Raw genomic sequence first — 57,671 nt, 5'->3', positions numbered from 1 at the left:
TATTTATGTGGAATATTTGGGGCGCGACGTGCTCGATATCGACCAGTTGGAGTTGTATGAGTACGACCGAATCGGTCTGGTTGGCGCCAATGGAGCTGGGAAGAGTACGTTGCTCAAAGCTCTGCTGGGCAAAATCCCTCTGCAGCACGGCAAGATTTCAAGGGAAGGGACATTTGCCTATCTCCCCCAGTTGGAAGAGGTCGTTGTTCAAGATGTGCAGGACTACGCCATAATTGGCAAATTAGGGATCGACCGAGTGCAAGCCGACACAATGAGCGGTGGGGAAGAGACGCGACTAAAAATTGCACAGGCACTTTCGGGAGAAGTTCATGGCATTTTTGCCGATGAACCGACAAGTCATCTGGATCGCGAAGGCATCGATTTCCTCGTGAACCGGCTTAAACATTATTCCGGAGCTTTGCTCATCATTAGTCATGATCGTTATTTCCTAGACCAGGTCGTCGATAAGATCTGGGAGCTGAAAGACGGTAAAATTACCGAATACTGGGGTGGTTATACTGACTATTTGGTTCACAAGGAAGAGGAACGACAAGCCCAGTTTACCCAATATAAACAATATGTGGAGGAAAGAGAGCGACTCGAACAGGTCGTCAATGAGAAGAAGAGTCAGGCACGGAAGCTTGAGCAAAAGGCAAATGGAACAGACAGAAAAAACAGATCGCAAAGCGGAGGACGCCTCGGCCATCAGAAGTCCCAAGGCAGCAAGCAAAAAAAGCTCCATAACGCAGCCAAAAATACGGAACGGCGAATCCAAGCGCTTGGCGAAGTTACCCCGCCCGAGCCCGAACGAAGCATTCAATTCCGACAGAGCAAAGCGCTGGAGTTGCACAATCCCTTTCCGATTGTGGGCAACGAGATCAGCAAACGGTTCGGAGATAAGGTGATTTTCGACAACGTGTCCTTCCAGTTCCCGCTTGGTGGCAAGATTGCGATAACTGGCGCTAACGGCGTCGGAAAAACCACGTTGGTTAACATGATTCGCGATCGGGAGAGCGGGATTACGTTGTCGCCAAAAGCGGAAATTGGCTGCTTTGTCCAAAATGATTACAAGTTCGATCGGAATCAGAACGTAATGGCATTCATACAGGAAAACTGTGAATACCCTGTTTCGGACATTCGAGCTGTACTCGCGTCCATGGGGTTCACGCATCAGGATGTTCGCAAAGAGCTTTCGGTATTAAGCGGCGGCGAAATCATCAAACTCCTCCTAGCCAAATTGTTGCTTGGGCGCTACAACATCCTGCTTATGGACGAACCGAGCAACTTTCTGGATATTCCAGCCGTGAAAGCGCTCGAGACCATGATGCAAAAATACGCAGGCACGATCGTGTTTATATCTCACGATGTCCGCTTGATCGAGGGCGTCGCCGACCAGGTGTATGAGGTGAAGGATGGCCAACTTATTCGATTGAAGTAAGGAGTAAATGAGCTGTATTTTCAATTTGAACGTCTTCTATGGTCCAATTTTCAGTGATCTGATGTTTGCCCGTTCATTGGTGTCTGGCTTGATCGATGGAATCGTAGGTTCACAATGATGTGTGCTGACAGTATCATTGCGGTTTCCCGTTTGGTAAGTTTGACAAGCAACCGCGGGGTTGCTTATAATCAATATATGAATTGGGACAATGATGCTATATTCAAAGCACTTAGCGATTCGACTCGGAGGCTTATATTAGACGAACTATCCGAACGCAATGAGCAGACGTTGTATGAACTTACGGTGCGCCTCATTACGAAGCACAATCTTTCCATTACTCGACAAGCGATAGCTAAACATATTTCGGCATTGGAAGATGCAGGGCTCGTAAAATCAGAAAAAAAAGGAAAATATCGAGTGATTATTTTCAACAACGAACCACTTAAAAATCTACTGAAAGGATGGGTAGAGTAATTTTAATTGCTTCGGAAGAATGTAAGGTTTTTCTGATTGGAGCCAGATTGTTAGCAGCACACCAACATCACAAATATCTAAGGAGGCAAAAACATTATGAAAATCATGGTGACCAGTTTATTTGTTCAAGATCAAGACAAGGCACTTGAGTTTTATTCAGAAAAGCTGGGGTTTGTCAAAAAGGAGGACGTTCCCGTCGGAGAATTTAGGTGGATAACGCTTGTTTCACCCGATGACCAAGAGGGTACCGAGCTTTTACTCGAACCGAATGACCATCCTGCCGCTAAAGAATATCAGAAGAAGATATTTGCCGATGGCATCCCAGCAACGATGTTTGGCGTTGCAGATATTAATAAAGAGTATCATCGATTGTTGGAAAGCGGCGTGAAGTTTACGATGGAGCCGACAAAAATGGGCGAACTCACAATAGCTGTCTTCGATGATACATGCGGCAACCTTATTCAGATTGTGCAGAAGTAACTCCATGGCGAGTTCTAACGACTTTATTGGGAGTTTTACGGTCAGTGAAGCGTTTTTTATCAAAAATTAAAATACCTTTAATGTTAACCCTGTCCTATTATTAGGACGGGGTTATATACATTTACAAGGTCTGATACTAAATGAGATTGATGTCATTCTAGAATAGTAGGACCCCTTGTAGGTTTACCAAATGAATATAATTGTTTTCATAGGAACAAGCTACTACAATTGGATTAGCGTGTATAAAACAAAATTGGCGTCTACTTCTTATGAGATTTGCAGCTTGTCCAAATGAACAGCAAAGAGAGCAGCAGAGGGGGGAACTGTAATGAAAAACAATGAATTAAAGAGAGGGCTCGAAGCTCGTCATATTCAGATGATTGCTTTAGGCGGCACAATCGGTGTCGGATTATTTATGGGCTCTGCAAGCACGATCAATTGGACAGGTCCTTCGGTGATGCTTGCGTATGCAATTGTAGGGGTTTTTATATTTTTCATCATGCGCGCAATGGGAGAAATGCAGTATGTAGAACCGAGCACGGGGTCATTTGCGACCTTTGGACATAAGTACATTCATCCTTTGGCAGGGTATGTGACGGCTTGGAGCAACTGGTTCCAATGGGTTATTGTCGGGATGGCGGAGATCATTGCTGTTGGGACGTATATGAAGTACTGGTTTCCGGATTTGCCCGCTTGGATACCAGGGCTCGTCGCAATCGTGATTCTCGGTGCAGCCAACCTATTCTCTGTGAAATCATTTGGTGAATTTGAGTTTTGGTTTGCGATGATTAAAATCGTTACCATCGTCCTGATGATTGTTGCAGGGTTGGGTCTGATTTTGTTCGGAATAGGCAACGGTGGGCATGCGATTGGATTTTCGAACTTGTGGCATACCGTGGTTTGTCATTCTAATCAGTCAAATCAATTTCAGAAAAACCAAGGGGAATGCCTTGCAGCATCATCCGTTCAAAATGCCTTTCGCCCCGGTGACAAACTATGTGACCATTGCCTTTTTGCTTATGGTACTGGTCGGTATGTGGATGAACGATGAAACTCGCTTTTCCCTGATTTCCGGCATTATTTTCTTAGGAATTGTTGTGATGAGTTATTACGCTTTTGGGATTGGCAAGGCAGCTCCAATATACGATCAAACCAATCATGAAAATAGCAGCAAATGAATTGGAAGACTTCCATTTCCATTTGAAGATACTAATAAACATCCCATTCTCACCAAAAGAGGAATGGGATGTTTTAATTGGTTTAACTGGTACTGCTTATGGGCAGTATAAGTTTAATCTCTCTTGTAAACCTACTAAGACTTCTTCCGGTATCTCCCTGACCTTGATATCTCCACCTAGGAAAAGCAGCCAATTTGTAATTTCAGTTAATTCTTCTGAATGATGAACATTGATAAAAGTCTTTAAGGTAGCTGTGGTTTGATACGGGTTCGTATATGAAATTGAAAACTTTAAAGGATGGTATTTTTTGAACTGGGCAATCGCCTTGGGGCCAAGATCAAGGACAAGGTTGATTACTTCTTCGTGCTTACTTAGTTGTTCTAAAATTTTTTTCTTACTTACTCTTTTTTTCGTAGGGTATGGTTCTACATGGGTGAGATTGTCGACAGGAATAATTCGCCTCTTTTCTTCCTCTAAGTCAAAGCCTTCAATTATCCATAAGCTCTTTTCACGATAGAGGTGTAAGAGATAAATGGTATAAGACTTTATCATCTTTTCTTCTTGGATGGAAACCGATAAATACCTGTCCACAAGAAGAATTTGGATGAGCTTTTCTAACATCGGATGGGGCAGGTCAGACAAGTCAAGCAGGTCTGGGTTATTGGGGTTGGTCCCTTCAAAAAGCAATATTTGATTCAAAAGCACAAGGTCATCTTGCTGGTTCTCCGAGATGAGACCTAGTAATTTTTCAGCTAAAGACTGACGGCTCTTTAGATAAGGGAGTTGTTGATTTCTTGTGGCCATAAAGGCAATAAACAGCGCTTTAATTTCAGTATCGGTAAAGCGGACCGTGGGCAGGACAGAGTTGTTCATAACAAAATAACCCCCGTCCCTCCCAACTTCAGCAACAAGCGGCATCCCCATGGCTTCAATTTCTCGGATATCTCGAATCGCCGTCGAACGAGAGATGTTAAATTCCTGCATGATCTCAGAAATGGTAAAGTGGGCGCGGTTGTTGATATATCGCATAATGGTATTGATTCGTTCAACTTTTTTCATGGGCCTCTCCTAAACAGTATCATTTTTTGACATGATTTAAGGTTATTATAAACCTATCAAGTGAAAAGACAATCATTTGATAAATTTAAAAAAAGGATGGTTTTGAATATGACAAATTATGCGCTTGAGGAAAAAGACAGCTTTATCGTATTAGGAATTGGAACGGAGCTCCAGAGCGATTACACAGACTATGCTGGCATAAACAAGGAGAAGGCGGATTTTTGGGAGGCCGTGAAACAAGATGGAAGGCTGGACACGTTAAAGGCCATCGCCGCAAATGACTACATTTTTGCCGTAAACGAAGCGGTGAATAACAAGATGATGCATTATGCCGGCGTCATGACAGAGACATCGTTACCTGAAGCAACTCGAGTGATTCAATTTCCTAAAGGGGAATACCTCGTTGTAAAAGGGGAAGGGAAGACGGCTGATGAGTTGAGTAATAAACTTACTGGCATTGCCTTTGGACAAGTCTTGCCGGAAGCACAAAATTTTGCCTATGTTGGCGGGCCAAATGCAACGGTTGAAATGGGGCAGCGAGACGATCTTGTATTCGGTGAGTTGTGGATTCCGGTTGTAAGGAAATAAGCGAATGCTCTTGATGCGAGCTTTACTCGAAGTCGATTCAATGAAGTAATGCTCGCATAACTTTTAGGAGGAATGGAAATGTCCTATATCGTTGATTTTAAAAATGTGTCTACGCATGGCTTAGAATCTTCACCCGCAGCAGAAGCGCTTGCTGGTTTACGAGCGAATGAAGCCCGTTACTTTATGAACAAATATAAGCATGAATTTACGGTTGTACCCGCTAGCGAAAGCCAAGAAACCCTTGATTATGTAAACCGAATTTTAAAAGAAGAACGTGATCTTGAGTTTGCGGCCAAACCTTTAGAAACCTCGCGCTTTCAAGTGGAAAATATCCAATTTGCCTACGTCTTTTATGAGGATGGTCTTGCCCTCAACGTCATGTATACGGTGGATGATCCAAAGAAGCGGGCTGTTGGTTTTAAGCTTTCGGAGGGGATGGAGGTTCCACAGGAGTTGGAAGGGAAGTTTAAGTTTGCTAGACAGAAGTCGAAATTAGCTGGAACCATTCGGGGCTCGTTTTTCGTCATTAAAGGAGAATATTAAAGGATTAACAGAAGACAGAAACTTGTGCATGCAGTGAAAACCCTGCTAGCTATCCACTGACAAGAGCAGCGATATTTCGCAGCTCTTTTTATTTGGTTTGGATGTCACTAAGATAGCGGAAAACAAAAAAAGAACCTGAAGGTTCTTTTTTATTGCATATAAACAGACATGGTGATATAATCAGACCACGACTGACAAAATGAAAATAGACATAAATATCTTATATTACAATTTAATTGTACCATGCCGAAAAATCCTTGTCAAATGTTTTTTCTCAATTTAATGGTTAGGAGAGATGTTGAATGCGTTCGTTGGTTCTCGATTTTCAGGAAATGGAAAAAACGCAGCTTTGGCTCGTTGGCGGAAAAGGGTTACATTTAGGGAAATTATCAAAAATCGAAGGAATACAGGTTCCCGAAGGATTTTGTGTGACAACCGTGGGTTATCAAAGAGCCATCGAGCAAAACGAAACGTATCATGCTTTGCTGGGTCGACTAACTATGCTAAAAGCAGAAGATCGAGATCAAATTGGTGAAATCAGCAGGAAGATCAGACAAACCATTATGGATATAGAAATTCCTCCCGATGTAGTGACAGCCGTAACTCACTATCTCTCCCGGTTTGGCAAGGAACATGCTTATGCCGTGCGTTCTAGTGCGACTGCCGAAGATTTACCGCATGCCTCTTTTGCCGGTCAACAAGACACCTATTTAAACATCATCGGCGTCGATGCCATCTTGCAGCATATCAGCAAATGCTGGGCTTCCCTATTTACGGATCGCGCGGTGATCTACCGTATGCAAAATGGATTTGACCACAGTCAAGTTTATTTATCCGTTATTGTGCAAAGGATGGTTTTCCCACAGGCTTCAGGGATATTATTTACCGCCGATCCGATGACCTCGAGCCGAAAGGTGTTATCCATCGATGCCAGTTTTGGACTTGGAGAAGCGCTTGTCTCTGGTTTAGTATCTGCCGATGGTTATAAAGTGCGGGAAGGGGATATCGTCGATAAGAGGATAGCAGCCAAAACATTGGCGATCTATGGACGAAAAGAAGGCGGAACGGAGACAAAGCAGATCGATCCTGATCAGCAAAAGACTCAAACACTTACTGATGAGCAAATTCTACAACTGGCACGCATCGGAAGACAAATCGAAGCTTATTTCGGCCAGCCCCAAGACATCGAATGGTGTTTGGCCCATGATACCTTTTATATTGTTCAGAGTCGGCCAATCACGACTTTATATCCGATCCCTGAAGCGAGCGATCAAGAAAATCACGTCTATATCTCTGTTGGTCATCAACAAATGATGACGGATCCTATAAAACCACTGGGGTTGTCGTTTTACCTGTTAATTACTTCTGCACCTATGCGTAAAGCCGGCGGGAGGTTGTTTGTCGATATTTCAGCTATGTTGGCTTCGCCTGTCGGCAGAGATGCGTTACTAACCCTGGGACGATCCGATCCGCTCATAAAAGACGCACTTGAGACCATTATAGAGCGAGATTTTATAAAACTGGTGCCGACTGATGATAAAGAACGGAGTCCCGGGAATCGCGGTAAAGGCAAGTCGTCCGCAGGCGTTCAAGCGCAATTCGAACACGATCCGGCAATCGTTTCCGATTTGATTAAGAGCAATCAAGCTTCAGTAGAAGAACTAAAATATAACATCCAAGCGAAATCGGGATCGGATTTGTTTGATTTTATTCTGGAGGATATCCAACAATTAAAGAAGATCTTATTCGACCCCCGAAGTACCTCTGTGTTTATGGCGGCTATGGATGCTTCCGAATGGATCAACGAGAAAATGATGAAGTGGTTGGGGGAAAAAAACGCAGCCGATGCGCTTTCGCAATCCGTGCCCCACAATATTACTTCGGAAATGGGTCTGGCGTTGTTGGATGTCGCAGATGCGATCCGTCCTTATCCGGAAGTGATTGAATATTTGCAACATGTAAAAGATGATCCCTTTTTGGATGAACTACCTAAGTTTGAAGGCGGACAGGAAGCCCGAGACGCGGTGCAAGCTTATCTCAACAAATACGGTATGCGATGTGCCGGAGAAATCGATATTACTCGAACGCGTTGGAGCGAAAAACCGATTACGCTTGTGCCTTTAATTCTGAATAACATCAAAAACTTTGAGCCTCATGAAAGCATTAGGAGATTTGAGCAAGGGCGACGGGAAGCACTGCAAAAAGAACAAGACTTATTATATCGATTGAAGCAATTGCCGGATGGTGAACAAAAAGCCAAAGAAACCAAACGAATGATCGACCTCGTCCGGAATTTCATCGGTTATCGTGAATATCCAAAATACGGGTATATTAATCGCTACTTCGTATATAAGCAGGCTTTACTGAAAGAAGCCGAACAACTCGTACAAGTGGGCGTTATTCATGATAAAGCAGATATATATTATCTCACTTTTGAGGAACTTCACGAAGTCGTACGCACACATAAACTGGATTACCGGATGATCAACAAACGAAAAGACGAGTACAAATTATATGAAAAACTAACTCCGCCGCGTGTTATCACCTCGGATGGTGAAATCATAGCAGGCGAGTACAAACGAGAGAATCTCCCTGTCGGAGCGATTGCAGGTCTGCCTGTTTCCTCTGGAGTTATAGAGGGGCGAGCACGAGTCATCTTAAACATGGAAGATACTGATCTGGAAGATGGAGATATATTAGTCACCTCCTTTACTGACCCTAGCTGGACACCATTGTTTGTATCCATCCAAGGCCTAGTCACCGAAGTGGGTGGACTGATGACCCATGGAGCAGTTATTGCACGTGAATATGGCTTACCCGCAGTTGTCGGCGTGGAGAATGCTACTAAACGGATAAAAGATGGGCAGCGAATTCGCGTCCATGGAACAGAAGGGTATATCGAAATATTGTAAGAACTGAATGCGTCAAGTAAAAGGTTTTGTCATGAAAGACGGCATGAAATACAACCTGTCATGGATAAAAGGGTGATATAAAGCCGAGATTGCCCCCGCGATGCGAAGTATCCGTTTTCCCTTCGGGACCGATCCGTAAACTTATATTATTTTTAATCACTGACACACTGTGGTCGATGTTATGTGTTTATTATAAAGCCGCGTCCATTCAGATGCTCCCGACTGCTGGGGGAGATCTTTGCTGGTGTATTTCGAGAGAACAAATCAATAAACGCGTCATTTCCATTGAGGGGTGAGAGAGGCAAATCGAGAATATCGGTTTGCCTCTTGTTTTGTTTATAACGATGCCTAAGTTTTAAGTACAATTTGGATTGACTATATCAACGTGTGTTATCATGGTAAGTAATGAGCAATTTAAAACTTAGCTATACTTGGAGGGAGTACTCATTAATAACGTCGCCTTGAATGAAGCCATGTCCATGTTAAAGAAGACGAGCCGTACTTTTTATATACCCATTAGTTATTTGGATTTAGGATTAAGGGAGGCTGTTACATCTGCCTATCTATGTATGCGTGCAATAGACGAAATCGAGGATCATAATGAACTCAATGACGAATTGAAAGTTGAATTGCTTTTTGGAATTCATGAAATATTTAAGTCACAGGATATTATGGAAGCAACACCAAGACTACTATCACCTTATCGGACAGTATTACCAGAAGTTACGATGCAGCTAGACAAATGGGCGATCCTTTGTCCGTCTTCCGGAGCTCCCATCGTAAATCATTACATCGCAAAGATGGCGTTACATATGTCTGAATGGGTTCAGAACGGGTGGAACATTCATACAGAAGAGGATCTGGACCGATATACCTATAGCGTTGCGGGTATGGTTGGAGAAATGTTATCCGAACTATGGTTATGGCATGACGGAACGCAATCTGATCTAACGAAGGCAATTGCCTTCGGAAGAGGGCTCCAATCGGTAAATATACTTCGAAATAGAGATGAGGATCTTAAACGTGGCGTTGACTTCTTCCCTGATGGTTGGGGATTTCATGAGATGCACCAGTACACATGCCGTAATTTACAAACCGCAGACTCTTATATCGCCGACCTGAAGGATGGTCCGGCGTTAAAGTTTTGCAAGATTCCATTAGCGTTAGCTCATGCTACGGTCAACCTCATTTCTGCGGGGGGAAGCAAATTAACGCGGGATACGGTACTTAAAATTGTGAATCGTGTGACTGGCTAATATAATTACTTCATATCAGAACGTTGGATGATGGACAGTCCCGGCTAAGCGGGGCTGTCCTTTTTCACGTAGTCTGTGTGTGAGAACAGTTTCGTTCATGGTGTAACAAGTGGGTGCCTATCTTCCAATTATCTAGTCAAAGGGCTGTTTAAGACTAAAACAATGAGCAATGTGACAATTATGTCATACGGAATGGAATTTTGTTATGTTAATCGATGGGAATATATAGATGTCCCCCTTATACTGGAAATTGCTGAACGAGTTTGTTTCCGAAGGGGGATATTCATTGGTGACTGATGTAGTTAAAGCAATAATACTTGGCATTATAGAGGGCTTAACTGAATTTTTACCGGTTTCGTCTACCGGACATCTTATTTTAGCAGGCAATTTGCTTAGCTTTGAGGGAGACGCTGCAATAACTTTTAAAATTGTTATTCAGTTGGGTGCAGTATTGGCAGTTCTCATTCTTTATTGGAAAAGGTATTTGGAGATTGGGGCTAATCTGATTAGAATGGATTTTTCCCAAAGTAAAGGATTAAATGTCATTCATATGATTTTGGCTATGTTACCGGCACTGATCCTATATCTTCTCTTCAACGACACCATAAAAAGCCAACTATTCGGCCCAACCCCTGTCTTGATCGGTTTAGTTGCCGGTGGCTTGTTGATGATCATCGCAGCACGGAGCAGGAGAACTAAAACCGCTGATACGATGGATGGGATTAATTATAAACAAGCTTTCGGGATCGGCCTGTTCCAATGTTTGGCTTTGTGGCCGGGATTTTCGAGATCGGGTTCGACGATTTCAGGCGGACTTTTACTTGGAACCAGCCAAAAAGCCGCCGCAGATTTTACGTTCCTTATCTCCGTGCCTGTTATGTTTGGTGCAAGCTTGCTGGATTTATACGATAGTCGCGATCTGCTGAATGCTGACGATTTATTTCTCATGTTGATTGGTTTTACGACATCCTTTCTTGTGGCAATGATTGCAGTCGTGACCTTCATCAAACTGATTAAGCGGCTTCGATTGGAATGGTTTGCTCTATACCGTTTTGTCTTAGCAGCTCTCTTCTATTTAATTGTCATCCAATGACCGGTTTTCGGCATGAATTGCTAGAGAAGTCTGTTCCGCTACCTTTTGCTAAAAGAAAATCCTAGTATAATGAGATGAAACGCAGCCGGAAAGCTGCGTTTTTTGTACTATGAAGACGAGATCACCCAAGGTTTTTTCACATCGTATTGAACCTTATTGGGCGATGGAGCCAATATCAGGTGTAAGTCCTAAAATGGAGGCCGGCCCTATGAATGAAATGGATATCCAGCCTTGGCTCATCCGGATGAGCCAGGGAGATGAAGAAGCGTTCCAGGCAGTTTATGATTTAACGCGTGATCAGGCTTTCGGATTAATCTATTATCTTGCCCCAAGCAAGCACGACGTCCTGGATATTATGAGCGAGGTGTATATCGAATATTGTGTGAGTAACCTTTTACCAGTTATAATCGTCTTTATTGTTAGCATTAAAAATTACAATTAGTGGGTGAGATTAGTATGAAAACGAAGCATTGGAAACATGCAGCTGCCGTTTTATTTATCATGTCTGTTCTTTTACCTCTGGGGGCTCAAGTATCTGATGCGGCTTCCAAGTACGTCGAACTGGAAATGCAATGGGAAGACGGTCGTACCACTCATATTGAGACGCTTCATAAGGACGGAGTGACTTACGGAAGTTTGTTCTCGCTAGGTAACCTAGCAGGTCTGCATTGGGGGATGGAAAATGACAATACGGCGGTTCTGAAGCGGGATCAGAAGCGCATTGTTGTACACATGGGAAGCAGCATTGCCGAAGTAGATGGTCGAGAAGTGGATATGGGCAGAGAACCTGTGTGGTACATCAGTAACTTTTATGTGCCGATTCGATTCCTCGCGTCTGCTTTGGACGGGGAAGTGGCCAATCGGGACACGAAGACGGGGAAGGTAACCGTGACGGGACTCAACAATTATAAGGATACTTTTAATGACAGCATGATGGGATACAGCTATATGATTCGCGCAGCAAAAGGGGATCTTGAGATTACTAATGCTTATACGGGTCAAAAGCATTCGATTCCGCTAGGCATAAAGGACATTAATGTAAATACTCATGATCTTACCTTTAACTTCAAGAGGTCTCCCAAGAATCTACTTATTCTAAGCATTGAATATACTAACCGAAAGACTGGAGACTACGATCTGTATGCATTGGTATTCAAGAATCAAGGGCTGATTCGCAAATCCATTGCTCATGGGTTAATGGAGCCGCATGAAATCTTGAAGTCGGACGGCACCATTCAACTCATTGATGATAAAAATATACGTATTATTGATGATGGAAGCGGCAATGTACTTAACGTGATGTCTCGGTAAATGGCTAGTATTAAATGAAGAGGAAGGCGGAAGATACTCGAGTTTCACCATTTCAAATGACTGGAGGGACAGATACGGTTAATGGGAGTTGATTCCATATGTGGAGTATGGTAAATTTGTCTTATTCAGTAAAGAAAGGGTGACCCCAAGCCGATGATTTATTAATCCTATCCACCAAAGAAAATCTATTTTCCAGGTTTTCGGGATAGGATTAGTGCGGGCTTTTATATATTAACATAATGTTCGACTGCTTTTTTGTATAGCAGCACGTCTTTGTGTTTGTATGTGTGCCTCCTATCCGTTGACCGGAAAGGAGGCTTTTTTTGTGTGGCCGATAATGGTTTGAAAGATGGTAGCGTTCCAGCCGGATAAATTGCGATGAGAGGGATGGTGTAGAAATGACAGGACCGAATCCAGATGAGAGATATCCTCTACCCGGGGATAACAATCTCCAATTTATTAAGAACACGATTACAAAACCTAATATTATCGCAGGAGATTATTCATACTACTATGCATTAAACGGAGAATCATTTGAGGATCAAGTATTGTACCATTATGAATTCATTGGAACTAAATTAATAATCGGCAAGTTTTGTTCAATCGCTTCCGAAACCAGATTTATGATGGATGGAGGGAACCATCGGATGGACGGTTCAACCTTTCCTTTTAATATCTTTGGAAACGGTTGGGAGAAATTCACTCCATCTATAGAAAATTTGCCGATCAAGGGAGATACGATCATTGGAAATGACGTATGGATCGGAAGGCGTGCAACGATCATGCCGGGTGTACAGATTGGCGACGGGGCTATCATTGGCGCAGAAGCTGTCGTTGCAAAGGATGTGGAGCCCTATACGATCGTTGGAGGAAATCCTGCAAAGGAAATCCACAAGCGGTTTTCAACTGAAATCATACAAGAGTTATTGGAAATCAAATGGTGGGATTACGATATCGAAGTCATCAATCAATATATTGGCGCGATTGGAAGCGGCAATATGGATTTGCTTAGAAAGATGAGACGGTAGAAGGCGAATTCTTCACCGTACGAGCAAGAATTTGATTTCAAGGCTCACGGGCAAACAAGTGCTGGACCCTTTATACCCATGGTCTAAGGATAAGAGCATCAAGTAAAATGACCGGTCGAACGCCGGTCATTTTTTTCGTTTAGGATGAGAGTTTTTTGTATTGTTACGTGTTGTTTAAGAAACAGAAGGTTCCGTACAAAATGGGACGGTTCCATAGATGGAGGTTGGAGGGAGGGGGCTTAGTTCTGTTCCTACAAGCCATACTTCATTCTTTTGAAATTTTTTTTGAAAGGAGATCTATTTTTTTGTGCAATTGTTGCAGTTCCTTATTGTAGTGTCTGTAAGTTAATAAACCGAGAATTGATTTGATACCAAAAAAGATGATGGCTGCAATTACAATTAGCAAATAATTGTGAGCCATTTGTCCGAGCCAGCTGTTGATTTTAACCATGATAACCCTCCTTCATGAAGAGTATTTCCTTTTCAGTTATGAACTTATGCCACGGTATATGTCGGACGTCGTGAATGATCTTCTACATAAAATCGGATATTTTAACCATAATAATACAACCCATATTATTCCAAACGTAAACAAGGGTGGCTATGGAAAGCTTAATTTCCGTTTTAATGAACTTATGGTCCCGAGTTTGCACTTGTGTTAGAATACTCATTCTTTAAATGGTACTAAATCAGACAAAGATTATCGTATATATCCTTCTCCTAACGGGTAATTACTAACAGCACAGCAATCGCGTGACGACGAAGCGAGAAAGGAGTTTAAACGAATGAAACGCAAACTGTTAATAACCGGAGCGGCGGGCACCATAGGGAATGTAATCTACAAGGGGCTGCAAAAAGACAATCGGTATGACATTGTCGGAGCGGATATACAGGCGGATGATAGGCAAGGCATTGTACAAATGGACATCGTGGAAGAGGCCCGGTTGGCCGAGCTCACGAAAGGTATTGACACGGTGCTTCATTTTGCCTGGATAAAGGACAACGGGGATTTTCTCGGTAAGGTGCTGGAGGGAAACGTGAGCGGTGCATACAAGTTATTTGAGACAGCGGTGCAAAATGGCGTTCGCCGCATTATTTTTGCCAGTTCCAATCATGCAACCGGTTTCTACAAGACTTCCGAGAAGGTGGAGCCTGACGATCCGTACCGTCCGGATAGCTTTTACGGGCTCAGCAAATGTTATATCGAACTGCTGGGCCGACTTTATTCAGATCAGGGCAAGATCTCTTCGTTCAATATTCGTATTGGCAACTTTCCTGGGGACGATCGTCCTCATTCAGAGCGTGCGGGGCATATCTGGATATCCGAGCGTGATATGCTCCAACTGATCGTTTGTTGCATTGAGGCTGATGACGAACTTAAGTATTTAAATCTGTACGGCACCTCCGCCAATAGCGATAACTACTACAACATCGATTATCTGGAGGAATTGATCGGATACCAACCTCAGGATGACGCAACCAAGCTGCTTGAGCTAGCCAAGGCAGCGGGACGCAAGGTGCATCAGGATGAGACGGTCTATCAGGGGGGACAGCAGCAATAGCAACTTCGAAGATTCACCGGTAACCTGGAGTCCAAGCATCGATAAAGATCGGTGTCGTCTGCAGGCTTGGCGACTGAAAGCCGCATGTATTGCGGCTTTTTCATTTTGAGTTAAAGGCTTCTTTCTAACAAAGTCCCGACTTGTTTGGCCATGACTTGCGGCGAGTAGGGCATTCCATTTCGGATCCACCATTCAATGATCCCTACATAAGCAGTACCTGCATATTGCAGCATCACATCTTCATTTAATTCCGCATTTTTTCCGCTCTCTTTGTCAATCTCACCTCTGAATCCTTCCATGAAAGAAGTAAGCAGCCGCGTTCTAAAAGAGGAAGGGGCACCTTTGGACGCTAACATGGTTGAAAATAGCACATAGTTCTTTTCAAAATATTCGAAATACGGAACAAGAGCATCCGCCCATTCCATCTCACATGCCCATGTATCCATCTCTTTTAATTCATGAATGTGTGCCTCCATGATTTGATTCAATAAATCATACTTGTCCTGATAATGAAGATAAATCGTACCGCGGTTTAAATTTGCCTGGTCCGCAATGTCTTGAATGGTAATATCATCGAAGTTTTTTTCTGTCATCAATTCAATAACGGCATTTTTTAAGGCTTCCTGCGTTTTTAGAATTCTCCGATCTACTTTGGCCATTTCTTCTTTTCCTCCTAACATCCCCAACATAATGAACACTTTTGAACATCTTGTTGATATATCAACAAATTCCGTTTTTTTAACCATTGAACTTATGCTTCTTTTTTCTATAATAATAGACACGAGTTGATTAAACAACTCAATTTGTTTATTCACTCTCTGTGGATTACGACGATTCCCAAATAAAATGATATTACCTGGAGGTTATACATGATGAATGCTAATGCACGTGCTGTGTTCGGTCCGGAAGGTCCGTTCAAACGAACTACAATTGAGCGTAGGGATCTTAAGCCGCATGATGTCCTCATTGAGATCAAGTACGCCGGTATTTGCCATTCTGACATCCATACCGCTCGCGGGGACTGGGGGCCGGTCCAATATCCACTCGTACCAGGACATGAAATCGCCGGCATAGTCGCCCGGGTTGGTTCGGAAGTCACTAAGTATACGGTTGGTGACCGAGTAGGGGTTGGCTGCATGGTTGATTCCTGCAGTGAGTGCGAGAGCTGCCGAAGAGGAGAGGAGCAATATTGTCTTAATGGACATACGGGTACCTATGCAGCAATCGATAGATATGGTGAATATACACAGGGTGGTTATTCCACCCACATCGTCGTAACGGAAGATTTCGTGGTTCGAATTCCGGACGGCATAAATCTTGATGCCGCCGCACCGCTTTTGTGTGCTGGGATCACGACGTACTCGCCGCTGCGCCATTGGGGTGCTGCACCCGGCAAAAGAATCGCGGTTGTTGGACTTGGCGGCCTTGGACACATGGCTGTGAAGCTTGCTCATGCCATGGGAGCAGAAGTAACGGTTATTTCTCAAACCTTGAAGAAAAAAGAAGACGGTTTGAAGTTAGGCGCCGACCATTATTATGCCACCAACGATCCGGAGACATTTAAGAAGCTAGCCGGTACGTTTGATCTCATCGTGAATACGGTGAGCGCCAAGATTGATTTGAATGCCTACCTGTCACTGCTGGCGGTGGACGGTACCTTGGTGAACGTCGGTGCACCGCCGGAGGCATTGCCTGTTCAAGTGTTCTCGCTTATCCCGCATCGTCGATCGTTTGCTGGATCGGCAATCGGCGGTATTCGAGAAACACAGGAAATGCTGGATTTCTGCGCTGAACACCACATTACGCCTGAGATCGAGGTTATCTCCGCTAATCAGATTGATGAGGCTTGGGAACGTGTACTTGCTTCGGACGTCCGGTATCGATTTGTCATTGATATCAGCACAATGGAGAATGAATAAGAATTCATTGCATCCCAAAATAATGAAGGGCACACCGAGTGGTGTGCCCTTTAGTTAAGATGAGGAAAGTCGGTCGAGCGTACGACTAAATGCGATAACACCTAAAGCAAATGCGTTATTTTAAAGAAAACATTCAATCCGTCATAGGAGATAGAGGAATGAAATATAAGACCAAAAAGAATACTCTTGGATTTGCCCTGATCTTGGCAGCATTTTCGGCATTAGGGCCATTTACGGTTGATATGTATCTTGCATCACTTCCACAAATCGCTGTTTTTTTTGGAACAAGCGCAGCGGCGGTTCAAGCGAGTTTAACCACCAGCCTGTTAGGTTTAGGATTAGGACAGTTGGTCATGGGGCCGCTAAGCGATATGTATGGAAGACGTCCGCCTTTGCTGACCTCCATGATATTGTACATCCTTTCCTCGATTGGATGCGCTTTTGCACCAAGCATAGAGTGGTTCATATGTTTAAGATTTATTCAAGGGGTTGCAGCGTCGGCCGGACTCGTGATTTCGCGAGCTATTGTCCGAGATCGGTTTAGCGGTGTCGAAATGACGAAGTTTATCGCGCTCTTAACGATGATCAGCAATGTAGCTCCGTTAATTTCGCCAACGCTCGGGAGTGCGGTTATGTCTTACAGCTCATGGGGAAGTGTATTTCTATTTTTAGGGGCGCTCGGCATCGCACTGACCGCGATAACCGTAGGAGGATTAAAGGAAAGCTTACCTGTACTGCAGCGGGTACCAAGCAATCCCCGGTCGTTGATCAAAAATTATAACAGCTTGTTCCGAGAGCGGTCGTTTATGGGATATGCTCTGGTCAATGGCATCTTGTTCGCAGGTGTCTTCGCCTATGTTGCGGGCACCCCGTTTATTTATCAAAACATGTACGGCGTGTCGCCGCAATCGTTCTCGATCCTCTTTGCGTTGAATGGACTTGCTATTATTGCGGGATCTCAATTCGTCAAGCTTCTCGCAGGCCGGTTAACTGAAAGCCGGCTATTTAGGATCGGGTTAATTATAGCGTTTCTATCTTCCGCTGCAATCTTGTTCGTCGTATTGGTACATGGAGCACTGTCTGCCATGTTTATTTCGATCTTCTTATTCGCTTTTTCCATTGGGATCATAGGGCCTATCTCCTTTACGTTAGCCATGGAGTCGCAGGGGCATATTGCAGGCAGCGCTTCCGCCGTGCTCGGCTCCTTACAATTCGCGTTAGGTGCCGTGCTCGGCTCCTTACAATTCGCGTTAGGTGCCGTGACGTCTCCGCTTGTGGGAATTGCGGGAGAAAACTCCGCGATTCCTTTTGGAATGGTCATCTTTTCTACCAGTTTATTATCGATTGCTGCCTATCTCTTCCTGATTCAAGGGAGACAAAGATTATCCGGCGGTAAAACTAGCTCTGAATCTCATAGGTGAACGATTTAAAAAGGCAGTTATAAAGCTGCCTTTTTCTTCAATCGGTATGATGGTGAACGTGGTGGCATTATGGTTTGTTAGCCTTCAATTGGCCATTCCTTGTGTATTGAGTATAGTTGTTATAGTAGCAAGCCACATGCACGAAATTGACAAGCGACCATACAACAAGCCATATAATAGGTGACGACAGGGTAGTCCAAAGACCGGACCAAGGCAGCACGCGCCCTCCGCCGATAAACGTCAGCAATGGGGGGAGAGACAAGAGGATGAGGACCGGAATCAGCCTAACGACCATTGTCAGAATGAACATACCGGCAGTAAGGCGTTTCTTCCTCCGACGGATACGAACATAAGCATAGGCACCCCAGACAAGCGTTGCGAGAATCAGCGTCATCATGATCATTGCCATGTTTCGGTCGTTAAGAAAAGAGATTTCGGGCTGATCTCCCCTCATAATAGCCGCGATCCCATCGATGACTTCCGAGTAATTCACAAATGCGTTCAATCCCGAATTAAACATCACCGTAATCCCCATCAGCTCGTCCAAATAAACCGTTTCTTCCGACTTATACGTCCAGAAAATGCCGCTGTGAGAGATTGTACGGCCGCGTGATTCGTCTTGGTCTGCGAGCCATCCCATGCCGTACGGCGAAGTCTCTCCGGCTGAATGAAATTGATTCCTCAGCGCCGGGGAAAGAAGGTGGCCGCTATATTGGGCAATCATCCACTTGGACATGTCTTCCGCGGTTGAAACGATGCCTGCAGGACCGTCAATAAACCACAGCGGCTCTGAGCGACTCACGGAGCGGCCTAGAATCGAGTAATGACCTGGTGGGATAGCTTCATTCCCATTGATTTGATGCGTCGTGCTGACACTGTAGGTATGGTTCATACCCAGGGGTTTGAAAATATGACGTTTCAAGTAATCCGAAAAACGCTCTCCACTGATGCTTTCCACGAGGTTCGCCAACAGCACGTAATTAGGATTATGGTAACTGTAAGTTGTTCCAGGTTTATGGGCGAGCTCAACCTCGTTTAATAACCGGTTTGCTTCAGGCAGTGATTGGAATTGCGGAGTCCTTGTCATATCTGGATTTGTTCTATCAGTCAGACCGCTGGTCTGATTCAATAAATGCCGAACCGTAATGTCATGCACTCGGGGATCCCGTGGTGAAAGTTCGGGAAAATAAGAAACGTAAGCCTCATCCAGATCAATCCGGCCGCTATCCACCAACTGCAGTACGGCTAATGCGGTAAAGGACTTGCTGAGCGAAGCAATGGGAAAAGGGGTTTCGCCCGTTATGCTTTTGCTATCTGCAAATGTACCATAGCCTTTAGTGTAGAAGGCCTCTTCGTTTAGGGAAATCGCCAAGGACGCACCTTCGATATGGTTTGCCTTCATGCTCTGACTCATGTATTCGTCGATCTCCCGCCAAATTTTCGTGCGGTCTCGGACTTCCAAGGCGGATACGGACTTTGCCATCGCGGTCCATAGCAGCAGCAAGCAGGTAAATACGATTAACATTCTTTGTTTAGTGTTCGGCATCATAGCACTCCTTCAATCAAGTTAAGGAAATGCTATCGGATAATATTCAACTATTTATCAACTACAATCCAAAACTTGCCGTCACACATCCTCCGCCATGAGGTCCATTTTCGACCTGCAAGCTCCCATCATGTATTTCGCTAAGCACCTTGCAAACATATAGTCCTAGCCCACGATGTTCGGTTGCATCCCACATGTCCCCGCGGTAAAAAGGGAGCGCAGCCTTATCCAGGGCTTCCTCCGAGAAACCGGGTCCGTCGTCCGTGACGGTAATATGCATAGAGTCACCCCGAATGACATAGCGAGCGTTCACCTGATGGGTTGCGTATCGCGCCGCATTGGCCACCAGGTTCTCGAATACCTGCATGACGACATGGGCATCCAGGTTGATTTCAGCATTAGCGTTTTCAATGGAAAAGACGAAGCTTTTGCCGGATTGTCTAACCATTTGTTCGGCACTGTTGTTCAACATAGCCGTGAAAGGGAGGATGTCCATCCGATCGCGATGCACCGGGACATCCTCCAGCTTTTGAATCGAGTTCATGGCCTCCGCATAGTTCTCCAGGCGAACGATGTGAAGGTTCATGGTATGGATCAGGTCCAGCACCTTTGCTTCTGACAATTTCTTCTCGGGAAAATAGGTCTCGAGAAACTCGGCGTATCCTTTCAGCACAGACAGCGGCGTCCTCAGATCATGGGCAAAAATAGCATTGAGCTGCTTGCGCTCCTCAACCGAACGCCAGAGCGCTTTTAAATTTTTTTCCAATTGTGATCGCATGTTTTCAAATACGGCGATCAGCTCGCCCATCTCGTCCCGGCTGTCATAGGAGATGCGGAAGCTTAAATCGTTGGCCGAAATCTTCTCGGATGCTTGCTTCAGTATCTCCAGCGGTCGTTTAAGTTTCCATCTGTACAATAGAACGGCCATACTGACAATTCCGGCGGCCACGGTCAGCAGCACCGCCGCGACGAGGGAGGGCAGAATCCAATCGGTCTCTCCAAAACGCTTCCGCAGGTTCTCCGCCCAGGCGAACTCCACGGTGATGATGGCCAGCACGGCCAAGAGCGTGAGAATGCATAACAGGATGGAGGATTGCAGCAAGTTAAGTCTTTTTAGCAGCAGCCTATTCACGAGTTTGGCCATTTGTACCCAACTCCCCAAACCGTCTCGATTCGATCGTCGCAGCCGTATTCCTTGAATTTGGAGCGAATTCGCCGAATATGCTCTGCGATGACGCTGCTATCGCCTTCTTCGTCCAATCCCCAAATTTTTTCGTACATGCGCTCCTTCTCGAACACCATGCCGGAATTCATGGACAGCAGCTCGATAATGTCGAACTCTTTTTTGGCCAGAGGAATTCGTTTATCCTGGAAATAGAGCTCCCGGGCCGTATAGTTAATGACTAAATCGTGATTAAACCTCACCGAGGCTTTGGTTAGGATTCGCTGTTCCCTGCGCAAATGCGCTTCGACCCTGGCGCCGAGCTCACGAATACTGAAAGGTTTTAGGATATAGTCATCGCCTCCTGCCCGAAAGCCGGCAATTTTATCGGCATCTTCGATTCGAGCGGTCAAAAATAAGATGGGGCACGAGACAAAACCTCTGATCTTTTCGCATATTTCAAGGCCGTTCTCCTCAGGCATGTTGATATCGAGCAAAACGAGATCAGGTCCTAGCTCCACTTTTCGCAGAGCTTCCCGGCTGTCCTTGGCCGTCATGACGAAATATCCGTTGATTTCAAAGTAATCGGTCAGCAGCTTTCGAAGATCCGCTTCATCGTCCACGATTAGTATCTTATGCATTCATGCTTCATCTCCAGTTTTCATGTGTTTGATTTCAGCATATCAAAGATGATCCGGCATACCAATCGGATTTTCATTGAACGCATGGAAAGTCAGCGGCAGGTAGACGAGGTTAACCAATCGTGGTATGAATAGTATTGGACTGAGTCGGTGGGGCTTCGATACCTCCACCGTAGAGAAGAGCTAAGCGATAAAAGTAATCGAAGATACAAGTTATTTTATTTCTGGAGGATATTTATGAATCAACGTTTTCGGATCACGAGATCCATGCAACCAAACTCTAACAATCAGGAGATTTCATTGGAAGAATGCCAATCATATTTTTCATCCAAAGCTGATTTTACTTATCAGACGGTGCTGACTGTGAAAGGGGAGGAGAGCACCATGTCTATAGAAGGGGATTTCTTTGTATGGAAACATGGAGAAGCCTTGATTCCATTCAGACTCTATATGGGGGAGTTGTATGTAGCCGTTTCCCATCAAGAGCTCGTGCCCCTCATGATTGAAATTGCAACTGATTTACGGGCAGATATCGTGGAAGGGTAAATGATAAGAAATCGTACTACTTGCATTGTGTTAGGATAAGCCAAAGAGGGAAGTAATCATTTAATCTAAAATTAGAGGGGTGATTTGAATGCTTGAAATCTTGCAGCAACAATACGATTGGATCAAATCCGCTAGGGAAACCTTGTTTACGTTTTTGGAAGAGATGCCCTCTAATGTATTACATCAAACAATTCCCGAGTTTGGGCACGGGACGATCCTACGGACCCAATGTCATGTTGCAGATTCTTATCGGTTCTGGCTGGGATCCTTCGCATTTAAGAAGATCAGTGAACACAAGGAAACTACTGTACACGAGATTGAAGGTGCAGATGTGAAGGATGTCCGTAACAGATTTACGGAAGTAGACGAAATCGTGGAACGATTTTTGAAAGCGTATTACGATCGCTGTTTTGAACCTATTGAGCAAGGTGATGAATGGCAGGGTTACCCAAGGAGACCTACTCCTCTGCTGCTGTTAACCCATGCTGTGACACACGAATTTCATCACAAAGGTCAAATCGTATCGATGGCAAAACATCTAGGCAATCCCCCTCCTGCCGATGATCGCTTAGGCGGACTCTTTGTCTGATACATAAAAAACGAGATGAGGTGTAAGAAATGACTTCTTTAGGGTCCTGCAGCGTAACTGTCATTACTTTGTTTGTCGAGGATTTGCATGCTTCGAAGTCGTTTTATGAAGAGGCGGGCGGACATATTTGGGAGATAGCGCAACAATTGATGTAAATGCGAGTGGGTGGAGCGGATCATAGGGCTTCAAGACGTTAAAGAGGAAGTTGTTATGTTGCGAACGCCAGACGGTGACAACTCAAATCTAGGCGGCGCAGCATTTAGCTGCACCGCCTTTTCTGTGAATATGATTTATCCGTTAGCACTAAGACCCAACAAGCGCTTTAGGTTGTCATCAATAAATTTATTATCGGCACTGTTGATTCCGCGGCCGGAAAAATGGCCCCAGATCGACTCGATAGGATTAAACTCAGCATTCGGCATAAGCTTAGCCTCGTATTCGTTATCATCCGCAGTGCAGAAGAGATCCGTGCTCCCCGGCATGATGCAGGCAAGAGCCTTAATGCTCTTAAGCGCCTTATCGAAATCTCCGTTATAAGAGGGGTTTGCACTAATATCTGCATGTTGGCCTGTCCATAACATGGTCAAGACATTATGCGGATCCATCTTCATAAAGCTGTCTTCCCAAACACCAGCCACAAAATCCTCCAGGGAGTCAAATCCCAGCTCACGATAACGTTCCTCTCTATAAAACGCATGTGATAATCCCCATCCCGCATAGACCCGGCCAACGGCGCGCATGTCTGAAGAAGTCAGCTGGTTTAGTTTACTTGAATCGAAGCCTACCGCAGCCAGCAGCGAAGCTTTCATACTGTCCAGAACCACAAATGTATGGGGCCAAGGCTTGGCAATGCCCCCAAAAGGAGCAATTCGTTCCACCATATCGGGGTAACTTGCCCCCCATTGGAATGCCTGGATGCCTCCCATGGACCATCCAACGACGAGAGCGATCTTTTGAATACCGAATTTTTCGGTCACCAGCCGATGCTGGAAATTAACGTTGTCATAGATGGTTACCTGCGGAAAGTTAGCTCTGTCAAAAGGAGGCGGCGTATTCGTGGGAGACGAAGATAATCCGTTGCCCAGCAGATTAGGAACGATAATGAAATATTTGTCCGGATCCAGTGCCATGCCGTTTCCAATCAACCATTCATTCTGAACATGCTGGTCGCCAAAAGCCGTTGGATAGACGATGACATTATCTTTTTGTTCATTCAATCTTCCATAAGTCTTATAAGCAAGAAAAGCGCTCGGTAACGTCACTCCTGATTGCAAGGTTACGTCACCCAAATCAAAAATCTCATAATCCATCGTATTGTTAACTCCCTTCAAAATGAAACCATATATTTAGAATGTATTTCTTGTTGTTAGTATAGTTCCGTGATACTCTCAATAAAAGTGAATGGTTTTCAAAGCTATATTCAATAATTTTGAAAGTAAAGGGAGATGGAATGATGGAATTGCGCCAACTGAACACGTTCCGCACGGTTGCATCAACTTTAAATTTCAGTCGGGCTGCGGAAGTGCTGAATTATGTCCCCTCCAACGTCACAATGCAAATGAAAGCGTTGGAGGATGAGCTTGGTGTTCGTCTCTTTGACCGCTTGGGCAAACAGCTCGTTCTCACAACTGCAGGTAAACGCTTTTTGACTCATATCGAAGGCGTGTTAAACCAATTGGACGAAGCTCGCAGCGTCGTTCATGACAACGAAAACTTAAGCGGCACTCTAACGATCAGTGCCAACGAGGTTCTTTGCGCCTATCGGCTTCCCGCCGTCTTTCGCCTGTTTCGTTCGCGCTATCCTGGAGTGCGTCTGATCTTCCGCTCCGTTCCCAATCAGGAGCTCAAGCAAACGCTTTTTGAGGGAACCTCGGATGTCGTCTTCATGCTGGACGAACCCATTCGCGCAAGCACGCTTGCTGTGGAGCCGTTGCTGGAAGAAACGTTCCGCCTTTTCGCCGCTCCAGACCACCCGCTCTCTAAACGAACTGTGCTGCAGCTGGATGATTTTCACGGAGAAGTGTTCCTGACGAATGAAAAGGGTTGTCCCTATCGAACGATGTTTGACCGCTCATTTGAGAAAGAGGGCATTGATAGTATTACGTATTTAGAGTTTCAGAGTGCCGAAGCCATTAAACAATGTGCAATCACGGGAATCGGTATTGCCTTTCTTCCTGAAATCGTCGCGGAAGCCGAAGTTGAACGGGGCGAGCTTGTTGCTCTTCCATGGCAAATTCCGGACTTGCACGTGTATACACAGATGTTATGGCATAAAGACAAGTGGCTTTCACCCATCATATTGTCTTTCATAGAAGCAGCAAGGGAGGTTATTGCTAAAGAGGAGGAGTATAAAACCGTTTAGCTTAATCTAGCTGTTGCGAGACAAGGTACCATTCGAAGTCGCTAAACTAGCAAAGAAAAAGTAATTCTTCATATTATACATTCAGCAGTAATATTGCTGCTCCAATCATCGGCGTGATAACCATGCATGTTTTAAGCCAAGCCACAGGAACACGTTTTGTGAATTTTGCCCCTATATACGAACCTGACATGGTTCCAATCACAACTGCAATTAGCAGATATACATCTAGATAACCTATCTTAAAATAGCCTGCTCCACCTGCCAGTGCAGTTGGGATGATAACCAACATGGTTGTACCTGCAGCATAACGCATGGGCATGCCCAGCAGCAGCATAAGTCCCAACTGGATGAAGGGCGTGGAGCCAATGCCGAACAGTCCAGACAAGATCCCGGTAACAAGACCGATTAGTATCGCGTAGGACCAATATCGCAGCCCATTGGCGAGAGCCAGTGTCATGTCCTCTGAAACATTCGGACCCGTGCGGGCGAGAAGCATTCTTAGCCACAAGGCAATCCCTGATGCAAATAGCATCACGGAGGTCATCAGGCCCAACCAGCTCTCCGGAATGAATGATGACCAGCCTGAGCTGATCCATGCGCCCGCTGCTCCGGCTAAACCGACAATAATACCGGTCTTCAATATCATGTTCCCCTCACGATAATGGCTGACCGAACCGGAAAGAGAGGAGAAAAACATGGCCGTTAATGCCGTTCCTAACGCTAAATGTATGGGGTAACCGAAAACGACCGTTAATATGGAGATAATGAAACCAGAGCCCCCAGCGCCAACAAAGCCTAAGAGAAGGCCAAGCAATACCATCACAAGCGTAATGTTAATCATCTGCATCTAAAATTCTCCATACTTGATGGTGAACACCTATACCTGCAGGCTGAGGCATATTCTCTTGGACGTAACTGACTTTGTCCAGCACCATAGTACTACATTCATTATTATAAGTTGGCCAAACGGGTAATGCGTCTGAATTGGGATTCCCATGACGAATATAGGTTAACCAGGATTTACGCATGTTCCTTGCCAGTTCATATTGTTCAGTTGGTATGGTGTGGGGATCATTGGTCAGATGGACAGGGACCGGGTGCGATGAATTTGCAAAATGAATGAGGCTGCTTTCATATCCATGCGTCGCTCCCAGGACACCGCCGCTGCGTAGACGATACATCCATACAGGGGTTCCTGAGGATGCCAGTGCATTCGCGAACTGGATGGCTCCAACCGTATATAAATGTTCGGTTAATATCGTGCGCCATGCATCTGCATCTGACATCGTTTCGGAATAACATAGATACGCTGCCCATATAGTTGAAGCATTTCTCCCGAAGAATCGTTCCAGTGTTACTGGGTTTGGAGATTGAAGCTCAATATCGTTGTGGATGAAAATAGTAGACTCATCTTCGTTTGTTCCAATCAGCATTGGCGGCATCTTCTCACGATTAGCCAATTTTGAGAGTGGTTTCAAGGGTATGATGCGCCCATCTGCTACTGGCCCGAACATATGCAGACTGCGCGAGGTGCCGCATCCAACGGCGGACTGTGCCTCAATTAATTGCTCGAAAGGAAGCTTCAACAACCACCCTGGATCACTAGACAAGCCCAACTTTTCAAGTATCCGAAGTGTTGTCACGTTTGCAGTGCTTCGATCCCTTATCGCCTGAGTGGCACCACTCTGAGCAATTGCTCGGCAAAATAACCCTTGCGCAGCCTCCATCACATACAGCGAAGCGGTACATTTGGCACCGGCGGAAGCCCCGCTGACAGTAACGCGTTCCGGATCACCGCCGAAGGCGGAGATATTCCGTTGGACCCACTCCAGCGCAAATACAATATCAAGCATGCCGTTGTTCCCCGAAGTCATGTACTCCTCACCAAGAATGTCCTCTAGGTGGAGAAAACCTAGCACCCCAAGACGATAATTAATGGATACGTAAACCAGCCCGTCTTCCACCACATACCGGGAACCGTCACTGTCTGCTCCGCTTCCGGATATGAACCCACCGCCATGGATGAACACCAGCACTGGCTTTAGCTCTTTGTCAGAGCCAGAGGTCCACACGTTCAAATGTAAACAATCCTCTGACTGAACAAGAGTTGTATTTGAACTCTGCGCTCCAACGTTTTGTGGGGCAATCGTTCCGACATGACGGCAGTCTTTTATACCTGACCATGGGAGTGGAGGTGCAGGAGGCTTAAATCTGCGATTTCCGTTTGCTGGAGCCGCATAAGGTATGCCCCAGAATACGTGGGCGCCTTTACATAGCACACCTGCAACTTTCCCGGCATCCGTTTGTACGATCAAAGGAGTCATCTCCTATCATATGGTTTGAATTAGTATAACTTGTTTTCTGCATGAGCTATAATATATGTTAATTCATAATATACATAACCTAGAAGTTATGTATGATAGGAAGCGAGGAACAGAAATGGAACTGCTTCAGCTAAAATATTTTCAGACCGCGGCTCGAATGCAGCATATTACGAAAGCAGCAGACTACTTACATATTTCTCAGCCAGCACTTAGCAAAATGATCGCTTCCCTCGAGGCTGAGCTGGGCACCAAGCTTTTTGACCGTGAGCCCAAACGGATACGTTTGAATCATCATGGCGCGTTGTTTCTTCATCAAGTGGATGTCGCCTTGAAAGCGATTGAAGATGGTAAACTGCAGCTGCAAGATCTAGTCGGTGCGGCTGGACCTTACATAGCTCTGGACGTTCGTGTTTCATCCCACCTACTACCGGATTTATTGGCCGATTTCCGTAAGGAATGTCCCCACGCTGAATTCCATCTTCTTCAGCATTCCGAATCATATACCGGAATAACAAAATTTGATCTTTGCCTTTCCGATGCTGTTTCACTTCCACAGGGGACCGCGTCTGTTTCATTGCTTAAGGAGGACATTTACGTTGCAGTTCCCACAACGCACCATCTTGCTAACCGCGGACATATTGGAATAAGGGAGCTTAAGGATGAGAGTTTTATTATGCTTCCTCGGGGAAAATCGTTACGAGAGACGACCGATGCATTTTGTCGTCTTGCGGGGTTTACTCCGAAGATCCGATATGAGAGCGATGACCCTGCCACAGTCCGCGGGTTGATTCGCGCGGGTCAAGGTGTTGCTTTTTTTCCATCTATTACTTGGGGCGGTTCCAACGGATCTGAAGTCGTCTTGCTGCGACTAGAAGAAAACTGGTGCAATCGCTCGATTGCCCTATCTTGGCCTCAGGACCGCTATATAACCCATACTGCAGTGCAGTTTCGTGATTTTGTAGTGAGCTACTTTGCAAGATTGGGTAGGTCGCATGGGTAGTTGAGGATTCCTCAGGCTTTCTCCTGGCCATCTCGGCCTGTCGATCACTGTACTCGTTAGAAGCCTCTCGTTAGCGGAGTATATCTGCCCACGAGAGGTTTTTTAAAGGGCGGGTAATACTGATTTGATTTATTCTCCCTCCGCATTTTAAAAATCACAGGTATGTTAAATTGTCTAGGCATATTTGTTAATTTTTATTGACAACTTTAATTTAATGTTGTTTCATTTTATTAAACTATGTTGAATGACATTATTTTTACTAGGAGAACAATCGTATGGAATTGGGAAGCAAAATCCGAAGGCTTCGAAAGGAGCAAAACCGGAGCCTGGATGACATCGCAAAGGCTTGCGGATTCACCAAGAGCTTGTTGTCCAAAATCGAAAATGGGAAGACGGTGCCTCCCATCGGAACGCTCATCAAGATTGCCGAAACGCTTGGAACCAAAATTTCGATTTTACTGGACGACAGCGATTTGAATGGAACGGTATATACACCGAAAGCTAGAAGTGAAGGGAAAGTGGTTCAGACGGATAAAGGGTATTCGTTTTCCGCGATTGCGGCCGAACGGCCGGAGAAATTAATGCAGCCGTTTTATTTTGTTGCAAAGAAAGGGAAAACGGGCAAAAGGACATATTCTCATGTCGGGCAGGAATTTATTTATGTGCTGGAAGGCACGATGATTTATTACGTAGGGAAAGAAGAGTACACGTTAAATGCCGGTGACAGCCTGTACTTCGATTCGGTTGAAAACCATTCATATACACTGGTTACCGATGAGGTCAAGTATCTGTCGGTGTTTTGCTCCAACTCCAATGCTTAGGAGAGGGTGATTTTAAATAAATATCATGCAATGTTAATGAAGCCCATGCAGGACTCATGTAAACGATGGCAGTTCAAACTTCCCATTTACTTGATTTCCGCGTGGGCTTTTTTTCATCACAGTACAAGGGGGATGGATCATGTTAAACATTTTGGTTGTGGATGACGAACCGAAGCACAGAAAAGGAATGTCACGGATGCTGAAGGCTCTGAAGCCGGAGTATAACATTTTTCATGCCAGGGACGGGGCGGAAGCTCTGCATTGCATGGAGCTTCAGCGGATGGATCTGGTCTTTACGGACATTCAGATGCCAGTGATGGACGGCCTGGAATTGATGGAGCATCTGACCCGCCGCGGGGGGAATGAAAGCATCATTATTCTGAGCGCTTACTCCGATTTTGTTTATGCGCAGCGCGCGCTCCAGTTGGGCGCCAGCGATTATGTGCTGAAACCGGTTGAAGAACAAAACATTCTGCCGCTGCTTGCAAAAGCGGAGCGCAGAGCAAGCGCTGTACGCCTTGCGTCCGTTGAATCCTCGCTTTCCGAGATGTTGGAGGGATGTCCGTCCGACGAGGATTATCGGTTACTGGAGAGCACGTTCCCGGAATTTAAGCACGGTATCGTGCTCACCGCTGTTTTTGGCGAGGCGAAAGATCACAAACTTCTGCTGAGCGGACTTAAAGGGATACTGCTGCCGATGATCGAGGAATTGGGGTTTTCCTGCGCTTTTTGCTTACAGGACAAAATGCTCGCCGTCTTGATGATAAGCTCCGATCCTCCCTCCATGGTTGTTCCCGGTTTGAACTCGAAGCTGCAGGAGGTCATTCAATACTTCCAGCGTGAATACGGGGTGGAACTAACGTTTGGCATGGGTCGTTATTTTACGGAATGGAGACAGGAAGCCAAACAAGCTTACCAGCAGGCCTGTCACGCACTCAAAACAAGATTTTATAAAGGCGGAGGGGCGGTGTATGAAGCCGAGCCACTGGATAACGCAGATCGTCCGGCCGTCGTGAAGCTTGAATTCAGTGGATTAACCAAAGCGGTACTATCCGGAAATAAGCCGGAAATCGAAGCCTGTCTGGATTCGGCTGTTCACCAGGCCGTCAGCAGCGGTTATCCCGAGCCGGAAAAATTGAAATACTTTCTCGCGGCCTCTATCCATCAAGCCACCTCTCTCCTAATGGAGAAAGGGCTCGCTCCCTTACATAGCGCCGTCTACGAGGAAGCTTTGCTGCATTGCCATACCGTTGATGAATTAGTTAAGGCGGCCCGGCAATGGATCCTCGAGCTGACGGATCGCCTGGAACAACGGCGGCAGTACAATGCCGGGTCCATTATCGACAGCTGCAAAGCCTATATTGATGCGCACTATAGTGAAGGTGATTTGTCACTAAGCACACTGGCGGTAAAATTTCATTTTAATGCCTCGTATTTTTGTATGCTGTTCAAAACGCATACCCACATGACCGTCCATCAGTACATCACACATACTAGAATGAAAGCGGCCGCAGGCCTGCTGCTGCAAACTTCTCAAAAGGTTTACCAAATTGCCGAGTGCGTAGGGTATAAGGATGTAAAGTACTTCATACGACTGTTTCGCAAGGAATTTGGCACAAGCCCGGAAGAATATCGCCATTTATCCGCTACTCGCTAAAAGGAAGGGATGTCATTTGAGAGGACGTTGTTTATTGCCGCGCTTAAAAGATCTCAGCTACAGGTTTCAGCTTTTTTTAACCTATGCCCTCATTGTTTCGATACCTCTTGGCATCCTGAGCTGGAAATATTTTAACTCCAGCAGAGAGTTTGTCTCCGAATTTGCCCGGCAAAATCTTTATTCCATCGTCAAACAAAACAATGAAATCATGGACACGGAGCTTGCACGGGTGGAAGAAAGCAGCCTGGCCATCATCGCAGAGCAAACGTTGTATGAGCAGTATTTGCATGCAAATCCGCATGACGAATACAGCATGATCACGATGGAGAAAAAGGTCAGCCGCGCGTTAAACAAATACTTTACGGATTTGGAGCAAATCTATTCCATCCACCTCATGACCAGTTATTCCAACATTGGCCCAACGGGCGCCTCCGCTTTTATCCCATATGGGAATTTTAACCGAACGGCTTTATACCAGGCTGCATTACAGGGGGACGGTGCCATGCAGTGGGTGCCTACCTTCTCGTTTGATCAGATGTTTAAGCAGGATATCAGCCGCTCCAAGCCTCCCGAATATGACCGCCTGCTGGCGGGTGTCCGCTTGCTGAAGCTGTTCAACATCAACAATGGCGAAGTCATCGAACTAGAGGGCAAGGCTGAACTCCCGGTGCTGGCGATTGTTTATCATCCGGAAATCTATCATTCCCGCTTCGCTGACACGCTCCCTTCCACAGGAGCTTCTTTTTTTATTGTCAGCCCGGACGGAAAGCCCGTGGCGGGCACGAGCATCGAGCAGGGAGATACGGGCGTCGATCCCGGTTGGCTTGACAAAATGGTGAAATTGAAGAGTGGGACCTTGACGGTTACGCAGGATGGGAAACCGCTCATCGTTTGTTTTGATACATCGGAGGTAACGGGCTGGATATCGGGTGTCACCATATCGCCCGAAGCGTTGGCGGCCGCTTTTTTGCCGGAGATTAAATCCTACACTTTATACTTGGCTGTCGCCCTCCTGCTTTTTTCGCTCCTGCTTGCGTTTGTTTTTGCCAATACCGTTATCAGGCCCATTCATCAACTCCTTCAGGCGATCAAAAAGACGGGCGAAGGTGAATTTGATACCCGAATACCGGTGGAATCCTACAACGAGATGGGGCTGTTAATCCACAAATTTAATCAAATGAACGTCAAGATCAACAATTTGATTGAAGAGAATTACAAAGTCAAGCTGCGAGAAAAAGAAACCGAGATCATGTCGCTGAACATACAACTGAATCCTCATTTTTTATACAACACCCTGAACATCATGAATTGGACGGCGCTTGAAAACAACCAAAGAGAATTAAGCCGCATGATTGTCAGCTTGTCCTCCATGCTGCATTATACCTCCGAGAACAGCCAGGACACCGGTGATTTGGCCGAGGAACTGAACTGGCTGAAACATTACATATTCATCACGAATCAGCGTTTCGAGGACCGGTTTACCGTCGAGTATGACATCGCTCCTGAGCTCTATGCTTACCGTGTACCCAAACTCTTCCTGCAACCGTTTGTCGAGAATGCGATCGTCCACGGATTTTCCCGTCTGCACAGCGGGGGAAGGATTGCCATTCGGGGATGGATGGCTGGCGAGGCGCGCAAGTTTACGGTGGAGGATAACGGAACGGGCATCCCACCCGCCAAATTAGAACAACTGATCAAGCTCGAAGGCGATTCCATCGGCATCCGAAATGTGGATAAAAGAATCAAACTCATTTATGGGGAAGCTTACGGGATCACCCTGACTTCGGTTGAAGGAAAGGGCACCATCGTAAACATCAACCTGCCTATATCAAATAACTGAAAATTCTCCACCAATACAAAAATGTTAGAATTTTTTTTGGGACGGCTCTTTTTTACAATAAATATATGAACGATCAGCCAATGAATGGAGGGTGAGTAGATGAACATAACCAAACGTCTTGCAGGGGCGGTTTTATCGTCAACTTTGGCCATCAGCGTATTGCTGGCAGGCTGTTCGGACAGCGGAGGAGCTTCAGAAGGGCAAGTTGGCAAGGAAGGCCAAGGCAAGGAGGAAACGGTTACGCTTAAATTTTCCTTCTGGGGAGACACGATTGAAAAGAAAACGGTTACAGAAGCGCTTGAACGCTTCGAGAAGGAGACCGGCATCCAGGTGGAGCCAATGCATGTTCCGGCTGATTATTTGACAAAATTGACTACGATGGTGGCAGGAAATGTGGCACCGGATCTCGGTTATTTGTCATCGGGAGCGGCTTTGAGCTGGGGGCGTGACGGGAAACTGTTGAACCTCACGCCGCTGATGGAGAACGACCCTGATTTTAACAAAGAGGACTACCTGGACCAGGTATGGTATGAAATTGATCCAGGCAATACCATCGGGATGAGCACCGCCGTTGAAGGCTACGGTCTAATGTACAACAAACAATTGCTGCAGGAAGCGGGAGTCGAGCTGCCTCCGACGGAGGCGGATAAAGCATGGGATTGGGACACGTTTGTGGAATACGCCAAAAAATTAACGCTGGATGACCAAGGAAGAAATGCGCTGGATCCGAATTTTAACCCGGACAAAATCAGGCAGTTCGGCCTTCAGTATGACCCTTACAACATGATGGCGGCGGTAGTCTCCAATGGCGGCAACTTTCTGACCGAAGACGGCAAAGGTTTTGGGCTTGCACAGCCGGAGGCGATCGAAGCGATTCAAAAGCTTGCGGATCTGATGTATGTTCATCATGTATCCCCTACCCCGCTGCAGACCAAAAACCTGCCGGACACGGCGCTGCAGACGAAAAAAGTCGCCATGACGGTGTCCGGCAACTGGGCTCTTCAAGCCTTTGCGGAGCAGGACTTTAATCTAGGTGTCGGGGTATTGCCGAAGCTTAAGGTAAGCAACACGCTGCTTGATGGCGCGCCGACGGTCATTTTCAAATCAACCAAGCACCCTGAAGAGGCATGGCTGTTGTATAAATACATGGCGGATCCCGAATCGGTGCTGCCGCTGATCGAGGGCGGGTTATGGATGCCGCTGAAGAAAGAATGGTACACGAATCCCGAGAAGATCAACAAATGGGCGGCAGGGAACAAAGCGCATCCGGAAGGCTATACGGAAGCTTTTATGAAGCAAACCATTGAAAACGGCATCCGCACCCCGGGATTTGAAGTCAAAAACCTGGATAAAATCAACGCGCTCGTCACACCCGCCCTTGATTTGGTGTGGACGGGCAAACAAAGCGCGGAAGAAGCGTTAAGAGGCGTGGAGCCCAAAGTACTGCCGCTGATCGAGGGATATTACGGTAGGTGATTCTTTACGAAAAGCCGCTTTAAATCACGGCCTGTTAGACCTTAACGATAGTTATTTAAGATAGGGGGGGATTCATATTCTGCACAAACGCCGGATTGCAATGGCAGGCATCCTGTTTGCCCTACCCAGCATCTTGGGGCTGATGTTGTTTGTCATGCTGCCAATGATCGCCAGCTTGCTGCTCAGCTTTACGGATTACCGCATTGTCAACACGCCTAAATTTATCGGATTCACCAATTATACTCGGCTCTTTGACGGAACGGATCCCTATTTTTACAACTCGTTATGGGTCACCTTCAAATATGTGATCCTCCGTGTTCCACTGGGGCTGGTATTCTCTTTCATCGCCGCATTTTTACTGAATATGGGATTTATCCGAGGCAAATCCGTGTTCCGCACGATCTTTTATTTGCCGTCCATCGTACCTGCGGTCGCCTCCTCGATGATCTGGCTATGGTTGTTTAGTCCTGATCTAGGATTGTTCAACAGCTTTCTAGAAGCACTGAATCTGCCCACACTCGACTGGCTGTATTCCGAAGAAACCGTGGTGCCTTCGATTGTCTTGATGAGCCTATGGGGAATGGGAAGCACCATCATCATCTTCTTGGCGGGCCTGCAAGGGGTGCCAAGATCCTTGTACGAGGCGGCCATCGTGGATGGCGCCGGCGCCATCCGGAAATTCCGGCATATTACGATTCCCATGATGACGCCAATTATTTTCTTTAATTTGATCATGGGGTCGATCGGAGCTTTTCAGGTGTTTACCGAGGCGTTGATTATGACGCAGGGAGGTCCCAATAACGCCAGCTTGTTTTATAACTATTACATTTACCGGCAGGCCTTTCAGTTTGGAGAAATGGGGCAAGCTTCGGCCATTGCATGGATTCTTTTTATCATCATCCTTTTGGTCACCGTGATTTTCTTCCGGACGTCGAAGTCCTGGGTATTTTACGAAAGCGAGGTGTAGCTCCCTGTGAAAAGAAGCCGCCGTATTTCGCAGATTATCGTTTACTCGGTCCTCGTTGTGGGAGCTGCCTTCTGTTTGCTGCCGCTGTTTTGGCTGGTGCGCAGTTCGATGATGAATTCACTGCAGATTTTTGAGATGCCGCCGAAGTGGATCCCTTCGCCGTTTCGACTTCAAAATTATGTCGAGGCGCTGACAACCATTGACTTTTTCCGGTTCTTCCGCAACACGCTGATCATTACCCTCAGCTGCTTGTTTGGGGCTCTCTTCAGCAGCTCGATCGGTGCTTACAGCTACGCCAGGCTGGATTGGCCGGGAAGGAAACTGTTCTTCAGCTTGCTGCTGGCCAGCATGATGCTTCCCGGCGCCGTTACTTTGATTCCCACCTTTATCGGCTGGAGGTTTGCCGATCTGATTAACACCTATGTGCCGTTAATTTTGCCGGTATGGTTCGGCTCAGCCTTTGATATCTTCCTGCTGAGGCAGTTTTATTCCACGATACCTAAAGATATGGACGAAGCGGCTTATGTGGATGGAGCCGGCCCGTGGACCATTTTCTCCCGGATTATTATTCCTTTGTCCAGACCGCCCCTTATCGTGATCGGTTTGTTTTCCTTTATGAATTCCTGGAACGATTTTATGGGACCGCTGGTGTACTTAAATGAGGAGAGAAAGTTCACGCTGGCGCTCGGCCTGCAAATGTTCCAGTCGCTTCACAGCGCGCAGTGGCATCTGCTGATGGCAGCTTCGACCGTGGTGATTCTGCCGGTCATCGTGGTGTTTTTCATAGGTCAGCGTTATTTTATCGAGGGGATTACGTTGACCGGAATAAAAGGATGATGCGGGTGTTTGCATACCTACCGTTCAACACAGTTGAATATAATTCAATGTAATGTCATTGAGTTCTGAAAACAATGAAAGCGGAGGGAGTGTGAAGAATATGGAGTCTCAACGACTTAATAAGGCAAGGGAAGCGCTCGAGCGGAAGGAAATAGACGCGCTGTTGATTTCCAGCCCGTTTAACCGGAGATATATTACCGGCTTTTCGGGTACCGCGGGTTGGGCGGTCATTACACAGGGTCAGGCTTGGCTAGTAACCGATTTCCGATACACCCGCCAAGCGGAGCAGCAGGCCAAGGCATTTGAGGTAGTGCAGCATGGGGGCCAGCCGCTTGAGCTGATCCGTGAGAAATTGAACGAGGTCGGCGTCAAGAAATTGGGGTTCGAACAACATCATGTTTCCTATGCGGACTATGAATCGTATGAGCGGACGTTTGGAGGCATCGAACTCTTGCCAATCGGGCCAATCATCGAAAAGCTGCGAGGCATCAAGGATGAGGCAGAGCAGCATTGTATCCGAAAAGCGATCGAAATTACGGAAAAGGCCTTTGAGTTTATTTTGGGCTTTATGAAGCCTGGCGTATCCGAAAGGGAGGTGGCTGCTGAACTGGAATATTTCATGCGCAAAAACGGCGCGGTCTCGTCGGCGTACCCCGCCATCATCGCTTCCGGCGTACGCTCGTCGCTGCCGCACGGAATAGCCAGCGACAAGCTGCTGGGCTTGAATGAATTCGTGACCCTTGATTTTGGTGCGAATGTTGATGGATACTGCTCCGATTTGACGCGGACGGTTTTTATCGGCAAACCGTCGGAACGTCACCGGGAGATTTACCGGATCGTGCTGGAAGCCAACCGGTCTGCCCTGGAGGGGCTAAAACCGGGAATGACCGGGAAGGAAGGAGACTCGCTGGCCAGGGATTATATTTCCAACCGCGGATTCGGAGAATATTTCGGCCATGGCCTCGGCCACGCCTTCGGTTTGGAGATTCATGAGCCTATGCGGCTCTCTCAACAAACGGAAGAGCCACTTGAGCCAGGGATGATTTTGACGGTTGAGCCCGGCATCTATCTTCCTGATTACGGAGGCGTTCGCATCGAGGACGACATTCTGGTGACAGAAACCGGCATTGAAGTACTGACAACATCGAACAAAGAGCTGATCGTTTTATAGAGGGGAGGGATGGGATCCATCCATGAATGCTGAATCTGCGGAAGTTGTCGTGATCGGCGGCGGGATTATCGGCATGTCCATCGCTTACTATACGGCGAAAGCGGGAATGGACGTGATGGTAGTAGAGCGCGGTGAAATCGCAGGGGGAACCTCCTCCAAATGCGACGGCAACATTTTGGCGATTGACAAGGATCCGGGCTTCGACAGCCAGATGTCCTTAAAATCACAGGAGCTGGTGGCGGAATGGGTACAGGACCTCGACGAGGAATTTGAGTATCGGGCTCCTGGCAGCATCCTGGTTTGCGAGACGGAAGAGGAGATGCTTGCAGCCGAAAACTGGGTTTTACGCCAACGGGAGGCAGGCCTTCCCTTCCGCATGCTCGACCATAAGGATCTGCGCGGCGAGTGGCCCCATATGGCCGAAGATCTGTTGGGGGGCCTGGAATGCGCCACGGATTCTACGGTGAATCCGGTTTTGCTCACCTACTCGCTGGCATCCGCCGCCCGCCGATATGGGGCCAGGCTTCGGGTGCATACACCCGTCACGTCGATTTTGCTTGATGCGGGCGGTAGAATCCGCGGTGTGGAGACAGCCGGCGGTACGATTCGCACGAATACCGTCATCAATGCGGCTGGAGTATGGTCGAAGCATATTGGACGAATGGTCGGACTCGATATTCCGATCAAGCCCCGCAAAGGGCATATCCTGGTAGCTTCCCGATGGGAGAGCATCGGGAAACGGAAGGTGATGGAATTCGGCTATCTGATCAGCAAATTTGGCGGGAAGCGCAGCGTTGATCCGAAATTTGAGCAGTACGGAATCGCGCTCGTTTTTGAACCGACCGCCTCGCAAAATTTCCTGATCGGCTCAAGCCGCCAATTTGCAGGGATGGATGCCCGCGTGGATCAGGAGGTCATTCGGCTCATCGCTGAAAGGGCGATCCGCTTCTTTCCCGTCCTGGAGCAGATTCCGCTGCTTCGAACCTACGCGGGATTGCGTCCCTGGACCCCGGATCATCTGCCGATTGTTTCGCCCGTTGATGAAATCCCCGGATTCTATATTGCGGCGGGACATGAAGGCGACGGCATCAGTTTGGCCGCCGTCACGGGGAAAACGATCAGTGAAATGCTGAGCGGAGCAGCGACCTGCATTCCGGTAGAGCCGCTGCGTTATGACCGTTTCCACCGCGGGACGGTTCGTCAGGAGGTCATCTTGTGAGAATATCCAAGCTGGTGAGTACAGTCGACACACACACGGGGGGAAACCCGACCCGGACCGTGACAAGTGGAGCGCCGGAGCTGATCGGTCGAACGATGACTGAGAAGATGGTGCATATGTCGGAGCATTACGACCATTTTCGTCGAGCTCTGATGCTGGAGCCACGGGGACATGAAGTGATGTCCGGCTGTATTCTGACACCCCCGTGCGACAGAAGAGCCGATATCGGGGTTGTTTTCATAGAAAGCGGTGGATATTTGCCGATGTGCGGTCACGACACGATCGGTTTATGCACCGCGCTGGTCGAGGGAGGAATTTATCCCGAGAGCAAAAGCGTCATCAAGCTGGATACTCCGGCGGGACTTGTTGAAGCAAGGCTTATGGTGGAGAACGGCAAGGTGAAGCAGGTTTCGTTCACGAATGTCGCTTCTTTTTTATACAAGCAAGATGTTCGGGTTCACGTGGAGAACCTCGGCGAAATTTCCGTCGATATTGCATACGGCGGCAATTTTTACGGGCTTGTGGATGCACGACTGCTTCATCTGCCGCTGGTTCCCGGCCGGGGTTCGGATATCGTGCGGCTGGCGATAAAAATACGGGAGGCGATCAATCGCGAGGTGGAGGTTGTACATCCCGAGAATCCCGTCATTCGCGGGCTCACCCATATTGAGTTTTACAGCGATTCCGAATCCCCGTCGGCCCGCTGCCGGAATACGGTTGTGGTTCCTCCCGGAGGCATCGACCGCTCCCCCTGCGGGACGGGAACCTCAGCAAAAGCCGCCGTGCTATACGCCAAGGGGGAGATTGAAAAGGGGGAGGAGTTTTGGCATGAAAGCATTGTGGGCTCCCTGTTCCGGGCCAAGGTTGTGGAGGAAACGACAGTGGGCAGTTTGTCGGCGGTCATCCCCGAAATATCTGGTTCGGCTTGGATCACGGGCTTTCATCAGTTTGCTTTGCAGGATCAGGATCAGCTGAACCAGGGCTTTTTCCTGCTCTAATGAATCGTACCGGAGGCAAGCATTATGGAAACAACGAAATGGTATGCGGCGATGGATACCCATTCCTGCGGCCAGCCGCTGCGGATCATCACTGGCGGCCTGCCGCAGCTAAGCGGCTCCTCGCAGCACGCAAAGTCATTATTTTTCAATAGGCATTTCGATTCCGTCAGACAGCTTCTGCTGGCCGAACCGCGAGGGCATCGCGAGATGACGGGAGCGATTGTCACGGCACCGTCAACGGCAGCTGCGCGCTTCGGATTGCTCTTCCTGAATCAGGAAGGTCTCGCGGCCGTCAGCGGTCACGGCATCATCGCGGCCGTCGCGGCATGGACGGCGACGGGACAGCTGGATCCTTCGGATGCGGTCAATGGGGTCCTGATCGATTGCCCGGCTGGTACGGTGACGGCTTATGCCGACTGCGTAGGGCATGAAGTCCGGTCCGTTTCCTTTTTGAATGTTCCGAGCTTCGTTTATGCCAAGCAGGTTACGGTGAATGTTCAAGGCGTGGCAGCGAGGGTCGACATTGCTTTTGGCGGCGAATTTTATGCCGTGGTCGACACAACCGCATTTGGAGTCGAAGGCGCTTTCCCGCTTCAGAAGCTGCGGGAGTGGGGCAGGCTGATCCGCGATGAACTCGAACGGCAGCACGAGGTGAAGCATCCGGAACTGGACTGGATTTCCGGAGTTCATGGCGTGTTTTTCTATCAAAGGGTTGAACGGTGCGATGGCGGAACCCCGAACCGGCCCGCATATCGCAGCACGGCTGTATTTGCCGGAGTTCAGCTTGACCGGTCGGCGGGAGGCGCCGGCGTCGCTGCCCATATGGCGGTTTTACATTCCCACGGCTTGCTTGAGCCGGGACAGCCGGTCATTTACGAGGGGATGGCCGGCGCTCAAACGGTTGGAAGCATCGCGGAGGAAACGGAAACGCACGGGTACAAATCCGTCATTCCTCGGCTTACAGGAACCGCTTATATTATGGGATTTATGAATTTCGTGCTGGATCCGACCGATCCGCTGCCGGAAGGATTTGTTCTTTACTGATAGATATGGATATGGAACGAAACCGGATTAGAGGGGAGAAATGTCGATATGGCAACATTTGAAGGGGTTTATGTCGCGCTTGTCACACCGTTTACACCGAATTACGAGGTTGATTACCAGCGTCTGGCCGAGCTTTGTGATGTTCTCATCTCACAAGGCGTGCACGGTCTGATCCCGACCGGATCTTTAGGTGAATATGCAGCCTTGACCCGGGAAGAGCGGGCCAAGGTTGTTGAAACCGTCATCGAAGCCGCGGCTGGCCGGGTGCCGGTAGTAGTCGGTTCTGCTGCACCTTCCACCAAGCAGGTGGTCGAATGGGTACAGCATGCCAAGGATGCGGGCGCTGCCGGCGTAATGGCATTGCCTCCGATTAATTACAAACCGCTTGAGTTTGAGGTTATCGCTCATTATGAGGCGATCAATGAAGTGGGGCTGCCGGTTATCGTTTACAACAATCCGCATGATTACAAGGTCGATTTGACGCCGCAGCTGCTTTCTAGACTATCCAAACTCGAACATGTAGTTGCCGTCAAAGAATTCTCCGGGGACATCCGCCGCGTGCACGATATTTTGGCCTATACGGATCTGGAAGTGATGATCGGCGTCGACGATTTAGCGATGGAAGGAGCGCTGTTCGGAGCTTCGGGGTGGATTTCCGGCGTGCCGAATGCCCTGCCGAAGGAAGGCGTGGAGCTGTTTAACCTGGCGAGACAAGGCAAGCTTCAGGATGCGTCCGCACTGTATCGCCATCTTCTCCCGTTGTTCCACTTCGATGCCAGTCCGCAGCTGGTTCAATCGATCAAGTACATGATGGAGCTGGCCGGATTTCCGGTAGGCCCAACGCGTCCGCCTCGCCTTCCGCTGCCTGAAGCCGATTATGCAGCGATCAAGGAAGCGTATGAGTTTGCCGTCAACCGGAATCAGCCGGCTATAAAGCCCTAGGTCAAAAAGCTAGAGGATTCAGGAATAGGAGGGAAGGAAATGATAAACAGCCGTAATTGGATCGGCGGAGAGTGGATCAAGCCTGCGGCGGGGGAAGTCGCCGTGATCGATCCATCCAACACTATAGAGCAGGTGGGGGTGCTGCATTTATCGGATCCATCACACGTTATTCAGGCCGAGCAGGCGGCGCGCGAGGCCTATGCCTCCTGGTCCCGCATGAGCGGCTCAGCCAGGGCCGGGCATTTGGACCGCATGGCAGATGTACTCGAAGCCAAGTCAGATGACGTGGCTCTTCTTGCAAGCATGGAGATGGGAAAACCGATTGCAGAAATGCGGGGGGAACTCAAGCGGGGAGTGAATCTGCTCCGATATTACGCAGCGGAGGGTGTCCGCGCCAACGGGTCGGTTATCCCTTCCAGCGAGCAGAACGTGCTGCAGTACACGAGAAAGGTTCCACTCGGCGTGGCGGGTATTATTACGCCCTGGAACTTCCCGGTTGCGATTCCGATCTGGAAAATAGCCCCGGCATTGATTAGCGGAAACACGGTGATATGGAAGCCGGCGGAGCTTGCGTCGTTAACCGCGACCAGGCTCGCTGAAGTTTTTGCCGAGGCGGGGCTTCCGCCAGGCGTCATGAATCTGGTTGTCGGCAAGGGCAGTCAGATCGGCAATGTCCTTCTGGAGCAAATCCCTTTGGATGCCTTAAGTTTCACTGGCTCAACATCTACGGGGCTGAACATCGCTCAAATCTGTGCAAAACGCAATATTAAATACCAGACTGAAATGGGCGGTAAAAATGCCGCGATTGTGTTAAACGACGCCGATCTTGAAACGGCGGTGCCGCTCGTTGTCAGCGGCTCCTTTCGATCGGCTGGCCAGAAATGCACGGCAACAAGCCGGATTATCGTTGAATCCGGAATCTATGAAACATTTATCGAGGCGTTGTCACAAGCCGTATCCCAAATCAAGCTTGCTCCGGCTCTTGACTCCGAGGCTTACCTGGGTCCCGTGGCGTCCGCAAGCCAGTATGAAACGGTGATGTCTTATGTGCAGTTGGCCAACGAGGAAGCGGAAATTTTGGCGCAAGGCCCCATTGCAACCGGAGATCAGGAAGGTTACTATATCCGGCCGCTGGTGGCTGGGGGCTTGAACGCCGGGCATCCCCTGGTTCAAGAGGAAATTTTCGGACCCGTCGCTGCAGTGCTTGAAGCGGCCGATTTTGATGAAGCGGTGGCCATATGCAATCAATCGATTTATGGGCTGAGCGCCTCGTTGTTTACTGAAAATTTATCTTATGCCCACCGGTTCCTGGACGAGGCCCGGGCGGGAATGGTCCGCGTTAACCAGGAGACGGCGGGAGTCGAATATCAGTCCCCGTTCGGCGGCATGAAACTGTCAAGCTCCCATACGCGCGAACAGGGGCAGGCTGCTCTGGATTTCTATACTGAGCTTAAGACGTGCGCTATTTCTTATCGATAGGAGGCTTCCGATGAATGGTTCATCTATGATCATGTGCCGCTGTGAAGAAGTGACCCTTGTTCAATTGGAGGCCGCCTACGAGTCAGGGTGCCGCACTCCTCGGCAGTTAAAAATGAAAACGCGGGCCGCTATGGGAGCTTGTCAAGGCAGGGTATGCAGACAGCTTCTCGAAGCCTGGATTCATACCAAGAATCCGGATTCCCCTCGGGATCCGGAGCTGCTCGCGCACCGTCCGCCGGTACGGCCCGTAACCTTCGGCCAGCTGGCAAAGGATGATGTGTAATGGAGAGGATTCCTTTTCATCCGATATTGGGACCGCAGAGGAAAGAGCGGAAACCGGTGAGCTTTACGTTTAACGGGAGGAAGCTGACCGGACTTCAAGGCGAGCCGATCGCGGCGGCCCTGCTGGCCTCCGGCATTCGAACGCTGCGCAGACACGAAGAGACCGGCTCGGCCCGGGGGCTGTACTGCGCCATCGGCCACTGCATGGAATGCCGGCTGAACGTGGAAGGGAGGGGGCCGGTGCGCTCTTGCCTTACCCCGCTCGAAGAGGGGATGCTTATTTGCGAAGGGCGGCAGCTTCCCAATGATATTACGGGGAGGAAGCTGCCATGACCAAGACACCGTCATTCGATCTGTTGATTGTAGGAGCTGGTCCGGCAGGATTATCCGCCGCAGCAGTGGCGGCCGAGCATGGCCTGTGTGTAGCTGTGCTGGATGAATTCCCAGAGCCGGGTGGACGCATGCTAGGGCAATTTCACGAGGAAAATGGCCGCTGGTGGGTAGGAAGGCGGGCTGCGGAACAGCTGATAGAAAAATGCCGTGTTCTGGGGGTAGACATCCGCTGCGGTGTTTCCGTTCACGGCATGCTCCGGACTGACCGGCGCTGGATTGTACGAACCACCTGCGGATCGCTCACGGCTCCAAGGGTGCTGCTCGCCACCGGGGCCGCCGAAATTCCTCAGCCGACCCCAGGCTGGACGCTGCCCGGGGTCATGTCGATCGGGGCCGCTCAGGTGATGGCCAATGTACATTATGTAAAGCCGGGCCGCCGAGGGCTGATTATCGGCGTGAATGTACTCGCTATGGCGATTGCCCGCGAGTTGTCCGTCAGCGGGGTAACGATTGCGGGGATTGTGCTGCCAGAACGAAGTTCTGTATCCGGTAAGGACGCTTTGCCTGAAGAAGCGGTGAAACGATTGCTGAACCTTGCTCATATGGCGCCGTCTCCGCTGATGAGAATCGGAGGAAAGCTGGGTGCAAGCCTGGGAATGGCTGGTGCGGTGTCCCGCTTCTTTCCGCGGGGCGGAATGAAAATTTGGGATATTCCTTTGCAGCTGCGTACTGCCGCGATATCCATCAATGGTAAACATCATGTGGAATCCGTGACGCTGGCGGATATAACCGGAGCAGGTGAAATCATTCATGGAAGCGAGCGGGAGGAGCAGGTGGATTTCGTGGCTCTTGCCGGCGGCTTGTACCCGCTCGCGGAATTGGCTGCGGTAGCCGGCTGCCCTTTTGTTTATGTGAAGGAACTGGGCGGTCATATCCCGATTCACAACGAGAACATGCAGACACCCGCGGAGGGCTTGTATGTCGCCGGCAATATTGCGGGAATTGAGAGCGCACGGGTGGCCATGGCCCAGGGAAGGGTTGCGGCCGTCACCATTTGTCGCGATTCCGGGGCGCTGGGGAAGGATCAGGAACAATACCTGCATGAAGCGATGGAGCATGTCCGCCGGGTTCGCGCCTCTTCCTTGATCCAGTTTCATTCAGGCATTCCAGATGCCAGAGAGCAGTTATATAAGAAATGGGAAGAGGAGGCATGGATATGAAAAAATCGTTTTCCCTTGGGCATGACATGAGTACGGTTAAAGAGGATGAGCGCATTGTTAAGAAGGATATAGAGACGCTGTATCTGGGCAATTTGGCAACGGTGGAATTCGATCTGCGTTTGCCCCGGAAAGGAAAATACGGCTCGAAGATCACTTGGACATCAGAGGATTCCCGCTTTCTCCATGACGACGGCTCGGTGACCCGGCCGAAATACGGAATCGGCAAACGTACGGTCCCGCTGCACGCTACGTTTCAGTATGGTGGCTGCATCAAGGAAAAAGTCTATGAAGTGACCATTTTGGAGGAAGAAAACAAAATTCAAGTGTCCCAGATTTATCCGACACGTCTAAAAGCGGAGCTGGGCAGGACATTTTATTTACCGGCGGTGGCTGTGGTCGAAACGGTAGAGGGGGAAGTCATTTCCCATGCCGTGGATTGGGAACAAGGAGAAGAGCGCTCTTTTGAGGAGCCAGGTTCCGTCATGATCCAAGGGGTGCTAAAAGACACGGCCATTCCGGTAAGCGCGGAGGTCTGGACGGCGGCCAAGCTGGAGCGTGAAATGATGGACACCGCTCCCGCCATGAATAGCTTTCCCGCTGGGGCAGTCATTCTGAAGCCCGGAACGGCCTTTAAAGCCGCTCAAGACAGAAGCCTCGCTTTCTTGAAGGAGGTCTATGACGACCAAATGTTATATAATTTCCGGGCAGCCGCCGGGCTGGATACGTGCGGAGCCCCTGAAATGACCGGCTGGGATTCGCCGGATTGCCTGCTGAGAGGGCATACGACAGGACATTACTTGTCGGCGCTGGCATTGTGCTATGCGGCTACAGGGGATGAAGACATTAAACAGAAGGCAGAGTATATGATCGCTTCGCTGGAGGAATGCCAGCTTGCTTTTGCAAGCCAACCCGGTTTTCACGGCGGCTTCCTTAGCGGATACTCTGAGGAGCAGTTTGACCTGCTGGAGCAGTTTACCCGCTATCCGGAGATATGGGCTCCTTACTATACTCTGCATAAAATTTTCGCCGGACTGCTTGACTGTTACCGCCATCTGGGAAATAGCACGGCGCTGGTGATTGCCGATAAGCTCGGGGATTGGGTGTACCACCGCTTAAGCAGGCTTTCGAACCGTGTATTGAAAACCATGTGGGGCATGTACATCGCCGGCGAATTTGGCGGCATCAACGAATCGCTCGCTGAGCTGTATACCATTACGCATAAACCCGAACATCTAGCTGCGGCAAGGCTGTTCGACAATGACCGTCTGTTTGTCCCGATGCGCGCGGAGATTGACGCCATCGGCGGACTGCATGCCAACCAGCACATTCCGCAGATCATCGGCGCGCTAAAAATATTCCAGGCCACCGGGGAGAAAGAATATTACAATATGGCCCGCTTTTTCTGGCAGGCCGTAACGAGCGCCCATACGTATTCCATCGGCGGCACCGGTGAGGGCGAAATGTTCCGGCAGCCGGGCAGGATCGGTGAGTATCTCAGTGACAAAACCGCGGAAACCTGCGCCTCCTATAATATGCTGAAACTGACGAAGGCATTGTTTGCATATTGCCCGAATACGGAATATATGGATTATTACGAGCGAACAATGTTCAATCACATTTTGGCCTCCTGCGATCATAAGCCGACGGGAGGGAGCACGTATTTCATGCCGCTGGCGCCCGCTGGGGCGAAGTCCTTTGACGTGGCGGGGAACACCTGCTGTCACGGCACCGGGTTGGAAAATCATTTGAAATATACGGAGGCGGTTTATTTTTACGATGAATCCGCCCTGTACGTAAACCTGTTTGTTCCTTCAACGCTCCATTGGCGGGAACGGCAGGTGAAGCTGATGCTGGACGTAGATACTTACACCCCCGGGAATGTGTCGCTGCGGATGGAAGGGACGGGGACATTCGAACTGAAGATTCGCCGTCCATATTGGAGCGGGCCGGACTGTCGTATGGAGATCAACGGACGGGAGGCCGATATGGCCGCAGATTCCAAAGGGTACATCTGCGTGAGTCGGGATTGGCAGGACGGAGATGAGATCAAACTCTTCTTGGACTGCCGGCTCCGTCTGGAAGCGGCGCCCGATCGGAAAGAGCGTGTGTCGCTGGCGTATGGCCCGTACATTTTGGCTGCGCTCTCTGAAGCAAAAGGCTATCTGCGCCTTTCGCTGCGCGAAGAGTCGTTACAGGAAAGTTTCATCAAGGAAACAGAGCAGTACGAGATTGCTTTCCGCCATGTTGCGGATGATGTATTGTTCATCCCGCTTGCGCATGTGTATCATGAACGCTATCACGTCTATGTTGATCGGGTTTAGCTGCAAGCCGGGAATTGATAATAAAATGGTTGATCCGCCACTGTCTTGTCTCAATCGTGCTAATCCATGACCGTATAATCAAGGTCCAGTCATTTCGATCTGCTTATAATTGTAGTTTGGACAGGTTATAACATCATGGAATGTGAGGAGTTTGGATTATGCAAGCAAGCGGAGATTTAGGAAACGGCACCTATAGAAATCCGATATTGGCCGGTGATTATGCGGATCCTAGCGTGGTCAGAGTCGGAAACGATTATTATATGACACACTCCAGTTTTAAGTTTGCGCCGGGGTTACTGATTTGGCACTCTAAAGACCTGGTGAACTGGGAACCCATCGCCAAAGCGTTAACCGATTATGCCGGCGATGTGTGGGCACCTGATTTGACGTACTACAAAGACCGGTTTTATATCTATGCTCCCATCCAAGAAGAGATCATGGTGCTTACGGCACAACATCCATACGGACCTTGGAGCGATCCGCAAAGAGTGGGGGTTCAAGGAATTGACCCGGGACATGTCGCGGATTCCAATGGAAATCGGTATTTGTTTTTTAGCGATGGTTATATGGTAGAACTGGCCGAGGACGGACTGTCGGCCGTTGGCGCCCCTCGCAAAGTGTATGATGGTTGGCCGTTTCCGAAGGAATGGGTCGTGGAAGGAAACTTTATGGAATCACCCAAACTCACGTTTCATAACGGATATTTCTATCTTACCGTGGCGCAAGGAGGAACATCGGGTCCTGCGACAAGTCATATGGTCGCTTCTGCGCGATCCCAAGAACCATGGGGGCCATATGAGCACTCTCCCTACAACCCGATTATTCGAACGCAAAGCCGGAATGAACGATGGTGCTCCAAAGGGCACGGTTCACTGGTTGACACCCCGGATGGCGGCTGGTGGATCGTTTATCACGCGTACGAAAAAGGGTACTACACGCTCGGCAGACAAACGCTGCTCGAACCGCTGGAATGGACGGAAGACGGATGGTTCCGCGTCCCGCCTCATGGTCAGACCGACGAGCCCATTCTTAAACCGCCGGGCGAGGCCGTCACACACGGCATGGCTTACGATGAATTTCAAGCCGCGTCCGGCGGGCTGGGATATCCGTGGAGCTGGTATCAATCAAGCAATGAGATGCAGTATACCCTTCAGAAACATGCGATAACGCTCCAGGCTGCGACCGAGGCGGCACCCTTGGTCTTTATGCCGGAGGACCATTCGTATGCGGCACAAGTGGAGATTGAGCTCTCCGAAGAATCGGAAGGGCAGTTTTTATTGTTTTATAATGAATCGACGTATAGCGGATTTGGCATATCCCAAGAGGGCTTATACGGTATTATTCGCGGCTGGGAGACCCCTTCAAAGGCTTATCCGCATCGGCGGGTCATCGTACGTCTTGAAAATAACGAGCATGAGGTCGTATTTTATTACAGTGCGGATGGATCGGAATGGAATAAATTTGAACACTCATTCGAAACTTCCGGCTGGCATCACAATTCGTTGGGCGGATTTCTTGCATTACGAATCGCTCTCCGGATGAAAGGTTCCGGCGAGGTTACGTTTAAAAACTTTAACTATCAGAAGTTGTAATCATGAAGCGACTGACCTTTTATCCACAGGTGCGTCGCTTCTTCCATTAGCGAGGCGTCGTGTGTGGAGATGAACCTGCGTGGCCACGAGTGGAAAGCACTTACCTGTTTTTTCGGTATGCTTTTGGAGATAGTGTAAAGACCTTGGTGAACTGACGAGTAAAATAATTGCTGTCGTTGAATCCGCTCTGATAAGAAATTTCCGAAATCGGAAGGCTGGTCGTCTTCAGCAGCCTGCATGCGTGCTCCAGGCGGAGCTGCAGGAGATAGGCGAAGGGTGTCGTTTGGTAATAGGATTGGAAAATCCGATTCAAATGTCTGACGGATATATTCGATTTCGCCGCAATTTCTTCACGAGAAATGGGCTGCAAATAGTTATCCTCCATAAAGGAAATGGCCTCGGCCAAGTGCATCAGATTGCTTTGGGCCCCTTGACGCCGCTCCTGCTTTTCATACTGCCTTGACAATTGGACGACGAGCTCCATAAAACGTGAACGCAAAATGGTCTGGTAGCCCTGCAGCTTGTTTGTGTACTCCTCAATCATGAAATCAACAACGGACGTTACGTAATCCAGACTTGAGATCGGCAAGCTCATCTTGCTCAAGGCGTGGTTAATATTGCGGTAATACGGTTCCAGGACGAAAAGCGCCTGATACCCGTTCGATCTTTTGAACTCAGGACCTGCCGATTCCAGCATCTCGGGTTTATACATGATGTTGCAAATACGAAACTCATGAGGATCCTTATATCCATGGGAGGTTGTGCCGTTAATGACAAATACGTCCCCTTTCTTGATAAACGATTCTTCTGTATTGACAATATGGGTGGCATTCCCATGTAAAACAATAACGAGTTCGGAGAAATCAGCATGGCGATGCACATACATATCCTCCTCATGTCTGCCGTACTGAATAAAGAACTTAAATTGCTCATCGGTCGTAAACCAATTCAAATGAACGCTTCTCATTCGAACTCCCTCCCAATCATGACTTGCAGTGACCACTTGTCCTTATCATGCTGTTTTTAGACTCTAAAATCAAGGATTGAGGACAAAGTTCTAAATTATATGGTGACCGTCGCACGAAGCCAACGTCCTTATGGACCGTTTGAGTACTGTCCGCATAATCCCATCCTGTCGCATCGAAGCCGAAGAAGCAGCATACACGCGACAGGACACGCAGATCTGGTGCAGGCCCAGGATGGCAGTTGGTGGGCCGTTTTCTTATCCTATGCGTCATCATCTCGGCAGAGAGACATTTCTGGCTCCCGTCACGTGGACGGCTGACGGTTGGCCGAGCATCGGCATCGAGGGACGCGTGGAGCAGGAGATGGACAAGCCGCAGCTGCCCGAGCTCCGGTGGCCTGCAAAGCCGATCAGAGATAATTTCGATGAGGGCAGCCTTGGTTTGGACTGGGTCTTTTTGCGCAATCCGTTACAGGAAAGCTGGTCACTGCATGAACGTCCGGGATATCTTGTGCTTCGGGGCCATCCATCCTCTCTACATGATGCAGGCTCCCCCGCTTTTGTCGGACGCCGTTTATGCCATTTTCCTGCAATATATCCACTGCCCTGGACTATGAGCCTGTACACGAGGGAGAGGAAGCGGGATTAACCGTATTTATGAATGAACAGTATCATTATGATCTGGCTGTAAGGCCGGTCAACGGGCAAAAATCCGTCGTATTCAGACGTACCGTTAGGTCGATTAGCACAGAGCAAACCCGTCAATGTACTGAGGGACCCGTCGTATTAAGGATCGAAGCTAGGCCCGAGCATTTTCCGATTCTCCATCGAACAAAACTCTTCCGAGGTCATCTTTATGGGATCGGGCGAAACCCATCTGCTTTCGACGGAAGTTGCCGGCGGGTTTACAGGCGTAATGTTAGCAATGTATGCATTCGGTGACAACGAAACAACCCCTGCGCTGTTTGACTGGTTTGATTATGAAGTCATCGATCGTTTGTCAAGCGGGGGGATAGAGCGATCTGAAGCTTAACAAATTATTCGAGTGTGGACGTAACTTATCATGGGGTGCTCACGTCTATCTAAATAATGGGCGAATCAACGTTTCGTCACCCTTACTTGGGTAATAACTCATAATTGATCATAATGTAATGAAACTCATGAAGCGTGTATGAACTCAATACAGAAAGGCGTGATCCGATGTGAGTCCAAGGCATTTTGCATTCATAACAATAACGATTTTCGCCGTGGTTCTATCGCTTACGGCATGCTCAGGAGCAGCTGAGCCTCCCGCCAGTCCTGAAATATCAACACCGGCCAATGAAGAGGTCACGGCTCCTGAAACCGAGAACGAGCAAGCTTCCGAAGGGACGCGTCCCCAGAGCGAAACCTTTGAATTGATGACTGGTGAGGGTAACCAGTCACATACAGCCACCTTGCATCAAGGCGAAGGCTTTTCCTTGTACGTATTCGAAAAGTTCGAGTTCGATGCTGCCCAAGGACGTCTGTTTCTTAGCAGCAATCCAGAATACTATGTTGATATTGAGCCACTGCCTGCAAATTATGACCTAACGCAGCTTAAAAGTGCAGGAAAAAAGGAATTGGAAGAGTTCGGCAAAGTATCCGATTTTAGTGGAGAACTCGTCGAGCATCCGCTGGGTTCAGCCGAACTCTACCTTCAGACCTCGAGTGATGAAGGGATTAACGATTATACTGTGTGGCAATCTGAAACAGGCGACGCTTTCCTGTTCCGTCTTCATAATCCAAAAGGCGAAGAAGCTTCGGATTTTGCCGGACCGGTCCTCGTTTCGTTATCTACGGTTCAAAGCAATTCATAAAGAACGAGGTTTTCTCCAAGTCTGTCAATTCTAGAACAAGGAAGGATTCAAGGCTTGGTGAGATCTGTGCCAGGATGCGACAGTGATTTTTCAAAATTAAAGTCCCATCAAGCTCTTTATGATGGGATTTTTATTTATGATTTAAGGGGGGCATGCTTTCAATGAAAAAGACGGTTTCCCTTAAACTGCTCAGCACAATAATCTTTTTTAATTCGCTCGAGGTAATTACTCTATACCCGTTTTTTAAGAGTCAATGCCCCTCCCCGCAAGGATTCCTGGTCTATCAAGCGAATTCTTGCCTGAATGTTATATGATCGAAGTTGGTATAAAAAATCGAGGAGGTCAAGCATGGATTACACTTCACTGACAGAAGCAGTGATAAAGGAAAAACGGTGGCCCAAACCTAGCATAGCGGCGGGGAGACGTCATTCCGTGGCCCTTCAATCGGACGGAACGGTCACGGCTGCAGGAGATAATCAATACGGCCAATGCGACGTAAGTGACTGGCACGATATGGTGGCGGTCGCGGCAGGTAATGTTCATATGGCAACGAACACGGGTAATGCTCATACCATCGGTCTTAGATCGGACGGAACGGTGGCGGCTGTGGGTTGGAATAAGCATGATCAATGCGATGTTGACGGGTGGTCTGATATTGTTGCGGTCGCGGCGGGTTGGCGTCGCACCGTCGGGCTTCAATCGGACGGCACAGTGGTGGCTGTGGGACGAAATAATGAAGGTCAATGTAATGTAAACGGCTGGCGTGATATGGTGGCGGTCGCGGCAGGTGACTGGCATACCGTCGGTCTTAAAACGGACGGCACGGTAACCATCGTGGGGAATAATCGGTACGGCCAATGCAATGTATGCGGATGGCGCGACATCGTGGCGGCAGCGGCGGGCTACCTTCATACCGTCGGGCTTCAATCGAACGGCACGGTGGCGACTGCGGGTTTAAATAAGCACGGCCAGTGCGATGTAAGTGGTTGGAGGGGTATTGTGGCGATCGCGGCAGGTAGTTATCATTCTATCGGCCTTAAGTCGGACGGTACGGTCATGGCTGTCGGTTGGAATGGGCATGGCCAATGCAATGTAAGCAGCTGGCGCGACATTGTAGCTGTAGCGGCGGGCTGCGCTCATACGCTCGGCCTTAAATCGGACGGCACGGTGGTAGCCGTGGGTGATAATGAATATGGCCAATGCGATGTGACCGAATGGCACGGTATCCAGCTGCCCGGCAAGTAGTTGTTTCTGAAAGCCGTATGAGATGCGGCTTTTTTTGTTATCAGTAGTTAAGTTCTTGGGGCCGGAAATTCGGTGAGAGCGACTTTGAACGGTAGAAGAGAAACGAATAATCAGGCGTTGACGCTGCCTGTTATACATGGTAACTTATGATCAACAAATACATGTTAAATACATGTATTTTGAAAGGGGGAATACAATTACATACCAGGATAAAAGCAGAACAAAACGGTTTGTTTGAAAGCGTCTACAAATCTAATTAGTCAAAGGAGAGAGTTGATGAAATGAAGTCTCGATTATTATTCCGCTCCAAAGGTTGGACCTGGACCCTAGCATTTGCACTGATTTTTCCCCAGCTGTTTATGCCGGAGGTCGCCGATGCTGACGGCAGCGCCAAGCCCGCACATCCGTCCTATCGTCTGGACCTTACGCTGCCGGATACGGTTACGGTAGGAGACATGATCGATTACACAGTTACGCTTGCTACCTATGAACCTGCTCCTGCAACCTATGGCAATGTTTATTTTGTAGTGAATACGAGTGGGCCGGGCCGCGCGGATTACAGCTCTCCCGAGGTTCCCGGAGCCGGAGAGGTATCCTTCATTGACCGGTCGGAATTGCAAAAAGAGGGCTTCCGCCTGACTCCCCAATATGCTAACACCTCGAAATGGACCGCAGAGTTCGATCAGCCGGGAGAATATACGGTGACCTATAAAGTAGTCAGTCGGGATGGAACGGTGGTTGCTGCCGCGGTAAAGAAGGTGAATGTGACCCCGGGCCGATCGCCGTATCAGATCGAGATCACGGATCTGGATCAGGCCGGTGCGGGGGAATACCTGACGCTGCCTGTCACGATTTCCACGAAAGCTCACGAGAACGGAGGAAACAAATCCGCTTATCTACAGGTGTCCAAAACCCAGGGAGACGGTGATATTATGTTCACGGTTCAGGACGAAGAGGGACGACATCACTCGATACTGAACAGCGGGGATTATGGAAAGCCGGGTTTTGAGCTGCCGGCAGACGACTCTTCCACCAAGGACTGGCGGGTTAAATTTTCGAAAATCGGTAAGTACACCTTCAGCTATCGGCTGATCGACGGCGAAAGCGGCGACGTGCTGGCAGAAGACGAGGAATCCGTGGAAGTCGTTCCCGCCTACCAAAATTTGGGCATCCAGGTGTATAACAACTATGTCATGCGGGCAGTGTTCGGCAATGAAAACGGACGCGATGTCGCTTATATGGTTCAGGTCGGCGATCCGGCCCAACTCGTCGTCGTCGATATTCAGACCGAGGAGACGTTAAAGGCGATCGATCTGCCGGGGGCAACCGGGGCTTGGGGGATGGCGGTAGCAACGGACGGCAGGGTTTATCTCGGTTCCTACGGCACCGCTTCACTCTACCGGTATGATCCGCCGACCGATACGATCGTCAATCTCGGTGACCCAGCCGAAGGCACGGCCAGTCAAACCACTCAATTCTTCGAGCTGACTCCGGGATTGGACGGCAAAGTTTACGGTGGTGTTTACCCGTCAGGCTCCGTGTTCGAATATGACCCGGTAAAAGGCTTTACGAATTTCGGCAACCCTATGCCGGGTCAGATTTATCCGCGGAGCGTGGCATACGACAAGGAGGAGAACGTCCTATATGTTGGAGGCGGCGGAACGAAAAATTATCTCATTCGCCATGATTTGAATACCGATCAGAAGACCAACATCATGCCGGCACAGTATAATCTGACGAGCACCTATGATCTGAACATCGTAGGCGACAAGCTGTTTCTGAAGATGGATCCCGGCTACAAAATGATCGTGCTGGACAAAGGAACCGGCTCAGTGATTAAAGATGATGAGCTGATTCACTCCAGAGGGGTGTCCGAACCGCACGATGGTAAGGTGTATTTTACTTACGGCGGCATTCTAAAAAGCTATGATCTGTCGACCAACGAAGTGAAGGAAGTATATACAGGCAGTGAAAAGATCAACTTTGTCTCCAACGTAATCGGTTGGGGAACAGCCTTGATTGATGAGCCCGATTATCCCGGTCCGACGCTGATCGGCGTTGCCGGAAATGCTTCGGCAAAAGTGATCAAATACAATTTGGAGCTGGGAACGCTGAAGCAGGCCGTCATGCCGCTTCCTAAGCAGCCTATCGATCTGCATATTACCGGACAAGGACCTGACGGGAACATCTATGCCGGCGGATTTCTTCCCGGCGGCATGGGCATCTATGATCCGGACACAGGGCTCTCCACCAATAACTCGATCGGGCAGACCGAGGGGATGACCTCTATCGGAGACAAAATGTACTTCGGCACCTATCCGGGCGCCAATATTTTTGAATATGACACGACGAAGCCCTGGAGAAGCTCCGGTACTAACCGAACGGTGAACAAGCTGTTTGATTTGAAAACAGATCATCTGCAGGATCGTCCGTTTGCCATGCTAGGAGCGGAAAACAAGCTGTTCATTGGCACGGTTCCGGACTACGGTAAGCTTGGCGGAGCCTTCAGCGTCTATGACCCGGCAAACCATGATTTGTCGGTTCATACGCAGATCGTGCCGAATCAGAGCATCGTGTCTTTGGCCTACAAGAACGGAAAGATTTATGCAGGCAGTTCAATCCGTGGAGGTCTCGGCAGCACGCCGACCGAAAGCGAAGCGAAGTTATTGGTGTGGGACATTGCGAAGGGAGTCAAGGAAAGGGAGCTGGTTCCTGTCCCCGGGAAAGGAGCTATCACTTCACTGATGGAAGGTCCGGACGGGAACATCTGGGGTTTTGCCATGGGCACGCTGTTTATTTATGACCCTTCGTCCGGTGAGGTGGTGTATCAGGATGAGAAGTTTCCGGAAGCGGGCGGACAGTGGAGAGATGCGAGCCTCGTTATCGGGAAAGACGGCCTCGTCTACGGAACAATGAGCGGCAAGTTGTTCTCCATCCATCCTGAGGACAAAAAAATGACGATCATGAGGAATCAGGCCGCCTGGTTATCACGGGATATCATGGGCAACCTGTACTTTGTGACCGGTAACGAGCTCTGGCGTCATGTGATCGAGGATAACAAAGCTGCGGTTACCGAGGTGCGTCTAAGCGTCAGCACCCTCGAGCTGTCCGTCAATCAAACGGCCGAAATAAAAGCGGAGGTTCAGCCATCTTTTGCAACGGTAAAGAATGTGTCCTGGACCTCCAGCAACAGCGCGGTTGCTTCCGTCAGCGATGCCGGAGTCGTCAAAGGACTGCAGCCGGGCACGGCGGTTATTAAGGTCACGACACTGGATGGCAGCAAGACGGCGGAATGTGTAGTCACGGTTAAATAGCAAGCCAAAAAGAGGCGGCACCAAATGGAATGTTTGGTGCTGCTTTACATTTGGGATTACCCTTATCGGACGCCGTAAGTAACGGATCCGAGATTAACAACAAGGATTTAAGTCGGAAATAAATAGGGTTACAGCCTAACGCTTTGGAACGGGAAAGTTTCCTTGTACAGGCCCTATGAAGGGGATTGGCTTCCTGTTGATCACGTTGCAGTTGGATGAATAAGACAAAATTTTGAATTGACAGATCATTAAAAATACAAGTAATATACATGTATACTACTAAGAGAATTCAATTGAAGCGTGGCGACCAGGAGTTACGGAACAGCGGATGGCTTCGATTAGGGCTTTGTTGCAAAAACTTATGAGAGCGTTTTCTTGATCGATTGAAAAGAAAGAAACTCATGTATTAAAGGAGGAGCTTACGATTGATGCTGCGGATGGAATTTATAAAGCCCTCGCTGCTGGAGACCGGGGAGAAACATCGGCTTAACTTCATGCTTGTGCACCCCTGCGGAAGAATGGAGCCGCAATCGGATATGACCTTTAGCATGACTTGCAGCGACCCGGAGATCGTTGAGGTGAACGGCAGCGTGATCACCGGGCTAAAGCCTGGCGAGACCGAAATTGCCTTAGACCTTTTGAACGATAGATTCTCGGTGTTTAGATGGAAGGTTCTTGTACGGCCGGCAGGTTTATCGGCGAAAATGAAGCTGCAGGACCGTCCGAGGATGTTGTTTTCGAACGAGGAGCTCGCGGAATTTCGGGAACGGATTAAACGGGATGATGGCAGTTCCGCGAAGGTAGTCGATGCAGCCAGGCTATGGGCCGGATACCTGGCAAAAGCTGATGCCTATGTGGAGGAAGATAGCTTCGAGGTGCTGTATCCGTCCATATCGGATCGGTGGAAGATAGCGCTGCCTCTAACGGAGCCGAAGCGGGTGCCAGAACCGCAAGGCCATACCTTCTTCCCGTTCTGGACGATGTATGCCAGAGCGATAGAGGATCGGCTGGTCGTCATGTCCACGGCCTTCCTGGTGACGGAAGAGAAAAAGTATGCGGTTCGAGTGAAGCAGCATCTGTTGTCCCTGGCCGCCTTCGGCAAATGGTATGAGTTTGACGAGCGGGGCGCGGAAGGAAATCTGAGCAACGCACATCTGCTGCTTGGCGCTTCGTGCGCCTATGATGCCATTCACAGCTTGCTGACGGAAGAAGAGCGGCGATCCATTCGCCAAGCCATTCTGGAAAAAGGGCTTCATCCGCTGGCCATCGATATCGGAAGCCGTGATATGCACAACATCGTGGCAGCCAAGCAGGTAGCGATGTTGTACGGCGCGGCGGCCATCATGGATGAGAGCCCGTTCGCCGCCAAATATTTACAGTCCGGATTCACTTATCTTCAAAGCTATCTGGACCGAAAAAGGGAATCCGGAGAAACAGAGGGGCTGCTGTACGACAATGTGGCTGCGCGCCATGCCTGGATGGCGGCGGATCTTTATCGGAGAATCAGCGGCGATGACAGCCTGATTCAGCATCCGTATTTACGGGAAGAGCTTCCTGAACGTTTTTTCCGGCTGCTGGCGCCGGGGGAAGAAAGCTCATTCCCGAATCTGTCGGATTCGTTTTACAAGCTGGATATCGCCTATCTCATGGCCATGACAGCTACCCATTATGACCATCCG

General features: G+C 48.5%; 51 protein-coding genes and 2 pseudogenes (2 of these 53 running past the window's edge). 43 read left to right on the top strand and 10 right to left on the bottom strand.

Annotation, left to right across the window (positions count from 1 at the left end; genetic code table 11):
• The 4 genes and pseudogenes from OHJ21_RS09545 to OHJ21_RS09530 all read left to right on the top strand — a co-directional run.
• Nucleotides 1–1,438 carry the 3' portion of an Msr family ABC-F type ribosomal protection protein gene (locus OHJ21_RS09545; protein ID WP_486019926.1) on the top strand. 23 nt of this gene lie to the left of the window's left edge, so 1,438 of the gene's 1,461 nt are visible here — the last part of the coding sequence; its start codon lies beyond the left edge, outside the window; the stop codon is at nt 1,436–1,438.
• 195 nt (nt 1,439–1,633) lie between these two features.
• The gene (locus OHJ21_RS09540; RefSeq protein ID WP_326096282.1) at nt 1,634–1,912 is read left to right on the top strand and encodes an ArsR/SmtB family transcription factor; all 279 of its coding nucleotides are present in this window, start codon (nt 1,634–1,636) and stop codon (nt 1,910–1,912) included.
• Nucleotides 1,913–2,008: 96 nt separating this feature from the next.
• Nucleotides 2,009–2,392, top strand: a complete 384-nt coding sequence (locus OHJ21_RS09535) for a VOC family protein (protein ID WP_100537428.1) — start codon at nt 2,009–2,011, stop codon at nt 2,390–2,392.
• A 328-nt stretch (nt 2,393–2,720) separates the two neighbouring features.
• A pseudogene (locus tag OHJ21_RS09530) lies at nt 2,721–3,570 on the top strand (amino acid permease).
• Between the two features lie 96 nt (nt 3,571–3,666).
• Here the strand turns inward: OHJ21_RS09530 and OHJ21_RS09525 are convergent.
• Complete coding sequence (locus OHJ21_RS09525) at nt 3,667–4,629, bottom strand: helix-turn-helix transcriptional regulator (RefSeq protein ID WP_326120519.1); 963 nt, start codon at nt 4,627–4,629, stop codon at nt 3,667–3,669.
• Nucleotides 4,630–4,737: 108 nt separating this feature from the next.
• Between OHJ21_RS09525 and OHJ21_RS09520 the strand changes: the two genes are divergently transcribed.
• From OHJ21_RS09520 to vat(I), 8 genes are all read left to right on the top strand, one after another.
• A complete protein-coding gene (locus OHJ21_RS09520; RefSeq protein ID WP_100537426.1) occupies nt 4,738–5,217 on the top strand; it encodes a GyrI-like domain-containing protein in 480 nt (159 codons plus the stop codon).
• Between the two features lie 78 nt (nt 5,218–5,295).
• Nucleotides 5,296–5,760 (top strand): phage tail protein, encoded by a 465-nt coding sequence (locus OHJ21_RS09515; RefSeq protein WP_100537425.1) that lies wholly within the window; start codon nt 5,296–5,298, stop codon nt 5,758–5,760.
• 302 nt (nt 5,761–6,062) lie between these two features.
• Nucleotides 6,063–8,672, top strand: a complete 2,610-nt coding sequence (gene ppsA / locus OHJ21_RS09510) for a phosphoenolpyruvate synthase (protein ID WP_486019925.1) — start codon at nt 6,063–6,065, stop codon at nt 8,670–8,672.
• 431 nt (nt 8,673–9,103) lie between these two features.
• Nucleotides 9,104–9,928: a squalene/phytoene synthase family protein gene (locus OHJ21_RS09505; protein WP_100537423.1), complete on the top strand. Its 825-nt coding sequence runs from the start codon at nt 9,104–9,106 to the stop codon at nt 9,926–9,928.
• A 289-nt stretch (nt 9,929–10,217) separates the two neighbouring features.
• The gene (locus OHJ21_RS09500) at nt 10,218–11,021 is read left to right on the top strand and encodes an undecaprenyl-diphosphate phosphatase (RefSeq protein WP_100539400.1); all 804 of its coding nucleotides are present in this window, start codon (nt 10,218–10,220) and stop codon (nt 11,019–11,021) included.
• 208 nt (nt 11,022–11,229) lie between these two features.
• Nucleotides 11,230–11,463: a hypothetical protein gene (locus OHJ21_RS09495; protein ID WP_207797463.1), complete on the top strand. Its 234-nt coding sequence runs from the start codon at nt 11,230–11,232 to the stop codon at nt 11,461–11,463.
• A 59-nt stretch (nt 11,464–11,522) separates the two neighbouring features.
• On the top strand, nt 11,523–12,332 hold the full coding sequence (locus OHJ21_RS09490) for a stalk domain-containing protein (protein WP_486019924.1): 810 nt from the start codon (nt 11,523–11,525) through the stop codon (nt 12,330–12,332).
• A 398-nt stretch (nt 12,333–12,730) separates the two neighbouring features.
• On the top strand, nt 12,731–13,360 hold the full coding sequence (gene vat(I), locus OHJ21_RS09485; RefSeq protein WP_486019923.1) for a streptogramin A O-acetyltransferase Vat(I): 630 nt from the start codon (nt 12,731–12,733) through the stop codon (nt 13,358–13,360).
• A gap of 265 nt (nt 13,361–13,625) precedes the next feature.
• On the opposite strand, the gene OHJ21_RS09480 is transcribed toward vat(I), so the two are convergent.
• A complete protein-coding gene (locus OHJ21_RS09480; protein ID WP_100537420.1) occupies nt 13,626–13,811 on the bottom strand; it encodes a LapA family protein in 186 nt (61 codons plus the stop codon).
• A gap of 334 nt (nt 13,812–14,145) precedes the next feature.
• Here OHJ21_RS09480 and OHJ21_RS09475 point away from each other — a divergent pair, with 334 nt between their 5' ends.
• On the top strand, nt 14,146–14,922 hold the full coding sequence (locus OHJ21_RS09475) for an NAD-dependent epimerase/dehydratase family protein (protein WP_486019922.1): 777 nt from the start codon (nt 14,146–14,148) through the stop codon (nt 14,920–14,922).
• A gap of 110 nt (nt 14,923–15,032) precedes the next feature.
• Here OHJ21_RS09475 and OHJ21_RS09470 read toward each other — a convergent pair whose 3' ends face one another.
• Nucleotides 15,033–15,581, bottom strand: a complete 549-nt coding sequence (locus OHJ21_RS09470; RefSeq protein WP_100537418.1) for a TetR/AcrR family transcriptional regulator — start codon at nt 15,579–15,581, stop codon at nt 15,033–15,035.
• Nucleotides 15,582–15,791: 210 nt separating this feature from the next.
• On the opposite strand from OHJ21_RS09470, the gene OHJ21_RS09465 reads away from it, so the two are divergent.
• Both OHJ21_RS09465 and OHJ21_RS09460 read left to right on the top strand, forming a co-directional pair.
• Nucleotides 15,792–16,841: an NAD(P)-dependent alcohol dehydrogenase gene (locus OHJ21_RS09465; protein WP_486019921.1), complete on the top strand. Its 1,050-nt coding sequence runs from the start codon at nt 15,792–15,794 to the stop codon at nt 16,839–16,841.
• 158 nt (nt 16,842–16,999) lie between these two features.
• A complete protein-coding gene (locus OHJ21_RS09460) occupies nt 17,000–18,262 on the top strand; it encodes a multidrug effflux MFS transporter (protein WP_486019920.1) in 1,263 nt (420 codons plus the stop codon).
• 67 nt (nt 18,263–18,329) lie between these two features.
• On the opposite strand, the gene OHJ21_RS09455 is transcribed toward OHJ21_RS09460, so the two are convergent.
• The 3 genes from OHJ21_RS09455 to OHJ21_RS09445 all read right to left on the bottom strand — a co-directional run bounded on the left by OHJ21_RS09455 (nt 18,330) and on the right by OHJ21_RS09445 (nt 21,611).
• Nucleotides 18,330–19,787, bottom strand: coding sequence for a serine hydrolase domain-containing protein (locus OHJ21_RS09455; RefSeq protein WP_486019919.1), 1,458 nt, complete (start codon nt 19,785–19,787; stop codon nt 18,330–18,332).
• Between the two features lie 82 nt (nt 19,788–19,869).
• Nucleotides 19,870–20,952 carry a HAMP domain-containing sensor histidine kinase gene (locus tag OHJ21_RS09450; protein WP_486019918.1) on the bottom strand — a complete coding sequence of 361 codons (1,083 nt, stop codon included), beginning with the start codon at nt 20,950–20,952 and terminating at the stop codon, nt 19,870–19,872.
• Nucleotides 20,937–21,611: a response regulator transcription factor gene (locus OHJ21_RS09445; RefSeq protein WP_486019917.1), complete on the bottom strand. Its 675-nt coding sequence runs from the start codon at nt 21,609–21,611 to the stop codon at nt 20,937–20,939. The genes OHJ21_RS09450 and OHJ21_RS09445 overlap by 16 nt, the downstream gene beginning before the upstream one ends.
• 237 nt (nt 21,612–21,848) lie before the next feature.
• Between OHJ21_RS09445 and OHJ21_RS09440 the strand changes: the two genes are divergently transcribed.
• Both OHJ21_RS09440 and OHJ21_RS09435 read left to right on the top strand, forming a co-directional pair.
• A complete protein-coding gene (locus OHJ21_RS09440) occupies nt 21,849–22,157 on the top strand; it encodes a hypothetical protein (protein ID WP_326113467.1) in 309 nt (102 codons plus the stop codon).
• Nucleotides 22,158–22,245: 88 nt separating this feature from the next.
• Nucleotides 22,246–22,746 (top strand): DinB family protein, encoded by a 501-nt coding sequence (locus tag OHJ21_RS09435; RefSeq protein ID WP_486019916.1) that lies wholly within the window; start codon nt 22,246–22,248, stop codon nt 22,744–22,746.
• Between the two features lie 290 nt (nt 22,747–23,036).
• On the opposite strand, the gene OHJ21_RS09430 is transcribed toward OHJ21_RS09435, so the two are convergent.
• The gene (locus tag OHJ21_RS09430; protein WP_100537411.1) at nt 23,037–24,056 is read right to left on the bottom strand and encodes an alpha/beta fold hydrolase; all 1,020 of its coding nucleotides are present in this window, start codon (nt 24,054–24,056) and stop codon (nt 23,037–23,039) included.
• A gap of 143 nt (nt 24,057–24,199) precedes the next feature.
• Here OHJ21_RS09430 and OHJ21_RS09425 point away from each other — a divergent pair, with 143 nt between their 5' ends.
• Nucleotides 24,200–25,108: a LysR family transcriptional regulator gene (locus OHJ21_RS09425; protein ID WP_486021023.1), complete on the top strand. Its 909-nt coding sequence runs from the start codon at nt 24,200–24,202 to the stop codon at nt 25,106–25,108.
• Nucleotides 25,109–25,181: 73 nt separating this feature from the next.
• Here OHJ21_RS09425 and OHJ21_RS09420 read toward each other — a convergent pair whose 3' ends face one another.
• A complete protein-coding gene (locus tag OHJ21_RS09420) occupies nt 25,182–25,955 on the bottom strand; it encodes a sulfite exporter TauE/SafE family protein (RefSeq protein ID WP_486019915.1) in 774 nt (257 codons plus the stop codon).
• On the bottom strand, nt 25,942–27,423 hold the full coding sequence (locus tag OHJ21_RS09415) for a carboxylesterase/lipase family protein (protein ID WP_486019914.1): 1,482 nt from the start codon (nt 27,421–27,423) through the stop codon (nt 25,942–25,944). The genes OHJ21_RS09420 and OHJ21_RS09415 overlap by 14 nt, the downstream gene beginning before the upstream one ends.
• A 124-nt stretch (nt 27,424–27,547) precedes the next feature.
• Between OHJ21_RS09415 and OHJ21_RS09410 the strand changes: the two genes are divergently transcribed.
• The 18 genes from OHJ21_RS09410 to OHJ21_RS09325 all read left to right on the top strand — a co-directional run bounded on the left by OHJ21_RS09410 (nt 27,548) and on the right by OHJ21_RS09325 (nt 48,631).
• Complete coding sequence (locus tag OHJ21_RS09410; RefSeq protein WP_486019912.1) at nt 27,548–28,432, top strand: LysR family transcriptional regulator; 885 nt, start codon at nt 27,548–27,550, stop codon at nt 28,430–28,432.
• 275 nt (nt 28,433–28,707) lie between these two features.
• Entirely contained in the window at nt 28,708–29,253 is a 546-nt protein-coding gene (locus tag OHJ21_RS09405) for a helix-turn-helix domain-containing protein (protein WP_486019911.1), read from the top strand.
• Nucleotides 29,254–29,392: 139 nt separating this feature from the next.
• Entirely contained in the window at nt 29,393–30,910 is a 1,518-nt protein-coding gene (locus OHJ21_RS09400) for a response regulator transcription factor (protein ID WP_486019910.1), read from the top strand.
• Between the two features lie 34 nt (nt 30,911–30,944).
• A complete protein-coding gene (locus OHJ21_RS09395) occupies nt 30,945–32,750 on the top strand; it encodes a sensor histidine kinase (protein ID WP_486019909.1) in 1,806 nt (601 codons plus the stop codon).
• 99 nt (nt 32,751–32,849) lie between these two features.
• Nucleotides 32,850–34,226, top strand: coding sequence for an ABC transporter substrate-binding protein (locus OHJ21_RS09390; protein WP_100537403.1), 1,377 nt, complete (start codon nt 32,850–32,852; stop codon nt 34,224–34,226).
• A 100-nt stretch (nt 34,227–34,326) separates the two neighbouring features.
• Complete coding sequence (locus OHJ21_RS09385; protein ID WP_246059525.1) at nt 34,327–35,193, top strand: carbohydrate ABC transporter permease; 867 nt, start codon at nt 34,327–34,329, stop codon at nt 35,191–35,193.
• Nucleotides 35,194–35,199: 6 nt separating this feature from the next.
• Entirely contained in the window at nt 35,200–36,030 is an 831-nt protein-coding gene (locus OHJ21_RS09380) for a carbohydrate ABC transporter permease (protein WP_100537402.1), read from the top strand.
• A 100-nt stretch (nt 36,031–36,130) separates the two neighbouring features.
• Nucleotides 36,131–37,201 carry a M24 family metallopeptidase gene (locus OHJ21_RS09375; protein ID WP_486019908.1) on the top strand — a complete coding sequence of 357 codons (1,071 nt, stop codon included), beginning with the start codon at nt 36,131–36,133 and terminating at the stop codon, nt 37,199–37,201.
• A 22-nt stretch (nt 37,202–37,223) separates the two neighbouring features.
• Nucleotides 37,224–38,420 carry an NAD(P)/FAD-dependent oxidoreductase gene (locus OHJ21_RS09370; RefSeq protein WP_486019907.1) on the top strand — a complete coding sequence of 399 codons (1,197 nt, stop codon included), beginning with the start codon at nt 37,224–37,226 and terminating at the stop codon, nt 38,418–38,420.
• The gene (locus OHJ21_RS09365) at nt 38,417–39,418 is read left to right on the top strand and encodes a proline racemase family protein (RefSeq protein WP_486019906.1); all 1,002 of its coding nucleotides are present in this window, start codon (nt 38,417–38,419) and stop codon (nt 39,416–39,418) included. The genes OHJ21_RS09370 and OHJ21_RS09365 overlap by 4 nt, the downstream gene beginning before the upstream one ends.
• 24 nt (nt 39,419–39,442) lie before the next feature.
• A complete protein-coding gene (locus tag OHJ21_RS09360) occupies nt 39,443–40,462 on the top strand; it encodes a proline racemase family protein (protein ID WP_486019905.1) in 1,020 nt (339 codons plus the stop codon).
• Nucleotides 40,463–40,510: 48 nt separating this feature from the next.
• Complete coding sequence (locus tag OHJ21_RS09355) at nt 40,511–41,404, top strand: dihydrodipicolinate synthase family protein (protein ID WP_100537397.1); 894 nt, start codon at nt 40,511–40,513, stop codon at nt 41,402–41,404.
• Nucleotides 41,405–41,446: 42 nt separating this feature from the next.
• Nucleotides 41,447–42,883, top strand: coding sequence for an aldehyde dehydrogenase family protein (locus tag OHJ21_RS09350; RefSeq protein ID WP_486021022.1), 1,437 nt, complete (start codon nt 41,447–41,449; stop codon nt 42,881–42,883).
• Nucleotides 42,884–42,893: 10 nt separating this feature from the next.
• A complete protein-coding gene (locus OHJ21_RS09345) occupies nt 42,894–43,166 on the top strand; it encodes a (2Fe-2S)-binding protein (RefSeq protein WP_486019903.1) in 273 nt (90 codons plus the stop codon).
• Entirely contained in the window at nt 43,166–43,498 is a 333-nt protein-coding gene (locus tag OHJ21_RS09340) for a (2Fe-2S)-binding protein (protein ID WP_127592860.1), read from the top strand. Before OHJ21_RS09345 ends, OHJ21_RS09340 begins: the two co-directional genes overlap by 1 nt.
• Nucleotides 43,495–44,718, top strand: coding sequence for an NAD(P)/FAD-dependent oxidoreductase (locus OHJ21_RS09335; RefSeq protein ID WP_486019902.1), 1,224 nt, complete (start codon nt 43,495–43,497; stop codon nt 44,716–44,718). The genes OHJ21_RS09340 and OHJ21_RS09335 overlap by 4 nt, the downstream gene beginning before the upstream one ends.
• Nucleotides 44,715–47,039, top strand: a complete 2,325-nt coding sequence (locus OHJ21_RS09330; RefSeq protein ID WP_486019901.1) for a beta-L-arabinofuranosidase domain-containing protein — start codon at nt 44,715–44,717, stop codon at nt 47,037–47,039. The genes OHJ21_RS09335 and OHJ21_RS09330 overlap by 4 nt, the downstream gene beginning before the upstream one ends.
• Nucleotides 47,040–47,197: 158 nt before the next feature.
• On the top strand, nt 47,198–48,631 hold the full coding sequence (locus OHJ21_RS09325; protein ID WP_486019900.1) for a family 43 glycosylhydrolase: 1,434 nt from the start codon (nt 47,198–47,200) through the stop codon (nt 48,629–48,631).
• Nucleotides 48,632–48,731: 100 nt separating this feature from the next.
• On the opposite strand, the gene OHJ21_RS09320 is transcribed toward OHJ21_RS09325, so the two are convergent.
• Complete coding sequence (locus OHJ21_RS09320) at nt 48,732–49,598, bottom strand: AraC family transcriptional regulator (protein WP_326120547.1); 867 nt, start codon at nt 49,596–49,598, stop codon at nt 48,732–48,734.
• 99 nt (nt 49,599–49,697) lie between these two features.
• On the opposite strand from OHJ21_RS09320, the gene OHJ21_RS09315 reads away from it, so the two are divergent.
• The 7 genes and pseudogenes from OHJ21_RS09315 to OHJ21_RS09285 form a co-directional block, all read left to right on the top strand.
• A complete protein-coding gene (locus OHJ21_RS09315; RefSeq protein WP_243390709.1) occupies nt 49,698–49,916 on the top strand; it encodes a family 43 glycosylhydrolase in 219 nt (72 codons plus the stop codon).
• Nucleotides 49,831–50,537: pseudogene (locus OHJ21_RS09310) on the top strand (beta-xylosidase family glycoside hydrolase). The gene OHJ21_RS09315 and the pseudogene OHJ21_RS09310 overlap by 86 nt, the downstream one beginning before the upstream one ends.
• Nucleotides 50,452–50,628, top strand: a complete 177-nt coding sequence (locus OHJ21_RS09305) for a beta-xylosidase family glycoside hydrolase (RefSeq protein WP_279300443.1) — start codon at nt 50,452–50,454, stop codon at nt 50,626–50,628. Before OHJ21_RS09310 ends, OHJ21_RS09305 begins: the two are co-directional and overlap by 86 nt.
• A gap of 169 nt (nt 50,629–50,797) precedes the next feature.
• On the top strand, nt 50,798–51,433 hold the full coding sequence (locus tag OHJ21_RS09300) for a hypothetical protein (RefSeq protein ID WP_486019899.1): 636 nt from the start codon (nt 50,798–50,800) through the stop codon (nt 51,431–51,433).
• Nucleotides 51,434–51,781: 348 nt separating this feature from the next.
• Entirely contained in the window at nt 51,782–52,678 is an 897-nt protein-coding gene (locus OHJ21_RS09295; RefSeq protein WP_486019898.1) for an RCC1 domain-containing protein, read from the top strand.
• A gap of 281 nt (nt 52,679–52,959) precedes the next feature.
• Complete coding sequence (locus OHJ21_RS09290; RefSeq protein ID WP_486019897.1) at nt 52,960–55,992, top strand: Ig-like domain-containing protein; 3,033 nt, start codon at nt 52,960–52,962, stop codon at nt 55,990–55,992.
• 428 nt (nt 55,993–56,420) lie between these two features.
• Nucleotides 56,421–57,671, top strand: the 5' portion of a protein-coding gene (locus OHJ21_RS09285) for a heparinase II/III family protein (RefSeq protein ID WP_486021021.1). It continues 1,254 nt past the right edge of the window; 1,251 of the gene's 2,505 nt are visible here — the first part of the coding sequence; the start codon lies at nt 56,421–56,423; the stop codon falls past the right edge of the window.

It is taken from the genome of Virgibacillus sp. LDC1 (assembly GCF_025792345.1).
GTDB classification, from domain to species: Bacteria; Bacillota; Bacilli; order Paenibacillales; family Paenibacillaceae; genus Paenibacillus_AQ; species Paenibacillus_AQ lautus.
The sequence above is the reverse complement of the archived record's forward strand: the minus strand, read 5'-3'. Positions and strand labels throughout refer to the sequence as shown.

Excerpts from the sequence above, each read along its gene's own strand:
- OHJ21_RS09540 (WP_326096282.1), top strand. The coding sequence starts at position 1,634 with ATGAATTGGGACAATGATGCTATATTCAAAGCACTTAGCGATTCGACT.
- OHJ21_RS09535 (WP_100537428.1), top strand. The coding sequence starts at position 2,009 with ATGAAAATCATGGTGACCAGTTTATTTGTTCAAGATCAAGACAAGGCA.
- OHJ21_RS09525 (WP_326120519.1), bottom strand. The coding sequence starts at position 4,629 with ATGAAAAAAGTTGAACGAATCAATACCATTATGCGATATATCAACAAC.
- OHJ21_RS09520 (WP_100537426.1), top strand. The coding sequence starts at position 4,738 with ATGACAAATTATGCGCTTGAGGAAAAAGACAGCTTTATCGTATTAGGA.
- OHJ21_RS09515 (WP_100537425.1), top strand. The coding sequence starts at position 5,296 with ATGTCCTATATCGTTGATTTTAAAAATGTGTCTACGCATGGCTTAGAA.
- ppsA (WP_486019925.1), top strand. The coding sequence starts at position 6,063 with ATGCGTTCGTTGGTTCTCGATTTTCAGGAAATGGAAAAAACGCAGCTT.
- OHJ21_RS09495 (WP_207797463.1), top strand. The coding sequence starts at position 11,230 with ATGAATGAAATGGATATCCAGCCTTGGCTCATCCGGATGAGCCAGGGA.
- OHJ21_RS09490 (WP_486019924.1), top strand. The coding sequence starts at position 11,523 with ATGTCTGTTCTTTTACCTCTGGGGGCTCAAGTATCTGATGCGGCTTCC.
- OHJ21_RS09480 (WP_100537420.1), bottom strand. The coding sequence starts at position 13,811 with ATGGTTAAAATCAACAGCTGGCTCGGACAAATGGCTCACAATTATTTG.
- OHJ21_RS09475 (WP_486019922.1), top strand. The coding sequence starts at position 14,146 with ATGAAACGCAAACTGTTAATAACCGGAGCGGCGGGCACCATAGGGAAT.
- OHJ21_RS09470 (WP_100537418.1), bottom strand. The coding sequence starts at position 15,581 with ATGGCCAAAGTAGATCGGAGAATTCTAAAAACGCAGGAAGCCTTAAAA.
- OHJ21_RS09465 (WP_486019921.1), top strand. The coding sequence starts at position 15,792 with ATGATGAATGCTAATGCACGTGCTGTGTTCGGTCCGGAAGGTCCGTTC.
- OHJ21_RS09460 (WP_486019920.1), top strand. The coding sequence starts at position 17,000 with ATGAAATATAAGACCAAAAAGAATACTCTTGGATTTGCCCTGATCTTG.
- OHJ21_RS09455 (WP_486019919.1), bottom strand. The coding sequence starts at position 19,787 with ATGTTAATCGTATTTACCTGCTTGCTGCTGCTATGGACCGCGATGGCA.
- OHJ21_RS09450 (WP_486019918.1), bottom strand. The coding sequence starts at position 20,952 with ATGGCCAAACTCGTGAATAGGCTGCTGCTAAAAAGACTTAACTTGCTG.
- OHJ21_RS09445 (WP_486019917.1), bottom strand. The coding sequence starts at position 21,611 with ATGCATAAGATACTAATCGTGGACGATGAAGCGGATCTTCGAAAGCTG.
- OHJ21_RS09440 (WP_326113467.1), top strand. The coding sequence starts at position 21,849 with ATGAATCAACGTTTTCGGATCACGAGATCCATGCAACCAAACTCTAAC.
- OHJ21_RS09435 (WP_486019916.1), top strand. The coding sequence starts at position 22,246 with ATGCTTGAAATCTTGCAGCAACAATACGATTGGATCAAATCCGCTAGG.
- OHJ21_RS09430 (WP_100537411.1), bottom strand. The coding sequence starts at position 24,056 with ATGGATTATGAGATTTTTGATTTGGGTGACGTAACCTTGCAATCAGGA.
- OHJ21_RS09425 (WP_486021023.1), top strand. The coding sequence starts at position 24,200 with ATGGAATTGCGCCAACTGAACACGTTCCGCACGGTTGCATCAACTTTA.
- OHJ21_RS09420 (WP_486019915.1), bottom strand. The coding sequence starts at position 25,955 with ATGCAGATGATTAACATTACGCTTGTGATGGTATTGCTTGGCCTTCTC.
- OHJ21_RS09410 (WP_486019912.1), top strand. The coding sequence starts at position 27,548 with ATGGAACTGCTTCAGCTAAAATATTTTCAGACCGCGGCTCGAATGCAG.
- OHJ21_RS09405 (WP_486019911.1), top strand. The coding sequence starts at position 28,708 with ATGGAATTGGGAAGCAAAATCCGAAGGCTTCGAAAGGAGCAAAACCGG.
- OHJ21_RS09400 (WP_486019910.1), top strand. The coding sequence starts at position 29,393 with ATGTTAAACATTTTGGTTGTGGATGACGAACCGAAGCACAGAAAAGGA.
- OHJ21_RS09390 (WP_100537403.1), top strand. The coding sequence starts at position 32,850 with ATGAACATAACCAAACGTCTTGCAGGGGCGGTTTTATCGTCAACTTTG.
- OHJ21_RS09385 (WP_246059525.1), top strand. The coding sequence starts at position 34,327 with ATGGCAGGCATCCTGTTTGCCCTACCCAGCATCTTGGGGCTGATGTTG.
- OHJ21_RS09375 (WP_486019908.1), top strand. The coding sequence starts at position 36,131 with ATGGAGTCTCAACGACTTAATAAGGCAAGGGAAGCGCTCGAGCGGAAG.
- OHJ21_RS09370 (WP_486019907.1), top strand. The coding sequence starts at position 37,224 with ATGAATGCTGAATCTGCGGAAGTTGTCGTGATCGGCGGCGGGATTATC.
- OHJ21_RS09360 (WP_486019905.1), top strand. The coding sequence starts at position 39,443 with ATGGAAACAACGAAATGGTATGCGGCGATGGATACCCATTCCTGCGGC.
- OHJ21_RS09355 (WP_100537397.1), top strand. The coding sequence starts at position 40,511 with ATGGCAACATTTGAAGGGGTTTATGTCGCGCTTGTCACACCGTTTACA.
- OHJ21_RS09345 (WP_486019903.1), top strand. The coding sequence starts at position 42,894 with ATGAATGGTTCATCTATGATCATGTGCCGCTGTGAAGAAGTGACCCTT.
- OHJ21_RS09340 (WP_127592860.1), top strand. The coding sequence starts at position 43,166 with ATGGAGAGGATTCCTTTTCATCCGATATTGGGACCGCAGAGGAAAGAG.
- OHJ21_RS09335 (WP_486019902.1), top strand. The coding sequence starts at position 43,495 with ATGACCAAGACACCGTCATTCGATCTGTTGATTGTAGGAGCTGGTCCG.
- OHJ21_RS09330 (WP_486019901.1), top strand. The coding sequence starts at position 44,715 with ATGAAAAAATCGTTTTCCCTTGGGCATGACATGAGTACGGTTAAAGAG.
- OHJ21_RS09325 (WP_486019900.1), top strand. The coding sequence starts at position 47,198 with ATGCAAGCAAGCGGAGATTTAGGAAACGGCACCTATAGAAATCCGATA.
- OHJ21_RS09320 (WP_326120547.1), bottom strand. The coding sequence starts at position 49,598 with ATGAGAAGCGTTCATTTGAATTGGTTTACGACCGATGAGCAATTTAAG.
- OHJ21_RS09315 (WP_243390709.1), top strand. The coding sequence starts at position 49,698 with ATGGTGACCGTCGCACGAAGCCAACGTCCTTATGGACCGTTTGAGTAC.
- OHJ21_RS09305 (WP_279300443.1), top strand. The coding sequence starts at position 50,452 with ATGGGATCGGGCGAAACCCATCTGCTTTCGACGGAAGTTGCCGGCGGG.
- OHJ21_RS09295 (WP_486019898.1), top strand. The coding sequence starts at position 51,782 with ATGGATTACACTTCACTGACAGAAGCAGTGATAAAGGAAAAACGGTGG.
- OHJ21_RS09290 (WP_486019897.1), top strand. The coding sequence starts at position 52,960 with ATGAAGTCTCGATTATTATTCCGCTCCAAAGGTTGGACCTGGACCCTA.